Genomic DNA, 53,789 nt, shown 5'->3' with positions numbered 1-53,789 from the left:
AATCTCGATATCGGCGATGCAATGTGCGGCAATTGACCGCAATGCAGAGGCACCCGTCGTCGGGATCGCGATGCTGACAGAACCCGGGCCCTGTTCCGTCGGGAGTCCTTGACCAGGCGGGCCTTCGCAGATACGGGCAGTGGGCGGCTTGATCTATCGCAAGCGTCAGCGAAGAGGCGTCGATATTGTCAGCCACCCCATCGAACACCTCGCCCTGGAAGACAGCCATGAATTTCCTCTCACGCACGCGAATCGGCCCTCGTCTGGCAACGGCGTTCGGCATCATCATCGCGTTCCTGCTGGCCATCGCCGCGGTGGGATGGCTGTCGATCCGTTCCATCGACGAATCGCTGGAACTCGTCGCCACGGATTCCTACACCAAGGTGAAACTCGCCAACGAGATCCTGGCGGGCGTCAACAAGCAGGCAAGGGCGACGCGCAACGCCCTGTTGTATGGGACATCCACGGACCGGGAGGCGCAGTTGGCAGCGGCCGACAATGCCCGCATCCCGGTTGCGGAGGCCTATGCGAAGCTTGAAGCGCGCGTGCGTAGCGCCGAAGGCCGGGCGCAGTTGGCGACAGTGTTGCGGCTGCGCGAAGCCTACTTGCGCGAGCTGCCGAAGTTCGAATCGCTCGTGCGCGCAGGGGAGCTGGATGCGGCACGAATGCAGCTACTTGATCATGTGCGAACACCGCAGCTGGACTACATGGCCGCGCTCGAGAAGTTCACGCGGCTCGAGGGCGACCTGATGGCAGGCGGCGCCCGGGATGCCGGTTCGTTCGCGACGACCTGCCAATGGGTCGTGGCCATCGCCGCCGGCGCCGCCCTGATGGTTGCGGTCGTCCTGGCGCGACTCGTGTCGAACTCGATCACACGCCCCCTGGCGCAGGCGATGACCGTCGCGGAGACCGTCGCCGCCGGCGATCTTCGCTCGACATTCTTGATTTGCGGGAACGACGAGTCCGCGATGCTCCTGAGGACGCTGCAGCAGATGAACGACAGCCTCGCGAAAATCGTCGGCGAAGTGCGGCAATCGTCGGAGACGATCGCCACCGGTTCGACGCAGATCGCCACCGGCAACGCGGATCTCAGCCAGCGCACCGAGGAACAGGCCAGCAACCTCCAACAGACCGCGGCATCGATGGAGCAACTGACCGCGACCGTGCTGCAGAACGCCGAGACCGCCCGCCTGGCCACGCAACTCGCGGCCGCGGCGTCCAGCAGTGCCATCGACGGCGGCCAGGTCGTCGATCAGGTCGTGCGGACGATGGAACAGATCAAGGCGAGTTCGAGGCAGGTCGCCGAGATCATCGCCGTCATAGACGGGATCGCCTTCCAGACAAACATCCTCGCACTGAACGCCGCCGTCGAGGCTGCCAGGGCCGGGGAGCAGGGCCGCGGCTTCGCCGTGGTCGCTGCCGAGGTGCGGGGCCTGGCGAAGCGTTCGGCCGACGCCGCCAAGGAGATCAAGACGTTGATCGGCCGCAGCGTCGATCAAGTCGAAGCGGGCAGCCGCCAGGTGTCGGATGCCGGCGAGTCGATGAGCGATATCGTCGCCAGCGTCGGGCGCGTCAGCGACCTGATCGGCGAGATCAGTTCCGCGAGCGAACAACAGGGGCGCGGCGCCAGCCAGGTCGGCCATGCCGTGACCCAGCTCGACCAGGTGACGCAGCAGAACGCGGCGCTCGTGGAGCAGAGCGCGGCGGCGGCGGAGAGCCTTCAGCACCAGGCCGTTCGACTGGCGGCGATGGTCGAGACCTTCAAGCTGCACGAGGCTGCGTAGCCGCCGTGTCCGAACTGCTGCGAATCCCCGATGATCTGCCTTGATGGAAGCGCCTTCGACGTGGGTCTGAAGGCCGCTCAGGCCACTTCGGCAAGCCAGACTCGCATGCTGGACTTTCATCGGGCGCGCACAGATCTCGGCAGTCAGGAAACTATAGATTTGGTTGGCGGTAACGCCAGACCGGGCGGCACAGCCGCTTTGCAGGGGTTGTAGTCGGGACTCGGGCAGAACAGACAGCGAGTAGTCAGTGGGCTAGAGTTCGATCGAGAATTCGCCGATCTCAATGTCCTCTCAGCTCAGACTTTCGAGCCTCCTAAACTGTCAGATGGTGGACGGACGTGGGTTCAGACGTCAGTCACAACCGACTTGAAAGATTCAGTCACCGGAGGGTCCGCCGAGATTGCCGTCCACGGGAGCCATCCTTCGCGGCGCGACTTAGCGGACTTCATCATTTTCGCGATGGCAGCAGTGTTTGGCGCCGCAGCAGCATCCCTGGTCGATGGCCTGATCAGACTCCTGAGGGTGATGGTCGGGTCGGATGAGCCAGTGGCCAAGGAAGCATAGGCGTCCGCGCAGGTTTCTGATGCCCGCTCTGCGGGCGTTAGCAGACCGCCTAGGGCAGCAGCACGAGCCCCCGAAAGCGGTCATGCTAAAGTCCGCGCGTCCTTAGGGGAGTAGCCAGCTTCGCAGCACCCGCGCGAAGAGCACCGATCAACACACTTGCCGCCCCATCGCGGCATGGTCGGCGCGGCCCGCAACGCGGGCTTGGCAAGACCTTTGGCGTCGCATCCTCACCCGGGGCCGGGAAGGACGCGGCGTCATCGGTTGTCGAATCCCAGCCCCGCGGAAATCCAGCTTGAACGCCAGACACCACCCCGTGCCGCCATCGACACCGGTCCCCGCGCGAGCGCGCGCGCTGCCGCCCACGCGAGCGGAGGCGTCGCGATGATCGTCACGCTCGCACTGCTCCTCGGCTCCGCCGTCGTCATCTACCTCGCCTGCGAATTCTTCGTCAACGGTGTCGAATGGGTCGGCCATCGCTTCGGCGTCTCGCGCACGGCGGTCGGCACCGTGCTGGCCGCGTTCGGCACCGCATTGCCGGAAAGCGTGGTCACGCTGGTGGCCGTCGTGTTCGGCAAGACGCCCGGCGCCAAGGACATCGGCGTCGGCGCCGCCCTCGGCGGGCCGCTGGCCCTGTCGACGCTGGCCTACGCGGTGGTGGGCGCGATGTTCCTGCTGGATCGCGCGCGGCACCAGAAGAAGATCGTGCAGGAGTTCAGCACGACCGATCTTGCGCACGACCAGGCGTGGTTCCTCGTCGTCTTCGTCTTCAAGGTCGCGCTGGGCCTGGTCGCGTTCGCCTGGAAGCCGTGGCTGGGCTGGCTGTTCCTCGCGGCCTACGCGTTGTACGTCTGGCGCGAGCTGAAGGGCGAGGGCGTCGAGGACGACAGTTGCGCCGGCATCGAGTTCGAGCCGCTGAAGCTGCGGCCGCACGCCGAGCATCCGGGCACCGCGTGGGCCGTGCTGCAGACGGGCGCCTCGCTGGCGGTGATCTGGGTGGCCTCGCAGGTGTTCGTGCACCAGCTCGAGACGGTCGGGCCCTGGCTGGGAATGTCGCCGCAGCTGGTCGCGCTGCTGCTGAGCCCGATCGCCACCGAGCTGCCCGAGATCCTCAACGCGGTGATCTGGGTGCGCCAGGGCAAGACCGCGCTGGCGCTCGGCAACATCAGCGGCGCGATGATGATCCAGGCGACGGTGCCGAGCGCACTGGGCATCTTCTTCACGCAGTGGCTGCTGGGCGCGCCGTTGCTGTGGGGCGCGGCGATCACGATGGCCGCGATCGTCGTAATGCTGGCGCTGCTGCATCGCCAGGCGCTGACGGCGAAGCGGCTGTTCGCGATGGCGGCCTTGTACGGCGTGTTCGCGCTGGGCGTCGCGCTGCGCTTCCATTGAGCCGGCGCGGTCTCCGATCCGCGACACAATGGGCCGCATGAATCCAGTCCACGGAGCCTCGCGATGAGCCCTGATGCCGACCTCGCCATCGTGGCCGAAGCGGAGTGGCCGCGCGAAGGGCGGCCGCCGCTGCGCATCCGCCTGCTGTCGAGCCCGGCCTACTTCGGCGCGGGCGACTTCGAGGACGCGCCCGACATCGCGGAAGACCAGGCGGGGCAGGCCTACATCGTCAGCTACGAGTCCGCCGACGAGCCCGGCGTGTTCGGCAACGCGATCCCGAACATCGAATCGATCGACGCGGCGATGGCGCTCGTCGAGGCGAAGTTCCCCGGCGCGCGCTGGCTGCGCAAGGCCACCGGCTAGCGCGCCATCGGCTTCAACAGGCTGCGCACGCGCGTCTTCTTGACCGGCGGCGGCATCTCCAGCGCCGTCACCTGCGTGCCGTCGACCTCGGTCTCGGCCACCACGGAGGTCTCGACCGGGTTGTGCGCGCGATCGGCGTAGCGCGGCGGCCAGTCCTTGAGCACGGTGCGGCGCAGCAGCGCCAGGCCGGGGCCGGCGGTGAAGGTGCGCTCGAAGACGTGCGTCACCAGTTGCCGCTTGATCTTCTCGGTGATGATGATCGTGGAGCAGCGCGTGCCGTAGGTGCCGTCGGGGGTACGGATGAACGCGGGGCTCAGCAGGCGCTCGCGGTCGCGGCCGATGCCGGTGCTGGGCAGCTGGTCCTCCCGCGCGAGCTCGCGGTCGGCCAGTGCGGTGAACAGCGCGCTGGACAGCGAGTCCACCGACTCGGCCTGCTTCAGCGCCTCGGCCAGTCGTTCCTTCAGCGTCACCACCTTGGGCCACGGCGTGTCGAGCGCGGCGTTGGACAGCCCGAAGATGCCGCGCTCGATGCGGCGCGGGATCGCGTGGTCGTTGCTGGCCCAGAAGCAGTCGCCGCGGCGGAAGTCGGCGGCGATCAGGTTGAACGGAGCGTAGCCGGACAGCGAGGTCTGCATCCAGAACTGGTCGGCGCGCATCTCGGTGCGCAGCCAGTGCGGCACGATGCCGCCGCGGCTCGGCGCGGACGGGTCGACCGTCTGCGGGCGCCGCACGTTGGTGACGAGGCCGAGGCGGCCGGAGGCCGTCAGGCCCAGCCAGGTGCCGCCGGCCTGCAGGTCACGGCCGGCGAGGATTTCCGGGCCGCCTTCGGCGGGCGTCCACCAGCCCATGCGCGCGGCCGGGCGGTCGAAGAACTCGTCGCGGTTGGTGGCCAGCACCAAGGGAAAACGGCGGTTCTCGTCGATCGCAAGGGCTACGAGGCACATGGGGCAAAGAGTTCGACGTGGCGGGCGCCGCGCAGCAGGCTGGCGTGCGGCGCGAAGGCCGACTCCAGCGTCGCCAGGAACGCGCGCACCACGGCATCCGCCTGCGCGCCGGCGGCGGCCGGCAGCGAAAGACGGTAGGTCTCCATCACGGTCGCGTCCGCTGCGGGATCGACGGGAGCGTCGACGCCGGCGGGCGGTTCGGGTTCGTGAAGGGACGCGGGGCGGGCATCAGGCAGCGAGGCGGGTGAAATGGGTGAGGGCAGGGCGCATCGTAAGAGCACTTCCGCCTCGTTCACGCCACTGCTCTGCCGCAATGTGCGCTGGAATTCACGCACACCCGAAATCACTCGTTGCGAATCGCACGCGGCGACGCGGTAATAGACACAGACCAGCATCGAGGCTGTGCGGTACGTCACGGTTTCATCCCGCCGCGGGCCGACATCGACGCGCTATCACGCCGCGTCGACGGGGATCTCGTACGGCAGCTCGCGCAGGCGCACGACCGGGCCGTCGGCCGCGCCCACGTGCAGCTCGCCGGCGTCGGCCAGGGCGCGCTTGACCTCGATGAGCGCCGCGTGCCGGGCGCCGCCCTCGGGGTGCGGCAGGCTGGCGGACAGCACGACCTGGCCCGCGGGCTGGTCGGGTTCGGCGGCGGCGAACACCTCGGCGCCGGCCGCGGCCGCCGAGGCGCCTTCGGCCAGCACCATGCGGCGCTTGATCGTGCCGCGGTACTGGCTGCGCGCGACGATCTCCTGGCCCGGATAGCAACCCTTCTGGAAGTTGACGCCGCCCACCAGCTCGAGGTTGATCATCTGCGGCACGAAGGCCTCGACCGTGCTGGCGACGATGCGCGGCACGCCGGACTGCACCTCGAGCCAGTTCCAGACGTCGGCACTCGACGTCGTCGCCCACGGCGGCGTCGCGTCGGCCGGCGCGGCCCACAGCAGGCGCGTGGCGCCGGCCGCGTCGGCCAGGCGGATCGCGGTACCGCCCGCGGTATTCGAGGTGGCGTAGGGCGCCGCTGGAATGGGATGTTCGGCGCTGTCGTGCAGCAGGCCCGGCAGCGCGACGCCCCACAGCGCGATCTCGGCGGACGCGTCGGTCAGCTTGCACTTGGCGCGCAGCACGAACATGGACAGGCGCTTGAGCGTCGGCGCGAGCAGGTCGGCGCTGCAGGCGAGCAGGATCTCGTCGGCCGCGGTGCGCCAGATCACGAAGCTGGCGAGCAGGCGGCCCTTGGGCGAGCAGTAGCCGGCCAGCCGGGCCTGGCCGATGTCCAGCTTGATGGTCTCCTGCGTCAGCTGGCCGTTGAGGAAGGCGGCGGCGTCCTCGCCCTTGGCGCGGATGACGCCCCAGTCGGCGAGGCGCACGGCCACGGGCGTGCTGAGAGCGAGATCGGTCGAGTTCATGCGCCGATTATCATGGCGAGCTTCCTTTCCCATTGCCAGCAGGGCCTCGCGGCCAGCGACCCTGGATCCATGTTCAAACGCTTCCTCTTCTTGCTGATCGTGCTCGCCGCGGCGGCCGCCGGCGCCGCCTTCTGGTGGCTGGAGCAGCCGCTCAGGCTGGCGCACGACGAGGTCGAGGTCTCGATCGAGCCCGGCACGCCGGTGCGCGAGATCGTGCGGCTGTGGCACGACGCGGGCGTCGACGAGCCGCCCGAGCTGATGTACCAGTGGTTCCGCTGGTCGGGCGAGGCCAAGCGCATCCGCGCCGGCAGCTATCTCGTCGACAAGGGCGCGACGCCGCGCTCGCTGCTGCGCAAGATGGTGGTCGGCGACGAGGAACTGGAGTCGGTGCACATCATCGACGGCTGGACGGTCAAGCAGATGCGCGCCGCGCTCGCCGCCGCCGACGGCCTGAAGCCGACGACGGCCGGCATGACCGACGAGCAACTGATGGCCGCCATCGGTTCGCCGGACGAGAAGGCCGAAGGCCGCTTCTTCCCCGACACCTACGTCTACAGCAAGGGCGTCAAGGACATCCTCGTGCTCAAGCGCGCGCACGACGCGCTCGAGCGCCAGCTGCAGGCCGCGTGGGCGCTGCGCGCGCCCGACACGCCGCTGAAGAGCGCCGACGAGGCGCTGGCGCTGGCCTCGGTCATCGAGAAGGAGACGGGCGCGGCGTCGGATCGCGGCAAGGTCGCGGCCGTGTTCAGCAACCGGCTGCGCCTGGGCATGCCGCTGCAGTCCGACCCGACGGTGATCTACGGCATGGGCGCGGCCTACGACGGCAACATCCATAAGGCCGACCTGCAGACCGACACGCCGTACAACTCGTACACCCGCCAGGGCCTGCCGCCGACGCCCATCGCGCTGCCCGGGCGCGACGCGCTGCGCGCCGCGGTGCGGCCCGATGCGTCGAAGGCGCTCTATTTCGTGTCGCGCGGCGACGGCACCAGTGTCTTCAGCGAGACGCTCAACGCCCATAATGCCGCGGTGAACCAGTACATCCGCGGGCCGCACAAATGACGATGGTCGCAGACCACCTTGCCGCTGGCGCGGCCGGCCGTTTCATCACCTTCGAAGGCATCGACGGCGCCGGCAAGTCCTCGCACATCGAGGCGCTGGCCGAGTGGCTGCGCGCGCGCGGCGCCGAGGTGGTGCTGGCGCGCGAGCCGGGCGGCACGCCGCTGGCGGAGAAGCTGCGCGCGCTGTTCCTGCACGAGAGCATGGATCCGCTGACCGAGGCGCTGCTCGTGTTCGCGGCGCGGCGCGATCATCTGCACGAGGTCATCGAACCCGCGCTGGCGCGCGGTGCCGTCGTGCTGTGCGACCGCTTCACCGATTCGACCTTCGCCTACCAGGGCGCCGGGCGCGGCTTCGACCTCGCGGTGCTGGCGCAGCTCGAGACCTGGGTGCAGCAGGGCCGCCAGCCCGACCTCACGCTCTGGTTCGACCTCGATCCGACCGAGGCCGCGCGCCGCCGCGCCGCCGTGCGCAGCGCCGACCGCCTGGAGCGCGAGGACGAGGCCTTCTTCGCGCGGGTGCGCGACGGCTACGCGCAGCGCGCCCAGGCCGCGCCCGCGCGCTTCGTGCGCATCGACTCGGCGCAGACCCGCGAGGCCGTGCGCGCCGACGCGATCCGCGCGCTGGCGTCCCGCGATTGGTTCCCCGCAGCGGACTCGAACCGGAACGATGATGACCGCCGCGCCTGACGACGCCGCGCTGCCCTGGCTGGCCGGGCCCGCGCACGACATCGCCACGAAGCAACGCGGCCACGCGCTGCTGGTGCAGGGCAATCCCGGCGCGGGCGTGTTCGAGCTGGCGCTGCGCGTCGCGCGCACCTGGCTGTGCGAGACCGACGGCGCCGACGCGCCCTGCGGCCGCTGCACCGCCTGCCACCTGCTGGCCAGCAACAGCCACCCCGACTTCCGCGCGCTGCTGCCCGAGCTGACGCAGGTCGAGCTGGGCTGGAGCGTGGGCGGCGCCGAGGCGGCCGACGCCGGCGACGGCGAGGGCAAGGCCAAGAAGAAGCCCAGCAAGGAGATCAGGATCGAGGCGGTGCGCGACGCGATCTCCTGGACGCAGAAGAGCTCCTCGCGCGGCCGCGCCAAGGTGCTGCTGCTGTTCCCGGCCGACGCGATGAATCTTGTCGCCTCGAACGCGCTGCTGAAGACGCTGGAGGAGCCGCCGCAGGGCGTGCGCCTGCTGCTGGTGGCCGAGGACGCCGAGCGCCTGCTGCCGACGCTGCGCAGCCGTTGCCAGCGCCTCCTGTTCGCCGGTCCGACGCCCGCGCAGGCGCTGGCCTGGCTCGAAGGGCAGGGCGTCGTCAACGCGCCGGTGCTGCTGGCCGCGGCCGGCGGCCATCCGCTCGCCGCGCGCCGCCTGGCCGCCGACGGCTTCGATGCCGCCGCCTGGATCGCGCTGCCGAAGCGCATCGCCGACGGCAAGTGGGAGCCGCCCGCCGGCGCCACGGTGCCGCGGCTGCGCGAGGTGCTGCAGAAGCTGTGCCACGACGCCATGGCCGTGGCCGCCGGCGCGGCCCCGCGCTACTTCCCGGCCACGAGCCTGCCGCCGCCCGCCGCGTGGCCGAAGCTGGCGGACTGGTCGCAGTCGCTGGCCCGCCTGGCGCGCCACGACGAGCATCCGTTCAACGCGCCGTTGATCACGGACAGCCTGCTGGCCGAGGCCAAGGCGGTGTGGACCAAGCCCCGCGGGCGCGCCGCCTGAACTTCAGGCGGCTGCGGGCCGCCGCATCGTGATCGCCTGGAAGGGGCAGCGCAGCGCGCACAGGCTGCAGCCCGTGCAGTCGGCGCCCGCGTGAAGCACGGCGGCCTTGCGCCAGTCGGCGCGCGTCTCCAGGCTCAGCACGCGCGGTTCGCAGGCGGCCACGCAGCGGCCGCAACCGGTGCAGCGGTCGGGATCGATGTCCGGCAGGCGCGGGGCGGGGCGGCGGGCGGTCATGCGCTGGGGCGTTGCTCGAAGCTGTCGAAGACGCCGTCGCCGGGATGCACGTCGACGCTGTCCACCGCGGCGGCGGGCGGTCCGTGCCGCGCCCAGTCGACCAGCCGTTTCACCGCGTCGTGCGGCCCGGCGACCATCGCCTCCACGGAGCCGTCGTGCCGATTGCGCACCCAGCCGGTGACGCCCAGTTGCTGCGCCGCCCGGGCCATGGCCCAGCGATAGCCGACGCCCTGCACGACGCCGCGGATCCTCAGCTGCAAGACGGTCGCATTCATGGCGGGTGACTCTGGCATTCCGGTGCGAGCTTAGCGCATGCCGGGCCGGTCGCGGCGGTCGGGCTTTCGGGCGCGCGGCCTCGCGCTAACGCTGTTTTCGAGGGGAAACACGCTGTTGCGCAACGGACTGGCCAGGCGCAAGCTGCGCCGTCGGCCCGTCGGCAGCGCGGGGCGGCCCTGGATTCGCTGCTGCCGGCGCATGTCGCGCCCACGCAGTCACCAGCGTGTCGTGGTGACGGAGGGGGTTTCCCATGAAGATCGTCCACGCCCTGAAATTGTCCATCGGTGCCGCGCTGCTCGCATCCGGCGTCGCCGCGTCCGCGCAGGCCTCCAGCTACACGCCGGGCACCGTCTGGACCTTCACCTACGTCCAGATCGAGCCCGGGCAGTTCGAGAACTACCTGGACTTCCTCGACAAGGAATACAAGAAGAGCAGCGATTTCGGCATCAAGGAGGGCTACATCGTCTCGTACCACGTGTTCTCGGTGAACAACGCGCGCGCCAACGAGCCCGACCTGATCCTGGCGGTGGAATCCAAGGACTACCTCAGCAACGCGCAGCAGCTGGCGATCCAGAAGAAGTACGAGGCCTTCATGGCCACCGATGCGCACAAGTCCACCGCGGAGAGCGGGGAGCGCAAGGTGATGCGCAAGTTCGTCGGCGGCATGGAACTGCAGGAGCTCAAGCTGAAGTAGGGCGGTCGCCGCGGGGCGGCTGGCGGCTGCCCCGACAATGGCGGCATGCCCTCGTCGCCTTCCCATCGCACGCTCGCCGCTGACGCCTGCACGGTGCCGGCGCCGTTCCGCGCGTTCGCGGTGCGCAGCGACGAGCCGTGCCACGCCTTCGACGCGCGCGCGCCCTACGCCCGCGTGCACGTGATCGCGACCGACGTGTTCGACGCGGCCGCGCGGTCTCGCCTGGCCCGCGCGGGCTACGCGAAGGTCGACATCGCCGAACCCTTCGCGGTCGACTACGCGGCCGCGACCTGGGGCGAGCTCGCGACCCTCTCGGCGCTGCCGGACCTGGCGGGCGCGGTCGCGCGCGCGCTGCGCGTCACGCGCGTGCTCGGGGACGATCCCGCCGCCTGCGAACGCGCCGTCGCCACGCGTGTCGACTGGCTCGCCTCGCGCGGCGCGGGCTTCCACAACGACGTCGCGCGCCACTGGTCGCGCAGCCTGTTCTGGATCCTCGCGGTCGACGTGGGCGAGGTCGAGTTCGTCATGCCGCACGCGGGCGTGCGCGTCGCGCTGGCCGACGGCGACCTCGTGGTGTTCGACCAGACGATGGCGCACGGCCTGGCCCGCCCCGCCGACTCGGGACTCGCGGTCGCCGAGTCGTTCGTCGACGGCGACGCCGGCCGCCAGCTGTTCCTCACCGGCGAGATGCTGCTGGACGACGCCCGGTGGGCCGCGCTCGGGACGCCATGGCTGCCGGTCGAGGCGCACGAGGCGCGCGGCGCGCTCGACCTGATGGTGGCCGAGTTCGACGACCGCAGCGGCGCGATCCAGCGCGTGCGCTCGCTGGCGGGCTGCATGTCGCGCGGCATCTGCCATGTCGAGGAAACTTCCGCGTCCGGGCCGCACTCAGACGGCCATCCTTCCTGACGGCGACAATCCCCGCATGCAAGCATTCCTCCTCGCGCAATCTCGTCGACGCTGGCGCCATGTCGCCACGCTCGCCGCCGTGGCGCTGACGGCCTGCGCGAGTCCGCCCTCGACGACGCCGCAGTCGCCGGCCGTCACCGCGGACGCCGCGAAGGCGGCCGGCGTCTCGATGGACGAGCTGGCGCAGCAGCAGGGCTTCGCGCGCTGGGTCGCGGCCTTCGAGGATTCCGCGCGCGCCGCGGGCGTCGACGACGCCACGCTGCACCTCGCGTTCGACGACGCGCACTACGTGCCGCGGGCCGTGACGTCCGATCGCGCGCAGCCCGAGTTCACGCGCGCCGTGTGGGACTACGTCGACCTGATCGTGTCGCCCAACCGCGTGCAGCATGGCCAGCAGAAGCTCGCGGAGACGCAGGCCGAGCTCGCCGCCGCCGAGGCGCGCTACGGCGTGCCGCAGGCCACCATCGTCGCGATCTGGGGCATGGAGAGCGACTACGGCGGCAACTTCGGCGACATCCCCGCCATCGACGCGCTGGCCACGCTGGGCTTCGAGGGCCGGCGCGAGGCGTGGGCGAAGCAGCAGCTGATGGCCGCGCTGAAGATCCTGCAGAGCGGCGACATCGATCGCGCGCACATGATCGGCTCGTGGGCCGGCGCGATGGGGCAGACGCAGTTCATCCCGACCGCGTTCCTCGCGTACGCGGTGGACGCCGACGGCGACGGCAAGCGCGACATCTGGGGCAGCATGGCCGACGTGACCGCGTCCACGGCCAACTTCCTCGCCCATTCCGGATGGCAGACCGGCCAAGCCTGGGGCGCCGAGGTGAAGCTGCCCGACGGCTTCGACGCCGGACGCGCGGACGACGCCATCCGCCAGGCCAGCGCACAGTGGGCCGCCGAGGGCGTGCAGACGCTGGACGGCGCGCCGTTGCCCGACATCGCCGACGGCGCGATCTTCCAGCCCGCGGGCGTGCGCGGCCCGGCCTTCCTGGTCGGCCCGAACTTCCGCGCGCTGCTGCGCTACAACAACTCGACGAGCTACGCGCTGGCGGTGAGCCTGCTGGCGCAACGCATCGCCGGCGGCCCGGGCGTGCAGGGCGCGTGGCCGCGCGACGAGCAGCCGCTGTCGCGCGAGCAGGTGCGGACGCTGCAGTCGGCGCTCAACGACCGCAACTTCGGCGCCGGCACGTCCGACGGCCAGATGGGTCCGGCGACGCGCCAGGCCCTGCGCGCGTGGCAGCGCAGCCAGGGCCTGCCGGCCGACGGCTTCCCGACGCTCGACCTCTTGACGAAGCTGCAGGCGCCGTGACCACGATCGTCCCCGCGCACCTCGACGACGCGCCCGCGCTGCTCGCGATGCAGCGCGTCGCGTTCGAGCCCGAGGCGCGCGCCTGCGACGACTGGGCGATCCCGCCGCTGCAGGAGACGCTCGACGGCGTGCGCGAGCACATCCGCGCGGCCACGGTGCTCAAGGCCGTCGAGGGCGACCGGTTGCTGGGCGCGATCCGCGGCATCGTTTCCGGGGGGACGTGCCTGATCCGCGTCCTGGTGGTCGCGGAAGCGGCCCGCGGTCGTGGCCTGGGCGCGCGGCTGCTGCGCGCCATCGAGGACGCGCATCCGCAGGTCGAGCGTTTCGAGCTGACCACCAACATGATCATGGTCGGCAACGTGCGCTTCTACCTGCGCCATGGCTACGAAGTGGTCGAGCAGATCCAGCACGCGCCGACGATCCGGCTCGCGTTCATGCGCAAGATCGCACGGCGCTGAGGCGCGCGCCACGTCGCGGCGGTCGCCCGCGGGCGGGGCCTTCGCTAAACTTCCGCCCAAAGGCGTATCGCCACAGGGAGAGCGCGTGCTCGAGCACAAGATCAACGAGATTTTCGGCGACGACGATCCGAGCCATTTCGGCAGCGGCTGGTGGAGCGGCGTGCTGTCCGCCTTCCTCGGCGTGCTGTCGCTGGGCGCGGTGGTCTGCCTGCACTTTCCGCAGCTGCTGACCTCGCCCGAGCTGCGGCCGTTCTATCCGATGCACGTGATGCGCCTGCTGATCCAGGCGGTCATCCTCGGCGCGATCCTGTTCGGCGTGATCTCGGCGATGCTGCGCCGCAAGAAGGTGCTGGCGTTGACGGGCATGTCGCTGGCGCTCGTCGCCACGCTGCTCGGCGGCACGAGCGTGCCGATCAACGAGACGCTGCACGCGGGCCCGGCGATCGGCCTGGACTGGTTCCTGCTCGACATGCTGCTGATGACGCTGATCTTCTCGCCGATCGAGGTGCTGTGGCCGGCCTACGAGAAGCAGAGCGTGTTCCGCGACGAGTGGCTGCTGGACATCGTCTACTTCCTGTCCACGCACCTGCCGATCCAGGTCACGTCCTTCCTGATCCTGCTGCCGGCGACCGAGCTGTCCAGGATCCTCGGCGTGCCGGCGCTGCTGGCGGCGACGGGCAGCCTGCCGTGGCTCGTGCAGGTCTTCCTCGCGATCCTCGTGGCCGACCTCTGCGAGTACGCGATCCACCGCCTGTTCCACACGGTGCCGTGGCTGTGGCGCTTCCACGCGATCCACCATTCGTCGAAGTCGCTCGACTGGATCGCCGGCTCGCGCTCGCACCTGGTCGACGACGTGGTCGTGCGCGGCTTCATGCTGATCCCGATGATGTTCGTCTTCCGGCACGACATCATCGTGGCCTACCTGTTCTTCGTGACGATCCACGCCACCTGGACGCACTGCAACTTCGGCCCGACCTGGCGCTGGCTGGAGCCGTTCGTCATCCTGCCGCGCTACCACCACTGGCACCACACGTCGCAGGAAGAGGCGATCGACAAGAACTTCGCGATCCACTTCCCGTGGATCGACAAGCTCTTCGGCACGCACCACCTGCCGCGCGACGGCTCGTGGCCGCACACCTACGGCCTGCACAACGAGACGCTGCCGCATGGCTTCTGGGCGCAGGCCTTCTATCCGTTCTCGCGGCGCCGGAAGAAGGCGCCGGCGGCCGCCTAGAAGTTCAGCGAGGCCAGCGGCACTTCCTCCGGGATCTCGACGCCGGTGCGGCTCGCCTTGACCAGTCCCAGCGCGCGCATGGCCTTGACCGTCGCGAAGCCGAAGTCGTACTCGGCGTCGTCGTGGCTCAGGCGCAGCAGACCGGGCGAGTGGTGGTGGTTGTTCTGCAGGCAGGCGCTGAACGTGATCGTCACCGGCAGCCATTCGCCGATGTTCATCGCGTTGTCGCGCTCGTCGTCGTGGCGGCGGTAGCCGTAGCGCCGGTCGTGCGTCCAGTAGTTCTGCACCATGTTGATCCACAGCGTGAAGACGCGGAACGTGATCCACATGACCAGGGCGAAGCGCAGGTCGCGCACCAGCACCGACAGCAGCCAGATGTTGAAGACCGTCGCCGCGATGGCGAAGGCCCAGTTCGAGACGAGGCGGAACGGCCACGTCCTGAGGATGGCGTCGTTGGCGACGTTGAGCCTGGTCTCGTACGGAAACAGGCACAGCCAGAGCGTGCGCCAGAAGCCGTCGGACGCCAGCTTGTTCGGGTCGCCCTCGCGGTCGGCGAAGGTGTGGTGCAGGCGGTGGCGGTTCACCCAGGTGACCGGGTCGATGTAGACGAACAGCAGGTTGTTGACGACCGTGATCGTCTTGATGAACCACTCCTGGTAGTCGAGCGCCCGGTGCGCGACGCCCATGTGGATGACGCAGGACAGGTACACGCCGCCGACGAACCAGCAGACGACGAAATACGCCGCGGCGATCGCCAGTCCGCCCCACGGCCCGATGGCCGGCGGCGCGCCGGCCATGCAGGCCAGCGCGTAGACCCCGATGAGCGCCCAGCCGGCGACGTTGTAGATCCTCATGGCGTTCCCTCCCAGGAGACTTCGATCGAACGATTCTAGGGTGGGCAAAAGCGGCGGCGAGCCTCGTCATCCCGGGTGTCGGCGAGCGGCCGGGAGGCGCTGCCGGCGGTCCTGCGGCGCGGCACCTGGGCAGCGGATTTCTGTATGGATGTACAGTTGCGCATGTCCGCCGTCGTCTCGCCGCCCCTCGTCGCCGACCCGTTCGAGAGCCTGAACGAGGGGCAGCGCGAGGCCGTCGTCCACGGCAGCGACGGCGACGCGCGCGCGCTGCTGGTCATCGCCGGCGCCGGCAGCGGCAAGACGATGACCCTGGCCGCGCGCGTGGCGCACCTGATCCAGCGCGGCGCCGATCCGCACCGGCTGCTGCTGCTGACGTTCTCGCGCCGCGCCGCCGGCGAGATGGTGCATCGCGCCGGCCGCATCGTGCACCAGGCGCTGCGGCTGCCGTCGACCACGCGCCCGCCGTCGCTGCCCTGGGCCGGCACCTTCCACGCGATCGGCGCGCGCCTGCTGCGCGACTATGCCGAGGCGATCGGCCTGCCCGCCGACTTCACCGTGCTCGACCGCGCCGACGCCGAGGACCTGATGGCGCTGGTGCGCCAGTCGCAGGGCCTGGCCGCGACCAAGCTGCGCTTTCCGCAGAAGGCGACGTGCCTGGCCATCTACTCGCGCGTCGTCAACAGCCAGGGCACGGTGGACGGCGTGCTGCGCGAGGCCTTCCCGTGGTGCCTGGGCTGGGAGGCCGAGCTCGGGCAGCTGTTCGCGGCGTATGCGGCGGCCAAGGCGCAGCAGCACAGCCTCGACTTCGACGACCTGCTGCTCTACTGGTCGGCGCTGATGGAGGCGCCGGAGCTGTCCGCCCACGTGGCGGCGCGCTTCGACCACGTGCTGGTCGACGAGTACCAGGACACCAACCGCCTGCAGGCCGCCATCCTGCGCGGGCTGCGGCCCGACGGCCGCGGATTGACCGTGGTGGGCGACGACGCGCAGTCGATCTACGCGTTCCGCGCCGCCGAGGTGCGCAACATCCTCGACTTCCCGCAGCAGTTCCCGCAGGCCGCGCGCGTCGTCGCGCTGGAGCGCAACTACCGCTCGACGCAACCCATCCTCGAGGCGTCCAACGCCGTCATCGCCGAGGCGCCGGAGCGCTACGCGAAGACGCTGTGGTGCGATCGGCCGTCGTCGGCGCGCCCGCGCATCGTGACCGTGCCCGACGAGATGGCGCAGGCGCGCCAGGTGGCCGACCGTGTGCTGGCGTGGCGCGAGGAGGGCATCCGGCTGAAGCAGCAGGCGGTGCTGTTTCGAACCGCGCACCACTCGGCGGCCGTGGAGCTCGAGCTGACGCGGCGGCGCATCCCGTTCGTCAAGTTCGGCGGCCTGAAGTTCCTCGAGTCCAGCCACGTGAAGGACGTGCTGGCCGTGCTGCGCTGGGCCGAGAACCCGCGCAGCCGGATCGCGGGCTTTCGCGTCGCGCAGCTGGTGCCCGGGGTCGGGCCGGCCAACGCGCGCAAGCTGCTCGATGCGATGGACGCGTCGGCCACGCCGGGCGGCGTGCTGCCCGAACACGCGATGCCCGCGGCCGCGCGCGAGGACTGGGCCGCGTTCGCGGCGCTCTGGTCGCGCCTGCGCGAGACGCCCGCGTGGCCGGCCGATCTCGACGCCGTCAACGCCTGGTACCTGCCGCTGCTGCAGCGCCTGCACGAGGATGCGCCTGCGCGCCAGGCCGACCTCGCGCAGCTGACGCAGATCGCGTCGGGCTACGCCGCGCGCGAACGCTTCCTGACGGAGCTGACGCTCGACCCGCCGGCCGCGTCCAGCGACGAGGCCGGCCCGCCGCATCTCGACGAGGACTACATGATCCTGTCGACGATCCATTCGGCCAAGGGCCAGGAGTGGGGCGCGGTGCAGATCCTCAACGTCGTCGACGGCTGCATCCCGTCCGAGATGAGCACCGGCGACGCCAGGCAGATCGCCGAGGAGCGCCGGCTGCTCTACGTGGGCATGACGCGCGCCAAGCAGCACCTGGAGCTGATCGCGCCGCAGCGCTTCTTCGTCTCCGAGCAGGCGCGCCACGGCGACCGGCACGTGTACGCCTCGCTGTCGCGCTTCATCACCGACAAGGCGGTGGCCTGCTTCGAGCGCGTCTCGGCGCAGCGGCCGCCGGGCGCCGAGGGCGCGCCGGGGCCGTCGGCGGTGCCGGACGTCAAGATCGACCTCGCGTCCCGCGTACGAGACCGCTGGACCCGCTGAGGCTCGTGAGTGTCGAACTCGGCGCGCAGGCCTGCTGCCGGAAGACGGCTCAGCCCAGCGCCGTCTTGTACAGCGCCAGCAACTCGGTCCACGCGCGCTCCGCGTCGGCCTGGTTGTAGATCGGCTGGCCGTCGTCCTGCGGCATGTCGGGCACGCACCAGCCGTGCTTCTCGGCGAAGACTTCCACGCGGGCGGGCACGTGGGCGTCGTCGAAGGCCTTGCGCAGCTTGTCCTTGGCGTCGGGCTGCTTGGCGTCGTCGCTGCCGGCGATCGCGACCAGCATCTTGGCCTTGATCTTCGGCGCAAGCAGGTAGGGCGAGTCGGGCTTGTCGGTGACGAGGCCGCCGCCGTGGAACGAGGCGCCCGCGCCGACGCGCTCCGGCACCGTCGCCGCGGTGCGGAACACCAGCGCGCCGCCCATGCAGTAGCCCTGCGTGCCGATCTTGCGGGCCTTGTCCACCTCGGGCTGGGCGTCGAGGAACTTGACGAATTCCACCGCGTCCTTCTCGGCCGCGCCCGGCGCGCCGATCGAGCCCATCAGCGGGCCGATCTTGGCGAAGGTGGCCTTGTCCTTGAAGTCGACCTGCGCGGCCGTCTCGTAGAACGGCCCCTTGCCGATGCGGTAGAACGGGTTGGGCACCAGCACCGCGTAGCCGTCGGCGGCCAGGCGGCGGCCCATGTCGCGCATCGAGGGGCGCAGGCCGAACGCGTCCGGCCAGATGATGACGGCCGGGTGCTTGCCCTCGGCCGGGTGGAAGTACGCCGCGTTGCAGCTGCCGTCGGGCGTGTTGATCGTGACGTCCTTCTCCACCACCGGCGGCCCGGCGGGGATCGCGGCGGCGGGCAGCGACGTCGCCGCGACGCCGGTGGCCACCGACAGGGCGACGAAGTCGCGCCGGCGCAGGTCGCCGGCGTCGATGGTGGAGATGTCCTGCTCTTGGTCGTGCTTCGCGCTCATTGAAGGGGCTCCTCGTGATGCGTCGGCGGGGCTGCCGGAAGGTGCACGAGGATATCCCGTGCTCGCGAAAACCAGGCCTTCACAAGGGCCAGTTATGCTCGTGGAATACCCCTTGAACCGCTTCGCGCGACGCCATGACGACTCCCGAGTTCGACCCCACCGTCTACCGCACGCTGCTGGAATCCACGCGGGCCATCCCGTGGAAGATCGACTGGACCAGCGCGACCTTCGCCTACATCGGCCCGCAGATCGAGCACCTGCTGGGCTGGAAGCCCGACAGCTGGGCCACGGTGAACGACTGGGCCGAGCGCATGCATCCGGACGATCGCGCCTGGGTGGTGGACTTCTGCATCTCGCAGTCGCAGTCCGGCGCGGACCACGAGGCCGACTACCGCGCGCTGCACGCCAACGGCGAGTACGTGTGGATCCGTGACGTGGTGCACGTGGTGCGCAACGAGGACGGCAGTCCGCAGGCGCTGATCGGCTTCATGTTCGACATCAGCGAACGCAAGAAGACCGAGCACAAGCTGCTGGAGATGCAGAAGCAGCTGGAGGATTTCTCCTTCCGCGACGGCCTCACCGGCGTGGCCAATCGCCGCAAGTTCGATGCGGTGCTCGAGGAGGAATGGGACCTGGCGCGCCGCCACACCCAGCCGCTGTCGCTGATCCTGATCGACATCGACTTCTTCAAGCAATACAACGACCAGCACGGCCACGTCCAGGGCGACGATTGCCTCAAGCGCGTGGGCGCGGCGCTGGCCGCCGTCGCCCACCGGCCGCGCGACCTGCTGGCGCGCTACGGCGGCGAGGAGTTCGTGCTGGTGCTGCCGGCCACCGACGAGGCCGCGGCGCGCAGCGTCAGCGAGCGCGTGCGCCAGGCGCTGTTCAAGGCGCAGATCCCGCATGGGGCGTCGCCGGTGAGCCAGTTGCTGACGGTCAGCCAGGGCGTGGGCACGATCATCCCGGCCGCCTCGGACACGCTGACGCAGTTCATCGAGGCGGTCGACCGGCGCATGTACCTCGCCAAGCAGGGCGGGCGCGACCGCAGCGAATCCGGGGCGGCCTGAGCCCGCCGGCGGAAAAAGCGGCGATAACCGGCCGTTGCGCGGCGGGAAATCCCTGCCCAAGCTCGCTACACTAGGGCCACGATGCCAGATGAACCGAATTCAGTGATGCCCTCGCCGCCGCCGGCCACGGCGCGGCCGAGCGTCATCCAGCTCGTCTTCCGGGAAAAGGGCGCGCTCTACGCGGCCTACATGCCCATCTTCGCCGAGGGCGGCCTGTTCGTGCCCACCACGCGCGACTACCAGCTGGGCGACGACATCTACCTGCTGCTGACGCTGCCGGGCGACCCACAGCGCTACCCGGTGGCCGGCAAGGTGGGCTGGCTGACGCCGGCCAATGCCCCGGGCGGCCGCACGCAGGGCGTCGGCGTCCGCTTCCCGGTCGACGAGAAGACGCGCCTGCTGAAGCTGCGCATCGAGGAGGTGCTGGGCACCTCGATCTCGTCGTCCAAGCCCACGCAGACGATCTGACGTTTCCCCCGGCCGCCCGCGCGGGCGCGTCACGCGCGTGCGCGCGCGGCCCCCTGTGACCATGTACGTCGACTCCCACTGCCACCTCGCGTTCCCCGAGCTGAACTCGCGCCTGGATGCGATCCTCGCCGACATGCGTGCCGCCGACGTCGGCGGCGCGCTGTGCATCTGCACCAGCATGGAGGAGTTCGAGTCCGTGCACGCGCTGGCCGCGGCGCACGACAACCTCTGGGCCAGCGTCGGCGTGCATCCCGACACCGAGGCGATGCAGGAGCCCGACGTCGCGTGGCTGTGCGAACGCGCCGCGCGCCCGCGCGTGATCGCGATCGGCGAGACCGGGCTCGACTACTTCCGCCTCGAAGGCCGCACGATCGCCGACATGGAATGGCAGCGCGAGCGCTTTCGCGTGCACATCCGCGCCGGCCGCCGGCTCGACCTGCCGCTGATCATCCACACCCGCCAGGCGAGCGCAGACACGCTGGCCGTGCTGCGCGAAGAAGGCGCGAACCCGGGCGAGGGCGCCGGCCCGGCGCCGCGCGGCGTGTTCCACTGCTTCACCGAATCGATGGACGTCGCGCGCGCGGCGCTGGATCTCGGCTTCCACATCTCGTTTTCCGGCATCCTCACCTTCAAGACGGCGGCCGAACTGCGCGAGGTCGCGCGCTTCGTGCCCCTCGATCGCTGCCTGATCGAGACCGACAGCCCCTACCTGGCGCCCGTGCCGCACCGCGGCAAGGTCAACACGCCGGCCTGGGTGCCGCACGTCGCGCACCTGATCGCCGAACTGAAAGGCATTTCCAGCGCCGAGGTCGCCGACGCCACCCGCGCAAACTTCGAGCAACTTTTCCGTGTGACAGTCCCCGAGCCAGTCTGAGCCCATCCCCGGCCACGCCGCGCCACTCACCCGAGACTTCACGCCATGCCAACCCGTTTCCGCGCCCTGGGCGTCGTCCTCGCCGCCACGCTGTGCGCCTGCAGCGCCCTCGCGGCTGATGACGACAGCGTCAGCTTCTTCCGTGCCGTCAACACCGACAACGCCGACGGCGTCTCGCGCGCGCTGGCGAAGGGCTTCGATCCGAACGCGCTCGACGAACACGGCAAGCCCGCGTTGATCCTCGCGCTGCAGATGGAGTCGCCCAAGGTCGCCCGCGTGCTGATGGACGCCAAGGGCATCCAGATCGACATCCGCAACCAGGCCGGCGAGACCCCGCTGATGATGGCCGCGCTGAAGGCCGAGGTCGACTCGGCCACCGCGCTCGTCGCGCACGGCGCGGCGGTGCGCAAGGACGGCTGGTCGCCGCTGCACTACGCGGCCACCGGCGGCAGCGCGGCGATCGTCAGGCTGCTGCTGTCCAAAGGCGCGCCGATCGAGGCGCGCTCGCCCAACGGTTCCACGCCGCTGATGATGGCCGCGCGCTATGGCAACGAGGAGGCCGTCGACGCGCTGCTCGCGGCGGGCGCGGATCGCACGGCGAAGAACGACCTCGGCATGGACGCGTCGGCGTTCGCGGCCAGCGCGGGGCGCGATCGACTCGCGGCGCGCCTGAAGCCGGGCGCCGTCGCGAAGTAGCCATCGTCGTCCTGGCCAGCGTGCTGCTGCCGGGCCTGCCGGCCCCACGCGCTCAGCGCGCGGGCCTTGCGGACCGGGTGGCGGCGTTGGCGTGCCAGGTCGCCGCGTCGATTCGGTAGGTCGTCACCTCCTTGCCGTACCAATGCTGGAGCCCTTGTGGCTGCATGCCGATGCGCTGCATGACCTTGGCCGAGGCGACGTTGTCCGGATGGCAGACCGCCAGCAGTTCGTCGGCGTGCCGCGCGTCGAACGCGAAGTCGCAGATGGCGACGGCGGCCTCGCTGGCATAGCCGCGGCCTTGGGCGTCGCGCCGCAGCCGCCAGCCGATCTCCAGCGGGCAGGCCGGGTCGGGCAGCGGCGTCGCCTCGCGCCGCAGGTTCTGCAGGCAGCCGGCGCCGACGATTTCACCGGAGTCGCGTTCGACGAACGCCCACCACGAGTAGCCGACCTCGAGCCAGCGCGCCTTGACGCGCGCGATGACGGCGAGCGTCTGCTCGCGCGTCTCGGGCTCGCCGGAGATGTAGCGCATGACCTCCGGATCGGAGTTCAGCGCATGCAGGCCGTCGAGATGCTCGTCGCGGAGGGGCTCCAGGCGCAGGCGCGCGGTCTCGAGCGTGCTCATCGCGCGCGCCGCGTCACGCGCGCGAACGCGCGGGCCGACGGCCCGGCGGCGAGCAGGGCGGCGAGGGGGAACGGGGCGCGAGCGAGGCGCATGGTCATGAAAAGACTCCTGGGTGCTCATGGGTCTGCCCCGGAATATAGCGAACCGGGCATCAAGAACTCCTGACGCCTCGCACGAGGCGCGAAGGTCCGAAAAGCACGAGATTCGCCCCTCGACTGCGGACGCTCTTGTAGGAAGTACGCCGACACGCGGTCTGGCGCGGGCCCGACTACAGATTCGAGGGGCCGGGTTCTACAGTTCATTCCATGGACAGAGGCCGCTTCGCAGCCTCCTCCACGCAACACCCAGGAGCACCTCATGCAATCCACGACCCTCTCGAACCCGTTCGTCATGATGACCAATCCGGAGACGATCCTGCTGGCCGTCGAGCGCTCGGAGCGCCTGAACCGCCTGAACCGCAAGGTCTACCGCCCGCTGGATCGCCCGCTGATCCCGAAGGTCGGCGCGAAGGAACTGGCCGAGTTCGACAACGAGATCGACGCCGCGGTCGAGGACGACGTCCTCGAGGCGCTGAACGCCGACCTCGCGTAATCTGCGAGGCGCCGCGCCCGGCCACGGGCGTCGGACGTCCGGCCCGGCCGCGTGATGCGGCCTAGATGTCGGACAGCGGGATCGACGCGCCGGACTCGTCGGCCGCGATCGCCACGATCAGCTGCGCGAGGTCCGCGTTCAGGCGCGCCAGCGTCGCCGGCGGCAGCGACTTGAGCGCGTCGGGCAGCAGCCCGGCGAAGGGCCCGGGCGCGTTCTTGAGCACCTTGGCTCCGGCGGGCAGCAGGTTCAGTTGCACGGCGCGGCGATCCGCACCCTGCTTGACGCCCACGACCATCTCGCGGTCGATCAACGTGCGCACCAGGTTGCTCGCGGTGGACTGGTGGATGGACATCGCCTTGGCCAGCGCGCCCACGCCGATGCCCGGGTGGTCGCGCACGAGGCTCAGCGCCCAGACCTGCGCGCCGCCCATGCCCACCGTCTTCTCCACTTGCTGGAAGTGCGACTTGACGGCGTTGAACACCTGCCTGAATTGCCGCAGCACCGAGATGGCGGCGTCTTCGGCGTCGGCGGGCAGGGCGCCGGTGTCGGGCACCGGCTTGAGGCGATTGACCATGCGGCAAATGATAAGTGGCGACCCGGCCGTGGCCCGTCACCCGTTCGCGGTACGCGCGACGGTCACGACAAGAATGTCACGCCCAAAAAAGCGGACGCCCCTGAAGGCGTCCGAAGCTGAGATGAACCCAGCGCTCCCGAAAACGACCGGCGCACCACACGCCGGTCGACACACACTCCTTACGACGCCGGGTACACGATGTCCGCACGGCGGTTCTGCTGCCAGGCGGCCTCGTCGTGGCCCTCGGCCTTGGGCTTCTCCTTGCCGTAGCTGACGGCCTCGACCTGCGAGTCCTTCACGCCCAGCACGTCCAGCGCGTTCTTGACCGACTGCGCGCGACGCTGGCCGAGGGCCAGGTTGTATTCGCTGCCGCCGCGCTCATCGGTGTTGCCGGCCACCTGCACGTGCAGCTCGGGGTGCTGCGCCAGGTAGCGGCCCTGCAGTTCGATGACGGACTTGTCCTGCGCGCGGAAGGCCGCGTCGTCGAACGCGAAGTACACGCTGCGCTGCTGCGAGATCGGGCTGTTCGGATCCAGATACGCCGGCAGCGCGGTGGCCACGGCCGGCGGCGCGGCCACGGGCGCCGGCGCGGCGGCGACCGGCGCCGGGGCGGCTGCTGCCATGGGGGCGGGCGCTGGCGGGGCGATCGGCTTGCTGGCGCAGGCGGCGAGCGCGAGCGCGGCGCCGAGGGCGGCGACGCGGGTGAAGGCGGTGGACAGGGCGTCGAGGTTCATGGCAGTTGGGCCGGAAGGCGGTTGACGATGACAGCTCGACGATAGCAGATGTATTTGCACAAATGTTACTAGGGTCTTGCGCGGAGCTTGCAGATCGCATGCAATCCGGCGTCCGCCGCGCATCGGGTGCGGCCATTGCCTGCCGCTTGTCGACCCTGCCTGCGAGATTGGAGGCAGCCCACCAGGATTTGTTCCGTGAACAGAATGAAAACGGATTGCGTCATCGCCGGCGGCGGCCCGGCCGGGATGATGATGGGCTTCCTGCTCGCCCGCGCGGGCGTGGATGTCGTCGTGCTCGAGAAGCACGCCGATTTCCTGCGCGACTTCCGCGGCGACACGATCCACCCGTCGACGCTGGACGTGATGCACGAGCTCGGCCTGCTGGAGGAGTTCCTGCGCCGCCCGCACGACAAGCTGCACCAGGTGGCGGTGCGCGTCGGCCGCGAGCAGGCGCAGATCGGCGACTTCCGCCACGTGCCCGCGCACTGCAAGTTCCTGATGATGATGCCGCAGTGGGATTTCCTCGACTTCCTGGCCGAGCACGCCCGCAAGCTGCCGCGCTTCCACCTGGTGATGCAGGCCGAGGCGCGGGAGCTGGTCACCGAGAGCGGGCGCGTCGCCGGGCTCGTCGCGAAGACGCCCGACGGCGACCTCGAGGTGCGCGCCGCGCTGGTGGTCGGCGCCGACGGCCGCCACTCGACGATCCGCCGGCTGGCCGGCCTGCAGCCGCAGGACTTCGGCGCGCCGATGGACGTGCTGTGGCTGCGCGTCTCGCGCCAGCCTGACGATCCGCCCGACCTGTTCGGCCAGATCGACGCCGGCCGCATGCTCGTGATGATCGCGCGCGGCGACTACTGGCAATGCGCGTTGCTGATCCCCAAGGGCTCGGCCGAGGCCTGGCGCAGCCGAGGCCTGGGCGCGCTGCACGAGACGCTGCTGGGGCTGTCGCCGTGGCTGGGCGATCGCGTCAGGGAACTCGTGGACTGGGACGCGCAGGTCAAGTTGTTGTCGGTGACGGTGGACCGCCTGCGCGAGTGGGCCAGGCCGGGCCTGCTGTGCATCGGCGATGCGGCGCACGCGATGTCGCCGATCGGCGGCGTCGGCATCAACCTGGCGGTGCAGGACGGCGTCGCGGCCGCACGCCTGCTGGCCGGCCCGCTGCGCGACCACGAGCTCGACCTCGCCGCGCTGCAGCGGGTGCAGCGCCGCCGCGAATGGCCGGTGCGCGTGGTGCAGCGCATGCAGCTCACGATGCAGGATCGGCTGATCGCCCCCATCCTCGCGGCCGACAAGCCGGTGCGCATGCCGTGGTTCCTGCGCCTGGTCGACCGCGTCCCGCTGCTGCGCCGCATCCCGGCGTGGTTCATCGGCGTGGGCGTCCGGCCGGAGCACGTGCGCTGAGTCAGGTGTCGGGCTGCGCCGCCAGCCACCCGCCGCGGAAGTCCGCGCGTTCGAGTCCGCGCCGGATCGTGGCGCTGCGCTTCATCAGCTCCCAAGGCAGCCCGCTGCGGTAGTTCTCGATCATCAGCATCACCGGGCCGCTGTTGAGCGCGAATCGCCACGGCGAGACCCAGCCCGGCGCGTGGTGGCCGTCCCGCAGGGTCGGGTTGAACGAACTGCCGGGCGTGTAGTTCGGATGCTTGCGCACCATGCGCGCGATGTGCTGCATCGTCGGGATGACGACGTCGGGCGCGAAGGGCAGCGAGGCGACCGAGGCCCACGGCGCGACGGTCCCGTCGTCGGGCCCGAACGGCGCGCCGCGCGCGGCGTAGGCGAGCAGCTTGCGCTTGCGGCCGTCGTCGATGATCTCGCGCGGCCCCGGACCGTCGCAGGCCGTCAGGCCCCAGCAGTTCTGGCAGTAGTCCTTGAAGTGCTTGGGGTTGCGGATCGCGTACTCGCGCTGCACGAGCGTCGCGCGGCGGCTGTTCTCGAAGTAGTCGATGCCGCGCTCGCGCATGGTGGCGTCCTGGATGCCGCGGAAGTCGATCCACATGTGCGAGTACTGGTGGATGAACAGCGGGCCGGCGGCGAGGTGCTCGTGGCCGTAGATCCGGCGCCAGCGGTAGCCGGTGAGCCACTCGTCCCAGGTGGACACGGGCACCGCGTGATGTTCGGAGCCGAGCGCCAGCGCCATCATCAGCAGGCCCTCGCTGTAGCCGCGCCAGTGGTAGCGCAGGAAGCCGCGCTCGGGCTTCCAGCCGTGGCAGATCGCGCCGTCGCAGTTGCGCATCCAGTCCCACTCGACGCGATCCACCAGCAGCTTCGCGGTGGCGCGGATCTCGGCCTCTTGCGCGGTGTCGCGGTCGAAGTAGCTCGCCGCGGCGATGACGCCCGCGATCAGGAAGGACGTGTCGATGCTCGAGAGCTCGCTCTTCCACGCGCGCGTGCCGGTGCGCATGTCGAGGAAGTGGAAGTAGAAGCCGCGATGTCCGGTGGACTGCGGCGAGCCCGACATGTCGGCCCCGGCGAAGAAGCGCAGCGTGCGCAGCGTGATGCCGACGGCCTGGGTGCGCGTCATCCATCCGCGTTCGACGCCGATCGGGTAGGCGGTCAGCGCCATGCCGACGCCGGTGATGCTGCACGGGCTGTCCGGCTGCGTCGAGTCGAGCACCAGGCCGCTGACGGGATCGGTGGTCGACTCGAAGAAGTCGAACGCGTGGTGCTGCGCGCGTTCGATCAGGCTGGCGATGTCGACGTCGGCATGCTCCGGATGGAGTTCGGGCGGCGACGGAGGGGTGAGTGCGGCGACCTTCATGGGTTCGGGCCAGCGTATCCGGGACCGCGTGCCAAGTGTGTCGGAGGGCCGAGGCAAGACGGGTGCCCGTGGCCTGAACAAGCCCTGAAGGCGGCCGTTCGCAGGCATCCAACCTGCTCCCTGCCGGGTGGGCGGACGCGTCGTCGCCCGGAACCGTCAACAAGGAGACTTCCTCATGAACAAGACATCGTCGGGATCCCTGCTTCGAGCCGGCTGCGTCGCGGTGGCGATCGCCGCGGGCCTCGCGTCGCCGATGGCCTTCGCGCAGCGCCATGGGCATTTCATCGGCGAGACCGTGGTCGTCGCACCGCCGGTCGCCCAGGTCGAGGTGATGGGCGACCCGCCGCACGCGGGCTACATCTGGGAGAACGGCTACTGGAACTGGGTCGACGGCCGCCACGTCTGGGTCGCGGGCCACTGGATGGCGCCGCGCCGCGGCTACTACTGGGAGCCGCACGTCTGGGTGCACGAGGGCAACGGCTGGCGCATGCGCGAGGGCTACTGGGCGCGCCGCTGACCGGCGACTCCAGCGCCGCGCCGCGGCGCTGAGACAGAATGACCCGCCGCGGCTGCACGCTCGCGGGCGCCCGCGCGTGGGCACGGCGATTGCCATCACGCGTCGGCTCGGCCGCGCGCAGGCGCGGCCATCGACGAACAAACGACCGGATTGCCGCGGCGGCCGGTGCACGAGGGGGCACATGAGTTCCGATCCAACGTCGCCGCACGGCGCGCACGACGACGTCTTCATCGGCGACAGCGACACGGCGCGCCTCATGCGCGCCCACGACTGGGCGTCCACGCCGCTGGGCCCGGTATCGGGTTGGGCCAGTTCGCTGAAGGTGGCGCTGGGGCTGCTGCTCACCTCGCGCTTCGAGATGTGGCTGGGGTGGGGCGACGACATCCACTTCTTCTACAACGACGCCTACCGCCCGACGCTCGGGAGCAAGCATCCGCAGTCGCTGGGCCAGCCGATCCGGCTGATCTACCCGGAGATCTGGGACGACATCAAGGATCGGCTGCACAGCGTCTATCACGACGGCGCGTCGACGTGGGACCGCGCGCTGCTGCTGCTGATCAACCGGCGCGGCTTTCCGGAGGAGACTTACCACACGTTCTCGTACAGCCCGCTGCGCGGCGACTCCGGGCGCGTCGAGGGCATCTTCTGCGCGGTGACCGAGGAGACCGAGCGCGTCATCAGCGAACGCCGGCTGGCCTCGCTGGGCGCGCTCGCCACCAACCTGACCGGCGCCGAGGGCGAGCCCGAAGTGCTGCGCGCGGCAGCGCGCGCGCTGGGCAGCAACGGCCGCGACCTGCCGTTCACCGTCACCTACCTGTTCGACGCCGACGGCGCCGCGCACGTGGCGGGCATGACCAACGTCCCCGAGGGCAGCGAGCTCGCGCGCCGCGCCGTGGCCACGCGCGACGCGCTGTGGGACGTCGGCACGATCTGGCGCGACGCGCAGGCGATCGAGGTCGACCTCGTGCCCCAGCTCGGCTACCCGATGGGCGCCTGGGCGATCCCGCCGGCGCGCGCGGCCATCGTGCCCATCGTCGGCCAGGGCTCGGAGCATCCCGTGGGGGCGCTGCTGGTGGGCCTGAATCCGTATCGGCCCGGCGACGCCGACTACCTGTCGTACCTGGGCCTGCTGGCCGGCCAGCTCTCGTCGAGCCTGGCGGGCGCGCGCGTCTACGATGCCGAACGCCGCCGCGCCCAGACTCTGGCGGAGGCCGTTGCGCTGCGCGAGGCCGCGGCCGACGCGCTGGCGCAGGCCAACCTCCAGCTCACCAGCGAGGTGGCGTTGCGCACGCAGGAGCGCGACCGCATGCAGCGGCTGTTCGAGCAGTCGCCCAGCTTCATGGCACTGCTGGCGGGCCGCGAGCATCGCTTCGAGTTCGCCAACAACGCCTACCTGCAGCTGATCGGCCATCGCGAGGTTGTCGGACTGGCGGTGCGCGAGGCCCTGCCCGAGGTCGAGGGCCAGGGCTTCTTCGAGCTGCTGGACAACTGCTTCGACAGCGCGACGCCCTTCGTCGGAACGAACATGAAGGTGCAGCTGCAGCGCGCGCGCGCGGCGGCGCTGGAAGAGCGCTTCATCAACCTGGTCTACCAGCCGATCGTCAACGCCGACGGCGCGGTCGAGGGCCTGTTCGTCAACGGCTTCGACGTCACGCACCAGCACCGTGCGGAGTCGGCGCTGCAGGCGCTCAACGAGACGCTGGAGCAGCGCGTGACGTTGCGCACGACCGAGCTGGCCGACGCGCTCCGGAAGCTCCAGCACGAGTCGGGCGAGCGCGAGGCGGCGCAGGCCGCGCTGCGGCAGGCGCAGCGCATGGAGTCCCTGGGCCAGCTCACCGGCGGCGTCGCGCACGACTTCAACAACCTGCTGCAGGTGATCAGCGGCAACCTGCAGCTGCTGCGGCGCGAGGTGGCCGGCAACGAGCGCGCCGAGAAGCGGGTGCAGAGCGCCATCGGCGGCGTCACGCGCGGCGCCAAGCTGGCGTCGCAGCTGCTGGCCTTCGGCCGCCGCCAGCCGCTCGAGCCCAAGGTGCTCAACATCGGCCGCTTCATCAAGGGCATGGACGACATGCTCAGGCGCGCGCTCGGCGAGGAGATCGAGCTCGAGACGGTGATCTCGGGCGGCCTGTGGAACGCGCTGGTCGACCCGGGCCAGATCGAGAACGCAATCCTCAACCTCGGCATCAATGCGCGCGACGCGATGCCCGATGGCGGCAAGCTGACGATAGAGGCCGGCAACGCGATGCTGGACGACGAGTACTGCCGCCTGCATGAGGACCTGCAGCCGGGCCAGTACGTGATGGTCGGCGTCACCGATACGGGATCGGGTATCGCGCCCGAGCTTCTCGAGCGCGTGTTCGAGCCGTTCTTCAGCACCAAGCCGGAGGGCAAGGGCACCGGGCTCGGCCTGTCGATGGTCTACGGCTTCGTCAAGCAGTCGGGCGGCCACGTGAAGATCTACAGCGAGCTGGGCCAGGGCACGACGATCAGGATCTACCTGCCGCGCGTGCACCAGTCCGAGGACGCGCTGGCCGACGAGACGGCCGCGCCGGTGCGCGGCGGCAGCGAGACCGTCCTCGTCGTGGAGGACGACGACGAGGTGCGCGAGACCGCGGTGGGCCTGCTCACTGATCTCGGCTACCGCGTGCTGAAGGCGCGCGAGGCGATGGGCGCGCTGAGCATCATCGAGAGCGGCATGCCCATCGACGTGCTGTTCACCGACGTCGTGATGCCCGGCCCGCTGCGCAGCCCCGAGCTGGCGCGCAAGGCCAAGGAGCGGCTGCCCGGGCTGGCGGTGCTGTTCACGTCGGGCTACACCGAGAACGCGATCGTGCACGGTGGCCGGCTCGACCGCGGCGTCGAGCTGCTGTCCAAGCCCTACACGCGCGAGGCGCTGGCGCGCAAGATCCGCCACGTGCTGGCGAACCAGGCGCAGCAGCGCGTGCTGGTGGAGACGAGCGCGCCCGCGCCGATGCCGCTGCCAGTCGCACGCGTCGGCACGGTGCTGCTCGTCGAGGACGACGAGTTCATCCGCGAGACGCTCGCCGAGCTGCTGGGCGTCAGCGGACATGTCGTGCTGCAGGCCCACGACGCGGCGTCGGCGCTGGCAGCGCTCGAGGCCAGGCCGGTGGACGTGCTGGTGACGGACATCGGCCTGCCCAGGGTGTCGGGCATCGATCTCGCGCGCGACGCGATCGCGCGCCAGCCGCGGCTGGCGGTCATCTTCGCGACGGGCGACCCCGGCGCGCCGGCGCGGGCAGGGATCGAGGCCGCCGCGGTGCTGGTCAAGCCGTTCTCGCCGGAGGATCTCGAGTCCGCGGTCGCGAACGCCCTCAACGGCGAGCGACGCTAGAGCCCCATCGCCGACAGCATCAGGAAGGCCGCGAACAGCACGAAGTGCGTCAGGCCCTCGATGGCGTTGGTCTCGCCGTCGTGGATGTTGATGGTGGCCACGAGCAGCGTCAGCAGCGTCATCACCATCTGCGGCACGCTCAGCGCCATCGCGATCGGATGGTGCGTGAACAGCGCCAGCGCCTCGATCACCGGCACCGTCAGGACGACGGTGGCGAGCGAGGCGCCGAGCGCGATGTTGACCACCGGCTGCATGCGGTTGGCCAGTGCCGCGCGCAGGGCGGTGAGGATCTCGGGGCTCGCGGAGATCGTCGCGACGACCAGCGGCGCGACGATGGGCGGCGCGCCGGTGCCGGCGAGTCCGACCTCCAGCGTCGCGGCCATCACCTCGGACAGCATGCCGATCAGCGCGATGCCCACCGCGATGCCCAGCAGCGGCAGCGCGAGGCTGCCGGTCGGATGCTGGTCGTCGTGCTGCGCCTCGTGCTCGGCCAGCCGCTCCGCGCCCTGCGGCTTCTGCGCGTACGTGTAGCTGAAGAAATAGCTGTGGCGGCCGGTCTGCAGGCGCAGGAACAGGCCGTACAGCACCACCATCACGACGATCGTGAACACCGAGTAGCTCTGCCAGTGCGCGGCCGGCACGAAGGCCGGCAGCACCATGGACACGCCCAGCCCTGTCAGGATCATCACGACGTAGGTGTTGCCGGAGTCGATGTTGTACGGCTGCTCGCCGTGGCGCAGGCCGCCCAGCAGCGCCGACAGGCCCAGCAGCGCGTTGATGTCCAGCTGCACCGCCGAATAGATCGTGTCGCGCGCGAGCGTGGGCGAGGGCGACTGGCTCATGAGGATCGCGAGGATCACCACCTCGACCAGCACGGCGCTGAGCGTGAGGACCATCGTGCCGTAGGGCTCGCCCAGGCGCTCGGCGAGCGTCTCGGCGTGGTGGGCGACCCGCACCGACGCGACCAGGATCGCCGCGATCAGCAGCACGGAGGCCGCGAGCGACGGCGCCTGGCCGGCCGCGACGATCGCGTGTTCCAGCGGCAGCGAGACGATCAGCGCGAGCGCGGCGACCAGCAGGGACCACTCGTGGCGCAGGAAGGTGAGCATCAGGCCGGCTTCATGATGGCGGAGCGCCGATGATAGTGGGCAGCGGCTGCGACGCGGGCTGCGGCGGCAGCAGCTGCTGCGGCCGCTGCACGGCCGCGGGCGTCAGCGCGCGCGTCTCGTAGTCGACGCCGCTCAGCGCGATCAGGATGCCCCAGACGCCCAGCCCGACGACGGCCACCAGCCGGATCAGCGGCCCCGCCTCGCGCAGCCGCATGAACAGCCACGCGACGATGGCCGCCTTGATCGCGGCGATCACGAGGCCGCCGACCATGTTCCACGGCCCCAGCTTCAGGTACGCGCTGCCCAGGCTCGCGAGCATCAGCGCCAGCAGCGCGATCCACGCAAGGCCCAGCGTGCGCGCGGTGCGGGCGAAGCGCCGGTCTTCAGCCATGGCGTTGCACCAGATACAGCAGCGGGTACAGGAAGATCCAGACGACGTCGACGAAGTGCCAGTACAGCGCCGCGGCCTCGAGATGCCGCGCGCGGGCCCAGGCGCGGTCGCGCGAGCGCCCGCGCGCGAGGACGGCCAGCACGGCGACGCCGACGATCATGTGCACCGCGTGCAGCCCGGTCATCACGAAGTACAGCGCGAAGAACTCCTGCGCTCCCGGCACGGCCAGCGCGAAGGACGGGCCGGGGAACAGGTGCTCGTCCCATTCGGCGTGCCACTCGAAGCCCTTGACGGCGAGGAAGGTCGCGCCGAGGACGGCCGTCAGTGCGAGAAGGCGCGCGGTCCAGCGGCGTTGCTTCGCGTCTTCCTCGCACGCCACCGCGAGCGCGACCACGGCGCTGCTGGTCAACAGCAACGCGGTGTTGACGGTCCCCAGCACCACGTCGGCATGGCGCGAGCCCGCGGCCCAGCCCTGCGGCCAGTGCGTGCGGCCATAGAGGTACGCGAGGAACAGGCCGCCGAAGAACAGCACCTCGCTGGCGAGGAACACCCACATGCCGAGCTTGCCGATGTCGGGCTCGTCCTTGGGCTCGAGCAGCGTCGCCGTCGTCATGGCGCGACCTCGGGCTCCGCGGCGACGTAGTCGTAGACGATCTCGGGCACCGTCGGCGGCACGTCGAAGTTCTCCGTCGGCGGCGGTGAACGCGTCTGCCATTCCAGGCCCTTGGCGGCCCACGGGTTGTCGCCGGCGCGCGCGCCGTGGCGCAGCGACCAGGCGAGATAGACCAGCGGCATCAGGTAGCCGATCGCCAGCACGCCTGCGCCGGCCGACGAGAACAGGTTGAGCACCTGGAACTGCGGGGGGTATGCGTGGTAGCGCCGCGGCATGCCCTCGACGCCCAGCAGGAACTGCGGGAAGAACGTCAGGTTGAAGCCGACGAACACGACCACCGCGGCGATGCGCGACCACACCTCGGGATACAGGCGGCCGGTCACCTTGGGCCACCAGAAATGCAGCCCGGCGAAATAGGCCATCACCGCGCCGCCCACCATGATGTAGTGGAAGTGCGCGACGACGAAGTAGGTGTCGGTCAGGTGCACGTCCAACGCCAGCGACGCGAGGAACAGCCCGGTGAGCCCGCCGATCGTGAACAGGCCGACGAAGCCGAGCGCGTAGAGCATCGGGGCGTCGAAGCGGATCGAGCCCTTGTACAGCGTGGCTGTCCAGTTGAACACCTTGATGGCCGACGGGATCGCGACGATGAAGCTCAGCAGCGAGAACACCATGCTGGCCGTCAGCGACTGGCCGCTGACGAACATGTGGTGGCCCCAGACGAGAAAGCCGACGCTGGCGATCGTCATGATCGCGTAGGCCATCGAGCGGTAGCCGAAGATGGGCCGGCGCGCGAAGCACGGGATGATCTCGCTGACCACGCCCATTGCCGGCAGGATCATCACGTAGACCGCCGGGTGCGAGTAGAACCAGAACAGGTGCTGGAACAGCAGCGGGTCGCCGCCGAACGCCGGGTCGAAGATGCCGACCTGGAACAGCCGCTCGGCGATCACCAGCAGCACCGTGATCGCCAGCACCGGCGTCGCGAGAACCAGGATCAGGCTGGTCGCGTACATGCCCCATGCGAACAGCGGCAGCCTGAACCAGCCCATCGCCTTCGCGCGCAGCGTGTGGATCGTGACGATGAAGTTCAGGCCGGTGAGGATGGACGAGAAGCCGGTGATGAACACGCCCACCAGCGTCAGCACGACGTAGGTGTTGGAGAACATCGTCGAGTAGGGCGTGTAGAACGTCCAGCCGGTGTCGACGCCGCCGAGGAACAGCGCCTCCAGCGTGACGAGCCCGCCGGCGACGTAGAGGTACCACGAGGCCAGGTTCAGCCGCGGAAACGCGAGGTCCTTCGCGCCGATCATCAGCGGCAGCAGGAAGTTGCCCAGCACCGACGGGATCGACGGGATCAGGAACAGCCACACCATGATCACGCCGTGCGCGGTGAACAGCTTGTCGTAGGCATCGTGCGAGACCAGGTCGCCCTGCGGCGTCGCGAGCTCGAGCCGGATGACCGTGGCCGCGGCGCCGCCGACGAAGAAGAACGCGGTGATCGCGATCGCGTAGAGGATCGCGATGCGCTTGTGATCCGTCGTCGTGAGCCACGAGCGGATCGTCAGGCCGTCGTCGAGATAGCTGGTCGTCATGGCGAATCCCGCTTGCTCGTGGATTGCAGGTAGTCGATCAGCGCGCCCAGGTCCTCCTCGCTGACCTGTCCCGCATACGACGGCATCACCGGTTCGAAGCCGGCGACGACGTCCTTGTTCGGCACCAGGATCGAATCGCGCAGGTAGTTGGCGTCGGCGACCACCGTGCGGCCGTCCTGCAGGTGAGTCGTGCGGCCGGCGATGCCGTCCAGCAGCGGCGCGTGGATCGTCGAGCGCGCGTCGTGGCAGCCCGAGCAGCCCAGTTGGCGGAACAGCGCGAAGCCGTACTGCCCCATGCTGGGCTGCGCCGGCCCGCCCGCGAGCCAGCGGCCGTAGTCGGCGGGCGTCATCACGACGACGCGGCCGATCATCTGCGAATGTTCGCTGCCGCAGTACTCTGAACAGAACAGCGGGAAGTTGCCCAGTTGCGTGGCCGTGAACCAAAGGCGCGTGTAGCGGCCCGGCAGCACGTCCTGCTTGATGCGGAAGGCCGGGATGAAGAAGCTGTGGATCACGTCCTCGGACGTCATCGTCACCACCACCGGCTCGCCCAGGGGGACGTGCAGCTCGTTGATCTCGCGCCGGCCGTTGCGGTGCTGCAGCTTCCACATCCACTGCTTGGCGACGACCGTGACGGGCAGCGCGTCGGCGGGGGGATCGGCCAGCGTGACGAAGTCGCGCGCGGCCCAGCCGAAGATGCCGAAGAACACGAGCAGCGGCGCGATCGTCCAGGCGATCTCGATGCCGCGCAGCTCGCGCGGCGGCGTGCGGTCGATGTGGCTGCCGCGCCGATAGCGGATCGAGAAGAGGACGACCAGCACCAGCAGCACGAGCGCGACCGTCCCGCACAGCAGCACCATCGCCAGGAAGATCGCGTCGGTGCGGCCGGCCTGCGTCGAGGCGGCGGCGTCCATCAGGTGGAAGCCGGAAGACAGTGCGGCGTCGGTGTCGGCGGCCATCAGCGCGTTCTCCTGCGACGCCCTACGAACGCGGCCAGCAGCACCAGCGTCGCGAGCCCGGTGACGCGCATGCCCACCAGCACCGCCTCGCTGTGCGCGCCGGTACGCGGGTCGAGGTGCGCGCACAGCAGCGCGAGGCGGTCGCTGAGGCTCCCGACCTGGCCGGCACGCGCCTCCTCGATGGCGGCGCGCAGTTCCGCGGGGTCGAAGCGCACGCCCATCAGGTAGCGCGAGACGCGGCCGTCGGGCGTGACGACGACGACGCCGGCGGGATGCGCGAAGCGCGCTGCCGCGTCGCCCGGCTGCGAGACGAAGCCGACGCGTCCGGCCAGCGCGGCGATGCTGGCGGGCGGGCCGACGAGGCGCTCGATGGCGGCGGGCTCGACGGGCGGCGCCCCGGCCAGCAGGCGTGCGTAGCCGATATCGGCGCGGCGCTTGTCCGCGGCGTCGGCGGCGGATTCGGCGGGGTCGATGCTGACGAACAGCACGCGCGCCGCCGCGGCCGGCAAGCCGCTCTGGCGCAAGGCCTCGAGCACGCCCTGCGTCGCGAGTCCGCACAGTTGCGGGCAGCGGTGATAGCCGAGCATCAGCAGCGTCGCGCCGGCGTCGGGCGGGAATTCGTCGGCGAGGCTCACGGCATGGCCGGCGCTGTCCGTGAACGGCACGGCCAGCGGAAGCTGCGCGTCGAGGTGCTGCGTGAAGCCGACGGCCGGCGCGGCGGGCGTGGGCGCGAGCGGCCCGTCGCGTGCGGGGGCGAGCGCCTGGGCGAACGCGCCGGCGTGCGCGAGCACGAGCGCGAGGACGACGCATGCCTTCATCGCGACGCTCCCGCGCTCGCTGCCTGCGCCACGCGCAGCGCCATGGCCGTCTCGATGGGCACGTGGGCGACGCCGCTGGCCGCATCGATCCAGCCCAGATCGTGCAGCGCGTGCAGCTTGGCGGCCTTGTACGCGGCGAGGTCGGGCTGCGGCGCGGTCTGCAGCATCGGCAGCTCGGTGCCGAGTTGCGCGGGCCTGTCGATGGCGGCGCCGCCGACGGGCACGCGGCGATGCGCGAGGATCGCCAGCACGACGCCGATCGCGACGGCCACCGCCGCGACGATGGCGACGCCGACGAGCAGCAGGCGACGGATCGGCAGGCCGTCGTCACGCATGCGCGGCCTCCTCGACGACGAGCGGTGCCGGCTCGAACGTGCGCAGCACGCGCGCGACGATCGGCAGTCCCATCGCGACGGCCAGCGACGGCACGAGCCACCACGCCAACCAGCCGTGCGCCTCGATCGACGGCACGACCAGCCACGCGCAGTTCGCGACCTGCCCGACGGCGATCCAGGTCGCCAGCCGCGCGAGGCGGCGCGGATCGTCCTTGATGGCGCGCATCAACAGGCAAACGAGCGGCAGCGCGAACTGCAATGCCGCGAGGCCGATGCCAACATACGCCCACCCGGTATCGAGCCGCGGCACGAACCAGGCGATCTCGCGCGGCAGGTCCTCGGCCCAGATGATCAGGAACTCGACGAAGGCCACGTAGGCCCACAGCATCGTCCACATCAGCAGCAGGTTGCCCAGGTCGCGCCAGACCGGCGGCACGCGCGGCCGCGCGGGGCGGGGCGGCGGTGTCGGGAAGCGATCCGGCGCGAGGCGCGCGACGATGGCGATGGCCAGCGCGCTGCCGCCCGACGCGCCGCCGGCGAGGTTGACCAGGCCGTTGCCGGTGCTGTACCAGCCGGGCACCAGCGTCATCACGAGGTCGACGGACGCGAGCGTGCCCACCACGAGATGCGCCATCAGCGCGATGGCGACGCGGCCCTTGCGCGCGAGCGTCGCGGGGCGCGACGTCGCGAACCAGATCGCCCCGTAGATCGCCATGCGGATCCAGAACGCCAGCGGCGCGAACCAGGCGCGCTGGAACGCGGGCGCGTCGAGATCGTGGGCCCAGGCGACGTCGCGGCCGGCCCACGGGAACACGCGCGCCATGCCCGCGGCCAGCGGCAGGAACAGCAGCAGCAGCCACGGCAGCCCGCGCGCGAGCGGCAGCGTCGCCAGGCGCAGCGCCTCGCCCCAGCGGCCACCCGTCAGCGCGTGGATCCACGTCGCGGCGAGGCCGCCCATGATCGCGCCCAGCCAGAACCACCAGGCCGCGAGCCAGCTTGCGAAGAACAGCGTCGGCGCGACCCACAGCGCGGGCAGCGCGATGGCGAGCGCGAGCGCCGCGACGGTGTCGGCGATGGGAGGACGCAGCAGCCCGCGCATCAGCTCGTCTCCGGATCGGACGCGCCGAGCGCGGGCGCGCTCGCGCGGGACGCTGGCGCGCGCGGGGGCGCGGGCAGCGCGCGAAGGCCGGCCTGCAGGTCGACCGGCAGATCGGCGACGTGGGCGTCCTGGCTCAGCTGCAGCGCGCGGATGTAGGCCACGATGGCCCAGCGATCCTGCGGCGTCACGCGGTCGGCGTAGGGCACCATCACACCGTAGCCCTGCGTGATGACGTCGAAGAGGTGGCGATCGGGCACGTCGCGCAGCCGCGCCTGGTGGAAGGTCGGCGGACGCGGGAAGCCGCGCCGCACGACCATGCCGTCGCCGTCGCCGACGATGCTGTGGCAGGGCGCGCAGTCGACGTCGTAGCGCGCCTGGCCGCGTCGCAGCAGGGCGAGGTCGATACGGGGTGGGGCACTCGCGGCGTCGGCGGCCTCGCGCGCCTCGATCTCGTCGCGGCCGTGGCGTCCGCTGCTGGTCTTGGCGAGATCGCCCGACGCGATCGCCACGCTGCCGGGCGGCGGCGGCCGCGAGCCCTTGCCGTCCGCCCACAGCGGGCTGCCGGCGTCGGGCCCCAGCTTCGGCTGCACGTACATGTTCTTCATCGTGCGCTCGCAGCCGGCAAGCGCGCAGGCCGCCGCGACCAGCAGGAGCCAGCGGGTCATCGCGCCACCTCCTCGACGCGCAGCGGCGCGGTGGCGTCGAGCAGCGCGCGCGCGCTGGCCTCGTCGAACACGGGGTCGTCCGTGCGCAGGCACAGGAAGAAGCGGTTGCGCGTGGCGAGGTCGAAGTCGGGCGCGTCGAAGATCGGGTGCGCCAGGCGCGGCAGGCCGTTGCCGACCAGCACCGCGAAGAACGCGGTGAGCGCGGCGAACAGGATCGTCATCTCGAAGGTGACCGGGATGAACATCGGCCAGCTGTGCAGGGGCCGCGCGCCGATCTCCTCGGGATACGACACCACCGCCGCGTACCACTGCAGGAAATAGCCGCCGGCGCCGCCGACGAGCCCGCCGGCCAGCACGAGCAGCGGAATGCGGCTGCGCCGGAATCCGACGGCCTCGGCCAGTCCCTCGATCGCGTACGGCGCGTAGGCTTCGGCGCGGCGATAGCCCGCGTCGTGCGCGGCCTGCGCCGCGGCGACCAGCGCCTCGGCGCCGTCGTACTCGGCCATCAAGGACCAACGAGGATCACGCGTCGCCATCGTGTTCCTCCTTGACCAGCTCGCGCATCTCCGAGATCGAGATCGTCGGCAGCAGCCGGATGAACGCCAGGAACAGCCAGGCGAACATGCTGATCGAGCCGAACAGCATGATCCAGTCCCAGCGCGTCGGGATGAACAGGCCCCAGGCGGACGGCATGAAGTCGTGGTGCGTGCTCTGCACGACGATGGTGAAGCGCTCCATCCACATGCCCAGGTTGACGACGATGGACAGCGCGAACAGCAGCACCGTGCTGCGCCGCGCCGCGCGCCACCACAGCACCTGCGGCGCCAGCACGTTGAAGACCATCATCGTCCAGTAGACCGGTGCGTAGAAGCCGGTCCAGCGGTCGACGGTCATCGCGACCTCGAAGCGGTCGCCGCTGAAGAAGGCCATGAAGTTCTCCACCAGGTAGCCGTAGGCCACGAGCGATCCCGTCGCCAGCAGCACCTTGGCCGCGTGGTCGAGATGCACCTCCGTGATGAAGTCCTTCAGGTCGAACGCGCGCCGCAGCGGGATCGCGATCGTCAGCACCATCGCGAAGCCCGAGAACAGCGCGCCGCAGACGAAGTAGGGCGGGAAGATCGTCGAGTGGAAGCCGGGCGTGTTGCCGATCGCGAAGTCCATCGCGACGACCGAGTGCACCGACACCACCAGCGGCGTCGCGAGGCCGGCCAACAGCAGGTAGGCCGTCTCGTGGCGCGCCCAGTGGCGCGACTCGCCGCGCCAGCCGAGCGCGAGCAGGCCGTACGTCAGCTGCTTGCCGCGCGTCCTCGCCTTGTCGCGCAGCGTCGCGAGGTCGGGCAGCATGCCGAGATACCAGAACAGCGCCGACACGAGCAGGTAGGTCGAGATCGCGAACACGTCCCACACCAGCGGACTGCGCCACTGCGGCCACAGGTTCATGTGGTCGGGATACGGCGCGAGCCAGTACGCGAACCACGGCCGGCCCAGGTGCAGGATCGGGAACAGGCCCGCCATGCCGGCGGCGAACAGCGTCATGGCCTCGGCGAAGCGGTTGATCGACGTGCGCCACTTCTGTCGCAGCAACAGCAGCACCGCGGAGATGAACGTGCCCGCGTGCCCGATGCCCACCCACCAGACGAAGTTGGCGATGGCGAAGCCCCAGCCGACGGGGATGTTGATGCCCCAGATGCCGACGCCCTCGATGAACAAGTACGTGATCGCGCCGAGGTAGACGATCGTGCCCGCGAGCGTCGCGAGGAAGGCCGCGAGCCACGGCCAGCGCACCGGGCGCGTCAACACCAGGCCGGCGATCTTGTCGGTGACGCTCGCGTAGCCCCAGCCGGGGCGCAGCACCTGGTCGTCGGCGGAGACAGGCGGCGTCGTCATGGCTCAGGCCGTCGGCTTGATGCGCCCGAGATAGGTCGTGCGCGGCTTGGTGTCGAGTTCTTCCAGCATGGCGTAGTGGCGCTGCGAGGCGCGCGCCTTCACGACGTCGCTCTGCGCATCGTTCTTGTCGCCGAAGCGGATCGCGCGCGTCGGGCAGGCCGACTGGCACGCGGTGACGACGTCGCCGTCGACCAGCGGCCGGCCGTCGCGCTCCGCGCCCTGGCGCGCCCGCGCGACGCGCTGCACGCAATACGTGCACTTCTCCATCACGCCGCGCTGGCGCACGGTGACGTCCGGGTTGCGCTGCGCCTTCAGCGTCTCGGTCGTCTCGTCCGAATACTGCAGGAAGTTGAAGCGCCGCACCTTGTACGGGCAGTTGTTGGAGCAGAAGCGCGTGCCGACGCAGCGGTTGTAGACCTGCACGTTGAGGCCCTCGCTGTCGTGCACCGTCGCGCCGACCGGGCACACGACCTCGCACGGCGCCTGCTCGCAATGCATGCAGGGCACCGGCTGGAACGCGCTGTTGCCGATCTCGTCGAGGTCGTGGCGGTCGACGCGGATCCAGTGCATGTCGCGGCCCCTGGCCACCTGCTCCTTGCCGACCACGGGGATGTTGTTCTCGGCCTGGCAGGCGATCGTGCACGCGTTGCAGCCGATGCAGGCGTCGAGGTCGATCACCATCGCCCAGGCGTGCACTGGGCTGGCGAACGGCGGGTAGAGCTCGGCGTGCTTCTCCGCCTTGGCGAGGGCTTCTCCCGCGGCGACGGTGCGCAGCAGCTCGCGGCCGTGCTGGTCGATCTCGTGCTGGGTCACGGCGAACGCGTGCGTGCGCCCCGTCCTGCGCAGCGTGACCGGCGCGGTGAACGACGAGGCCGGCCGCAGCGCGTACGCATCGAAGCCGACGCCGTTGCCGACCCGTCCGGCGCGGCGTCGCCCGCAGCCGAGCGGCAGCGTCACGACGTCGTCGGCCTGCTGCGCCAGCACCCACACGGGCGCCTCGACCGATCGCGCATCGACCTGCACCTGCACGATGTCGCCCGTCACCAGGCCCAGCCGCTTCGCGGTGGCCGGGCTCAACAGCGCCGCGTTGTCCCACGTGAGCTTGGTGAACGGCCGCGGCAGTTCCTGCAGCCAGCCGTTGTTGGCGAACGCGCCGTCGTGGGCCGCGGCGTCGGGCACGAACAGCGCGACCAGGCCGGACGGCGCAGCCGGGCGCGCCGACGGCCGATGCGCGACGTGCACGGCCAGCGCGGGCGCCGCGCTGTCGGCCACGACGCCCGCGCGCAGGCTGCGGCGCCAGGACGCGTCGAAGCCGGCGTCGCGGCCGGCGCGCCATTGACGCTGCACCAGCGAGTGGCCGTCGCGCACGGCGTCGTCGGCCAGCAGCGCCAGCAGTTCGGCGGCGGAGCGCGTGTCGTACAGCGGCGAGATCGACGGCTGCAGCAGCGTGGCGCTGCCGTCGTGCGCGAGCGCGTCGCCCCACTGCTCGTAGGCGTGCGACAGCGGCAGGTGCCAGTCGGCGAGGGCGGCGGTCTCGTCGACATGCAGCCCGGCGTGCACCAGCAGCTTCGCCCGGGCGAACGCGTGCGGCACGTCCAGCGAAGGCGGCGCATCGTAGGCAGGATTGGCGCCGATGACGAGCAGCGTGTCGACGCTGCCCGCGCCCAGCGCGTCGACCAGCTCGGCGAGCGAGCCGGCGTCGGACGCGTCATCGGGTGGCGCGATCAGGGTGACCGTGCGGCCGATCGCGCCGAGGCGGCGGTTCAACGCGGACACGAGGGCGTGCGCCTCGGCCGACAGCCCCGGCCCGCCGATCACCAGCGCCGATTCGCCGGCCTCGCGCAGCGCCGCGACGACGCGCGACTCGAACCCGTCGACGGCCGGGTCGGGCGGTGCCGCGTCGGCGGCGATCTGCGGCATCCAGCGGGAGGCGATGCGCCACAGCAGGCCCTCGATGCGGGCCGGCGACAGCGCGACGCGATGGTCGGCGCGCGCACCGAACAGGCCGGGCGTGGCCTCCGCGGCGAACAGCGTCGCCGGGCGGCCGGACGCGGCGTCGCGCGCGGCGGCCCGTGCGGTCGACCAGTCCATCGCATGGCGCACCGCGCCGGGCCCGTCGCTGAACGGATCGGCGGCGAGCGCGAGCACGCAGCGCGCCTGGTCGAAGTGCAGCACCGGCGTCACGGCGCGGCCGCAGGCCAGGCGGGCGCCGTCCTCGGCGGCCATGTCCTTCAACGGGGCGTGCACGTGCCAGCGGGCGTCGGGCTCGCTCGCGAGCAACGCGCCGAGCAGCGCGCGCTCGGTCGGCGAGGTGAGCGGCCCCGTCAGCACGCGCAGCGCCGGCCCCGCGGGCGCGGTCGCGCGCGCGGACGCGCGCTCGCGCCAGGCCGCCTCGAACGCGCGCCATGTCGACGCGCCGAGCTGCGGCGGCGTGCGCACGTCGCCGTGGCGCGCGAGACGCTGGCGCACGACGCCGGAGCGGTCGGGATCCCACAGCTGCAGCACCGAGGCCTGCGCGTAGACATCGGTGGCACCGAGGCTGGACGGGTGCGCCGCGTTGCCCTCGATCTTGATCGGCCGGCCCTCCTGCGTGCCCACCAGCACGCCCTGCGCGAAGCCGTCGCGGACGAAGGCGCTGGCGTAGTAGAGCGGCAGGCCGCCGCCGCGCGCCTCGGGCAGGTCGACGTAGGGATGCGCCTGCAGCTTCGGCGGCGGCGAGCAGGCCGTGTTGGCCAGCGCCATCGAGGCCGCCATCGCCGCCAGCGCCTGGCGCCGGGTGACGCCCGCGCCGCGATCGAACCGGATCACGTGTTCGTTCGCGTCGTCGTCGTGGGGCGGGTGGGGATGCGGCATGGGGCGGTGTCGTGCGCGATGGCAAGGGGCATGCCGTCAGCGGTGGCAGGTGGAGCAGTCGGTCATGCGGCGCCGGCTCTCGAGGTGCGCGGCGCGGGCGAGGGCGGTGGCCTGCTGCGGCGGCGGCAGCGGGGCGTCCATCGCGAACTCCTGCGTCGTCGGGCGCAGGTGCGGCGCGGGGTCGCGGTGGCACGCGAGGCACCATTGCATCTGCAGCGGCTGCGCACGCCACGCCAGCGGCATCTGGTCGACGCGCCCGTGGCACTCGACGCAGGCGACGCCCTTGGCGACGTGCACCCCATGGTTGAAGTAGACGAAGTCGGGCAGCACGTGCACGCGCTGCCAGGCGATCGGCTGGTTGGTCGCCGCGCTCTGGTGCAGCAGCGCGAGCAGCGCCTGGTCGCGGTAGAGCTGCGAGTGGCAGCTCAGGCACACCGCGGTGGACGGCAGGCCGGCGTGGGCGTCGGTCTCCACCGTGGTGTGGCAGTAGCGGCAGTCGATGCCGTCGTCGCCGACGTGGTGCTTGTGGCTGAACGGGATCGGCTGCGCGATCGGCTCGCCCAGCTGCTCATAGGCGCGGGCGCGCCAGACGAACAGCAGCACGGTGGCGACAGCCAGGCCCAGCAAGGCGAGCACCGCCAGCCGGACCGCCAGCACGGCGCGCGGCGAGAAGACGGCGCTCATGCGCGTCGGCGCTGGCGTGCGGCGCCGAAGCGGTTGCGGGAAGGACACGCGGACGCGTCATCGCGGTCGCGGCGGCCGGGGGGCGGCATGCGGGCTCCTGTGCGGGATGCCGCCGCGGGGCAAATCTCATGCGCGAGGCGTGTCGGGCCTGTGAACCGTGAAAAACCCCAAGTCACGGTATCGACACAAAGGGAAAACACCGGATTGAACGGTGCCCGTTCTCGTAAACAATGGTTCCCGGAACATTCGCTTTCCGACGCGCTGGAGGGCAGGGTCGGATGCGATCGAGTACCGGACGTCTCACGACGCCAGGCACTCGAAGTACTTCCTGAGGTGATGTTCCGGGGTGAAATTTTAGGGGCCGCAGCTTGCGGCCCTTTTTTCGTCCGGACGCGAAGGCCGAGGGTTTCCCCGGCCTCCCGCGGCGGGCCTCAGCCCTTCACTTGCGCGTTGTGCTTCTTGTTGTAGATGCGCGCGCTCTGGCGGTTGTCGGCGCGCGCGATGCGGCGCTGCTCGCCGGCGCTGACGTTGCCGTTGGCGCCCGCGCGGGCCTCGCGCTTGTCGACGTTCGACTGGCCGCGTTCGAGCCCGGCCGCTTCGTGGTTGGTCAGGCTGCCGCTGCGCACGCCCTGGTTGATGCGCTTTTGCTGGTCGATGTTGCGCTGCGTGTCGGCCTGCGCGCGCTGCGACGACGCCGACAGCGGATTGCCGTTGATGCCGTTGCTCGTGGCCGTGTGGATGTCGCGGCTGGTCTTGTTCTGCGCAGCGGTCAGCTGGGCCTTCTCGGCGGCCGTCATCGGGCCGTTCTTCATGTCCTTGGCCTGCAGCTTGTCGACGTGCGCCTCGTCTCGCTGCAGTTCGGCGTTCTCGCGCGTCGTGATCGTGCCGTTCTGCAGGCCGTTCTCGATGCGCTGTTCCTGGTTGACGTCGCGTTGCGTGGTGTTGGCGGCGCTGGTCTGTGCCGAGGCCGCGAAGCTGGCGCCGAAGGCGGCGGCGGCGATCAGGGCGGTCACGAGAAGATTGCGGTTCATGGTCTGGCTCCTGTGGTGTGTGTGTCGAGTCTGTCGGTCGCGAACCGGGTGTTGCGTTCGTACCGGTTCAACGGGATCGCGACAACAGGCGATGACGCCGACGCACCAACATCACCTGGAGATGCACGCGCTTGACGTGCCAGCAACGCAGCAAGGAGATGTTTCGCGCGCCGACCGATGTCCGACAATGGCGCCATGCCCAGCCCGAACGACATCGACCCCGCGATCGACAAGCGCCTGACCGACCTCGAGGTCAAGGCCAGCTTCAGCGAGGACCTGGTCGACCACCTCAACGACCTCGTCGCCCGCCAGCAGGAGCAGATCGACCTGCTGATCCGCGAGGTCGGCAAGCTCAAGGATCGCGCGCCCGACACGGGCGGCGGCGCGGCGCGCGACCCGCGCGAGGACGTGCCGCCGCACTACTGAGTTCAGGTTCGCGCGGGTCGGCGTAGTACATTGGCACAAATATGAAGCCGTGTCCGCATGAACCCGCCTGAGCCGGCCCACACGCCGCAGCCCGACGTCGTCGCCGCCATGCGCGGCGACCTGGCCGACTGGCGCCAGTGGCTCGCTCGGGTGATCGTGCTCGCGTACGCGGCGGCAGCGGGGCTGTCGGTCGTCGCGTTCTCGAAGCTGTGCGATCTCGCGCAACAGGGCTTCGCGAGCGTGCTCGCCTTCAATCCGTGGACGCCGCTGGTGTGGACGAGCGCCTGCACCGCCGGCGTCGTCTGGCTCACGCGGCGCTTCGCGCCGGCGGCCGCCGGCTCGGGCATCCCGCAGGTGATGGCGACGCTGGATCCGGCCGTGCCGGCGGAGGCGCGCCGGGCCTTCGTGTCGCTTCGTCTCAGCGTCATGAAGGCGGTGCTGACCGCGGGCTCGCTGCTGGGCGGACTGGCCAGCGGACGCGAGGGCCCGTCCGTCCAGATCGCCGCCGGCGTGATGCAGCATGCGCGGCGCTGGCTGCCGCCGCATCCCGGCATCTCCGAACATGGCCTGCTGGTGGCCGGCGGCGCCGCGGGCATCGCCGCGGCGTTCAACGCGCCGCTCGCGGGCGTGATGTTCGCGATCGAGGAACTCGCGTCGCGGCTGGAGCAGCGCAGCAGCGGCCTGATCATCGCGGCCATCGTGCTGTCGGGCCTGATGGGCGTGTCCTTCTTCGGCAACGCCACCTACTTCGGCACGATCGAGGTGCCGACGCTGCGCTACTCGATGTGGTGGCCCGCGCTGCTGCTGGTGCTGGCCACCGGCGGGCTCGGCGGCGTGTTCGCGCGCCTGCTGCATGCGTCGATCACCGGGCAGGGCGATCGCCTCGGACGCTGGCGGGCCGCACATCCGGTCGCCTTCGCGGCCGCGTGCGGGCTCGCGGCCGGCGCGATCGGCATCGCGAGCCACGGCGCGAGCTTCGGCAGCGGCTACGGCTACACCCGCGGCCTGCTGCAGGGGCATGTCGACGTGCCGCTGCTGTACGTCACGCTGCGCGTCGTGGCCACGTGGCTCGCGGTGTGGTCGGGCGTGCCGGGCGGCATCTTCGCGCCGTGCCTGGCGATCGGCGCCGGCGTCGGCCATGACGTCGCCGTGCTGTGCGGTGCCCAGGCCGACGCGTCGGCGCTGATCGCGCTCGGCATGGCCGCCTTCCTTGCCGCCGTGACGCAGGCGCCGATGACGTCCTTCATCATCGTGATGGAGATGGTGGGCGGCCACGCGATGGTGCTGAGCCTGATGGCCGCCGCGCTCGGCGCGAGCCTGGTGTCGCGCTGGATCGCGCGTCCGCTCTACGCCGCGCTGGCGCAGGCGATCATCGCGCGCGGGCGTCTCGCGCCCGCGGTCGCTGCGCCGTCGCGCTGAGGACGACTGCGCCGGGCACCGCCTCGAACGCCGGCCGCTCGCGCGACGGGGCGACCGCCTCGGCGGCCTTGGCCGACACCGGCAGCATCGCGATCGCCAGCCCGATGCCCAGCGAGAACAGCAGCGCGACGAGCGCGATGGCCTCGGCGATGCGGTCGTCGCGCGAGGGCGGCACGCTGCCGTAGCGAAACCACGCGTCGTCGTCGTCGGAGTCGGCTGTCGGCGATGCCTTGTCGATGCTCATGGCGGTTCCTCGTCGTTTCCGGGCGTCGGATGCGTTGCGGGACGGGCCCGCGAAGGCCAGCCCTCCTGCCAGATTTCGGACGCGGCCGGACGTGCATGAGCGCCCGCCTGTAGGGATGTCTCCACCCGGAACGTCAGGAATGCGGCGCGCGGTAGCGCGGGGAAGACCCGCGCGTCGCCTCAGAGGTCGATCAGCTTCTCGCGGATGGCCCAGCGCACCAGCGCGGGCACGTCGGCCAGCTCGAGCTTGGCCATCAGGCGGCTGCGGTAGGTGTCCACCGTCTTCGGCGACAGGTGCAGCTCTTCGCCGATCGCCGCGCTCGACTTGCCGCTGGCCACCATCACGAGGATCTGGCGCTCGCGCGGCGACAGGGTGTTGCCGCGTTCGGTGTCGGTGGTCAGGCCCTGCACGGCGATGTCGGTGAGCCCTTCGCCAAGGTAACGGCGACCTTGCATCACGGCGTCGATGGCCGCGACCAGCTCGACACCGGCCGAGCCCTTGAGCACGTAGCCCGAGGCGCCCATGCGCAAGGCCTCGGCGACGTTGCGCGGCTGGTCGGACATCGACAGCACGATGACCCGGGTCGACAGCTGGCGGCGCTGCATCTCGGCCAGCACCTCGAAGCCGGAGCGGCCGTCGAGGTGCAGGTCCAGCATCAGCACGTCCGGCGCGAGCCGGTTGACGTCGGACAGCGCCTGCGTGATGTCCTCGCCCTCGCCGACGATCGTGTGGCCCGCGCCCTGCAGCAGCGCGCTCAGGCCCGCCCGCACGATCGGGTGGTCATCGATCAGATAGATTCTTGCCATTGCCTTGCTTCTCCCCGGATGCGACGCCGCGACCCCGGACGGCCGCCGCGTTCCTTGTGCAATGCCGCCTGACTCGCGGCTGTGATGACGACTTCTTCGAGTCGTGTGCAGTGCGACGGCAGCCCGTGGCCGCGTCGCACCCGCTCCTGGCGGATGGGACAGTACGCTGCGCGCGTGCCGCGGTCAATCGACGAATGCACGAGGCGCCATCTTGCGTGCGCTGCAGTGTGCGGTCATGCGGAACAAGACCGGGACTACGGCGCTATTCGAGCCTGTCTCGCGATACCCCCACCGGGTGCTTGACAGCACCATCGCCAGGCGTCGCCGGTGCCGGAAAGTCGGGCACCCTCGTCAGGTGCGGCACGAGATTGAGCAGCGCGACGGCCAGGCGCATCTGCCACGGGAACGCGTCGACGGCCACGCCGCGGTCGATCGCGGCCAGCATGCGCGCGACCGCCGACTCCTCCGACATCAGGAACGGCTTGTGGCTCGCGTCGCCGCCATTGAGCTCGCGCAGCCGCTCGGTGTCGACGTAGCCGGGCACCAGCGCCGTCACCGGGATGCCGAACGGCGCCAGCGCCTTGCGATAGGTGGCGCACAGGGCCAGCACCGCGCGCTTGGTGGCACCGTAGACCGAGGCGCCGGGGTAGTCCTTGAGCAGGCCCGCCATCGACGACACCGCCGCCATCCGGCCATGGCCCTGCGCCAGCATGCGCTGCGCGCCGGCCTCGAAGGCGCTGGCCAGGCCGCTGACGTTGGTGCGCAACAGGTGCAGCGTCGCGGCCCCGTCGAGCGCGTGGTCGCGCGCGTTGAAGTACTGGCCGGCGGTGACGATGAGCGCGTCCAGCGTGTCGCCGGCCTCGGCCACGACGGCCTGGACGGCCGCCGCGTCGGCGATGTCGAGGCTGGCCACGCGCAAGGCCGGATGGTCGGCCAGAGGCCAGCCCTGCAGCGCGTCGGGATGGCGGCCGCACACGGTGACGGCGCAGCCGCGCTCGAGATGGCGCGCCGCGAGCGCGCGGCCGATGCCGCGCGTGCCGCCGATGATCAGGACGTGTCTCATGCGCGCATCATCGCCTGCGCGATGGCCTCGCGCGCGCGGCGCCGGCCTTCGGCGAACTGGGCCTCGATGACGCGGCGGTAGCCGGCGGCGTCCGTGGCCGCGTGAACGTCGAGCCGCGGGCCCTGGGCCGACAGCGCGAGCCGGCGCGTCAGCACCGAGGGCAGCGCCCGGGCCAGGCCGCGGTGGTCGATGCGCAGCGCCACCGGGCTCGCGTCGACCGCGCGCTGGCGGGCGCGCGCATCCAGGCCCAGCACCGTGCGCCAGGCCGGGGCGATGGTCCAGCGCGAGATCGCGTCCTTGCGATCGATCCACACCTCGTCCGCGAGCCGCGCCGCCAGCTCCACCGGCATCAGGTCGACCGCGCCGCCCAGCCAGCGCGCACCGGCGGCGGCGGCCGGGGCGAGGTAGATCATGTCGGTCAGCGAGATGCGCACGGCGTCGGCGAGCGGCAGGTCGGTCGGCCCCAGCGTCGACAGCGTCCTGCCCACCGCGAGCGCGCCGTGGCCCGCGGGCGCATCCGCGAGCAGCGCTGCGCTGCGCCCGTTGCCGATGGCCACCGGCTCGAACAGGACGCGGTCGTCGCGCGGCTCGCCAGGCCCGGCGGAGGCCGCGGTCATGCGCGCGCCGAGCAGGATGGCGTCGATGCCGGCGCCGTCGCGCCAGGCCAGCGCGGGCCAGCCTTCGGCGACCTCGAACAGCGCGTCGTCGTCGAGGTCGGGCACGCGCGCGGCGGCGCGAGGATCGAGGGCACGTCGCGCGAAGGCGGCAAGCGCCTTGGCCAGCGACAGCCCGGGCCGCGCCCGCACCCCGTTCCAGAACCGGTACATTGCAGGGCCGCCGAGCCAGGCCAGCTGGCGGGCTGGGTCGGGCTCCGCGTGCACCAGCGCGGCCACCAGCGCACCGCCGCAGGTGCCCAGCAGCACGTCGGGCGCGAGTCCGGCCTCGCAGGCCGCCGCGACCGTGCCCAGGTGCACGCCGAGGCGTCCGCCGCCGCCGGCCAGCACCAGGCAGCGCTTGTATCTTTCCCGTTCCTCCCGCATCGAAGGCAAGTTAACACAGGGCCATGCATCCGCCGGACGAGTCCTCCGCCGAGCCGCCGCGGCCATCACTGCGCGAACGCCTCGCGCTGCTGGCGATCAACGGCGCGGCGTTCCAGGCGTTGTATGGCGCCTGCAACCTCGCGGCCGCGCGCGCGGGCGTGACGCGCGCGATCGCGACGCCGTGGGACGCCCTGGTGCCGTTCGTGCCGTGGATGTTGCTGCCGTACATGACGTCGGTGCCGCTGTTGATCGCCGCGTTCTGCCTCGCGCCCGATCGCCCCTCGCTGCGCGCGCTGAGCCAGCGCTGCCTGCTCGCCACCGTGCTGGCCACGCTCGTGTTCGCGCTGTGGCCGCTGCGCATGATCACCATCGACGCGCCGCCGTCGACGCCGCTGCTCGCGGCGCTCGCGCGGATGCTGGCCAGGCTCGACCGGCCGTTCAACCAGTGGCCGTCGCTGCACGTCGCCTACTGCGTCGTGCTGTGGCCGGCGCTGCGCGATGCCGTGCGATCGGCGGCCGCGCGGACGGCGATCGGGGCGTGGCTGGGGCTGGTCGTCGCGTCCACGGTGCTCGCGCATCGGCACTTCCTGCCCGACGTGGCGGGCGGTCTGGCACTCGGCGCGCTGTGCCGGGCCGTCGTGCCGGCGCGGCGCGCGGTGCCGGCAGTCGCCCTTTACTACATCGTCGCGGCGATCGCGGCGCTGGTGCTCGGCCTGACCGTGCTGTGGTTGCCGCCGTGCCTGTGGCTCGGCGCGGGCTTCGGCGCGGTCGCGCTCGCGTACGCGCGCGAGGACGTCGACTTCCTGCACAAGCGCCGCGGCCGCTTTCCCGCCTGGATCTGGTGGCTGCATGCGCCATACCTCATTGGGTATCGGCTGACCTGGCATCTGGTGCGCTGGCGCGAACGTGGCCGCGCGCCCGTCACGCCGTTCGCCGACGGCCTGTGGATCGGCCGCCGCCTCACCGACCACGAGGTCGCGCTGCTGCCCGCGGACTGCGCGGTCATCGACCTCGCCTCCGAGCTCACCTCGACGCCGCAGCTGCGCGGCCGCGCCCAGTCGTTCGGCCTGCTCGACATCGTGCCGCCCGCGCCGGCGCGCCTCGCGGCCATCCTCGACGCCATCGACGCGCAGCGCGCGCTGGGCCGCCCCGTCTACCTGCACTGCGCGATGGGGTACCGTCGCAGCCGGCAGGTCGCGCTCGCCTGGCGCGCCCGCCGCGAATCCATTCCAACGCCATGACCCTGTCCGTCTACCAGTTGAAGCCGCAATTCCAGCGCCTGCTGCGCCCGCTCGTGCAGGCGCTCGCGTCCGCGCGCGTGACGCCGAACCAGTTGACCGTCGCGACCGCCGCCCTGATGGTGGCCTACGGCGCGGCGCTGGCCGCGTGGCCGACATCGCGCGGGCTGTGGCTGGGCCTCGTCGCGGTGATGCCGCTGCGCATGGCGCTCAACGCGCTCGACGGCCTGCTCGCGACGCACACCGGCCGCAAGACGCGCCTGGGCGCGATGCTCAACGAGGTCTGCGACGTCGTCGCCGATCTGGCGTTGACCCTGCCGGCAGCGCTGATCGCGGGCGTGCCGCCCATGCTCGCCGTGCTGGTCGCGTGCGGCGCCGCGGTGGTGGAGATGACCGGCCTCGCCGCGCTCGCGGCCGGATCGCCGCGGCGCTTCGACGGGCCGATGGGCAAGAGCGATCGCGCCGTCGCCTACGGCCTGGTCGGCCTGCTGGCCGGCTGCGGCGCGCCGGCGGCCTGGATCACGGGCGTGCTGGCGCTCGTCGCGCTGCTGCTCGCGTGGACGCTGCTCAACCGGCTGCGGGCGGGCGCCGTGCCACCGACACCGTGAAGATGCCCTCGAGCCCGATCAGGCTGCCGGTCTTGGCGAGGCCGGCGCAGGCGACGAGTCCGTCGAGCTCGGCCTGCGGCCGCGGCCGCATCAGCCAGGGCTCGCCGCGATGGTTGCGCAGCGTGCCGGCGATCAGCGCCAGCTGCGGGTGCCAGGGCTGGCCGGTGTAGACGAGCACGCCGCCCGGCTTGAGCTGGCGCGCGACGCCTTCGAGCGAGCACAGCACCGGTGCGTTGTCGGCGAACAGCTCGTAGAGGCCCGAGGCGATGACGATGTCGAACTGCGCATCGCCGCCGGCGTAGCTGGCGGGGTCGAACGCGTCGCGCGCCTCGATGGCGACATCGTCGCCCAGCCCCATCTCGCGGGCCAGCGCGAGCGCCATCTCGAGATTGGCCGGATCGCGGTCGCGCAGCGTCACGTGCAGGCGGCGGTCGCGGTGGCACTTGAGCGTCTCCAGCAGGTAGCGGCCGCCGCCGGCGGCGATGTCGAGGATGCGCACCGGCGCGTCGCCCGGGCGCTCGGCGATCAGGCGCGAGACCGTCTGGCGCAGGTGCTTGCGGCGCAGCCGGATGCCGCGCCAGCCGATGGCGTCGAGGTAGCCGCGGTCGATGAACGCGCCGATGCCCAGGCGGCCCTGCGCCTGGTTGCGGTAGACGTAGTCGAGCGATGCGCCCGAGTCGAAGCCCTGCGTCATGCCGATGCGCATGCCCTGGCTGAGGCCACCGAGCGTGCCCAGCATCGCGCGCTGGAACGCGTGGAACGCGCGCGTCGGGGCGCCGACGAGCTTGCCGTCGACCAGCCGTTGGTAGGCCTGCGCGCTGCGGCTGCCGACGTCCGCGCGCCGGAAGCGCTCGGCCGGCGCGGGCGCCTGCGCCCAGCAGGCGTCGATGAAGGCGCGGCAATGCGCGATGGCCTCCGCGCGCACCGGCTCGCTCTCGTAGAAGATCGCATGGCGGCAGTCGCGCAGCTGCACGAAGCGCTTGGACGGCGACGACAGGCGCTCGAAGAACTCGCGCTGCGGGGCGGTCTTGACGACATGGTCTTGATCGGCGGCCAGCATCAGCACGGGCGTGTCGATGGCGGCGGCGTCGCCCACGATGCGCCGAGCGGTGGCGGCCATGTCGACCAGCACGCGGCCGGAGACCTGCTTGGCGTTCAGCGGATCGTCGGCATAGGCCCGCGCCTCGTCGGCCGAATGCGTCAGCATGCCCGGGCGGATGTAGCTGGTGACCTGCAGCCCCGGCTTGAAGCCGAGCCCCAGCTTCAGCGCGGGGATCGCCAGCGGGATGTAGAGCTTGATGGCGAACGCCGCCGCCGCCATCACGACGCCGCGGATGGCCGGGGCGTGGTCGTGCATCCACGTCGCCGCGATCACCGCGCCGACGCTGTTGGCCACCACCACCATGTCTTCGACGGCGATGCCGTGCGCCCGCTGGATGTGGCGCACGAAGGCGTCGAGGTCCTCCACCAGCGCCGCGAAGTCCGGCGCCTCGCCGCGCTCGCCCGGCGAGTGGCCGTGGCCGCGCGCGTCCCAGGCGAACGCGTGGTCGCCCGCGAAGCCGAGGTCGCGCACCAGCGCCGCGACGCGTCCCGAGTGCTCGTGGCCGCGATGCAGCAGCACGAGCGCGCGCGGCGGCCCGTCGGCGCGCGGCCGGCGCGGCGCCCAGTGTCGATAGAACAAGCGCGTGTCGTGCGACGCGGGGAAGCCGCCCTCGTGCACGATCCAGCGGTCGTCGTCCGGGGGCAGGGCTGCGTCGTCGTGGGTCATGGGCGGATGGTCCGGGGAGAATGGGGCGAGGTCAATGCAGCCGCAGCACCAGGAGCAGCACCGGCGCGGTCAGCACGAGGCTGTCGACGCGGTCGAGGATGCCTCCGTGGCCCGGGATCAGCGTGCCGTAGTCCTTGATGCCCAGCGCGCGCTTGCCGGCCGAGAACAGCAGGTCGCCCAGCAGCCCGGCCACGCTCAGCAGCAGGCCGACGCCCGCCAGCCAGGGCAGCGGCGCGAGGCCCAGCGCGCGGCCGACGGCCATCGAGAAGAGGGCGCTGAACGCGAGCCCGCCGCCGAAGCCCTGCCAGGTCTTGTTGGGACTGATGCGCGTGGTCATCCGGTGGCGGCCGAAGCGGGTGCCGACCAGGTACTGGCCGATGTCGTTGAGCGAGGTGACGATGCACAGGTACAGGAACCAGTCCGGCGCGCGCGGCGACGGCGGATCGACCAGCGCGGCCAGGCAGCCGAGCCCGGCCGCCTGCGTCGCGAACAGCGC

55 protein-coding genes (1 of these 55 cut by a window edge) are annotated in these 53,789 nt (G+C 71.2%); 24 read left to right on the top strand and 31 right to left on the bottom strand.

What is annotated here, in order from left to right:
- The first annotated feature begins 227 nt into the window (after positions 1 to 227).
- From LPC04_RS11395 to LPC04_RS11385, 3 genes are all read left to right on the top strand, one after another.
- A complete protein-coding gene (locus tag LPC04_RS11395; RefSeq protein ID WP_275682340.1) occupies positions 228 to 1,784 on the top strand; it encodes a methyl-accepting chemotaxis protein in 1,557 nt (518 codons plus the stop codon).
- Positions 1,785 to 2,729: 945 nt separating this feature from the next.
- Complete coding sequence (locus LPC04_RS11390) at positions 2,730 to 3,737, top strand: sodium:calcium antiporter (protein WP_275682339.1); 1,008 nt, start codon at positions 2,730 to 2,732, stop codon at positions 3,735 to 3,737.
- Between the two features lie 63 nt (positions 3,738 to 3,800).
- Entirely contained in the window at positions 3,801 to 4,100 is a 300-nt protein-coding gene (locus LPC04_RS11385) for a hypothetical protein (protein WP_275682338.1), read from the top strand.
- Here the strand turns inward: LPC04_RS11385 and LPC04_RS11380 are convergent.
- The 3 genes from LPC04_RS11380 to ygfZ are packed head-to-tail and all read right to left on the bottom strand — an operon-like array spanning position 4,097 to position 6,453.
- Positions 4,097 to 5,044, bottom strand: a complete 948-nt coding sequence (locus LPC04_RS11380; RefSeq protein WP_275682337.1) for an NRDE family protein — start codon at positions 5,042 to 5,044, stop codon at positions 4,097 to 4,099. The two genes, LPC04_RS11385 and LPC04_RS11380, sit on opposite strands and share 4 nt — an antisense overlap.
- Complete coding sequence (locus tag LPC04_RS11375) at positions 5,032 to 5,460, bottom strand: hypothetical protein (RefSeq protein WP_275682336.1); 429 nt, start codon at positions 5,458 to 5,460, stop codon at positions 5,032 to 5,034. The genes LPC04_RS11380 and LPC04_RS11375 overlap by 13 nt, the downstream gene beginning before the upstream one ends.
- Positions 5,461 to 5,496: 36 nt before the next feature.
- Entirely contained in the window at positions 5,497 to 6,453 is a 957-nt protein-coding gene (gene ygfZ, locus LPC04_RS11370; protein WP_275682335.1) for a CAF17-like 4Fe-4S cluster assembly/insertion protein YgfZ, read from the bottom strand.
- Positions 6,454 to 6,522: 69 nt separating this feature from the next.
- Between ygfZ and mltG the strand changes: the two genes are divergently transcribed.
- Genes mltG through LPC04_RS11355 form a run of 3 tightly spaced genes read left to right on the top strand, consistent with a single transcriptional unit; the run spans position 6,523 to position 9,216 of the window.
- Positions 6,523 to 7,515, top strand: a complete 993-nt coding sequence (gene mltG, locus LPC04_RS11365) for an endolytic transglycosylase MltG (RefSeq protein ID WP_275682334.1) — start codon at positions 6,523 to 6,525, stop codon at positions 7,513 to 7,515.
- A 2-nt stretch (positions 7,516 to 7,517) separates the two neighbouring features.
- Entirely contained in the window at positions 7,518 to 8,201 is a 684-nt protein-coding gene (gene tmk, locus LPC04_RS11360; protein ID WP_275682662.1) for a dTMP kinase, read from the top strand.
- Positions 8,185 to 9,216, top strand: a complete 1,032-nt coding sequence (locus tag LPC04_RS11355; protein ID WP_275682333.1) for a DNA polymerase III subunit delta' — start codon at positions 8,185 to 8,187, stop codon at positions 9,214 to 9,216. Before tmk ends, LPC04_RS11355 begins: the two co-directional genes overlap by 17 nt.
- A 3-nt stretch (positions 9,217 to 9,219) precedes the next feature.
- Here the strand turns inward: LPC04_RS11355 and LPC04_RS11350 are convergent, their stop codons facing one another.
- A complete protein-coding gene (locus LPC04_RS11350; RefSeq protein ID WP_275682332.1) occupies positions 9,220 to 9,450 on the bottom strand; it encodes an ATP-binding protein in 231 nt (76 codons plus the stop codon).
- Entirely contained in the window at positions 9,447 to 9,725 is a 279-nt protein-coding gene (locus LPC04_RS11345) for an acylphosphatase (RefSeq protein ID WP_275682331.1), read from the bottom strand. Before LPC04_RS11345 ends, LPC04_RS11350 begins: the two co-directional genes overlap by 4 nt.
- Before the next feature lie 251 nt (positions 9,726 to 9,976).
- Here LPC04_RS11345 and LPC04_RS11340 point away from each other — a divergent pair, with 251 nt between their 5' ends.
- From LPC04_RS11340 to LPC04_RS11320, 5 genes are all read left to right on the top strand, one after another.
- Positions 9,977 to 10,420: a hypothetical protein gene (locus tag LPC04_RS11340; protein WP_275682330.1), complete on the top strand. Its 444-nt coding sequence runs from the start codon at positions 9,977 to 9,979 to the stop codon at positions 10,418 to 10,420.
- A gap of 45 nt (positions 10,421 to 10,465) precedes the next feature.
- The gene (locus LPC04_RS11335) at positions 10,466 to 11,329 is read left to right on the top strand and encodes a cupin domain-containing protein (RefSeq protein WP_275682329.1); all 864 of its coding nucleotides are present in this window, start codon (positions 10,466 to 10,468) and stop codon (positions 11,327 to 11,329) included.
- 16 nt (positions 11,330 to 11,345) lie between these two features.
- Complete coding sequence (locus LPC04_RS11330; RefSeq protein ID WP_275682328.1) at positions 11,346 to 12,638, top strand: lytic murein transglycosylase; 1,293 nt, start codon at positions 11,346 to 11,348, stop codon at positions 12,636 to 12,638.
- Positions 12,635 to 13,096, top strand: a complete 462-nt coding sequence (locus LPC04_RS11325) for a GNAT family N-acetyltransferase (RefSeq protein ID WP_275682327.1) — start codon at positions 12,635 to 12,637, stop codon at positions 13,094 to 13,096. The genes LPC04_RS11330 and LPC04_RS11325 overlap by 4 nt, the downstream gene beginning before the upstream one ends.
- 85 nt (positions 13,097 to 13,181) lie before the next feature.
- On the top strand, positions 13,182 to 14,330 hold the full coding sequence (locus tag LPC04_RS11320) for a sterol desaturase family protein (RefSeq protein WP_275682326.1): 1,149 nt from the start codon (positions 13,182 to 13,184) through the stop codon (positions 14,328 to 14,330).
- On the opposite strand, the gene LPC04_RS11315 is transcribed toward LPC04_RS11320, so the two are convergent.
- Positions 14,327 to 15,184: a fatty acid desaturase gene (locus tag LPC04_RS11315; protein WP_275682325.1), complete on the bottom strand. Its 858-nt coding sequence runs from the start codon at positions 15,182 to 15,184 to the stop codon at positions 14,327 to 14,329. The two genes, LPC04_RS11320 and LPC04_RS11315, sit on opposite strands and share 4 nt — an antisense overlap.
- Before the next feature lie 162 nt (positions 15,185 to 15,346).
- Between LPC04_RS11315 and LPC04_RS11310 the strand changes: the two genes are divergently transcribed.
- Complete coding sequence (locus tag LPC04_RS11310) at positions 15,347 to 17,434, top strand: ATP-dependent helicase (RefSeq protein ID WP_275682324.1); 2,088 nt, start codon at positions 15,347 to 15,349, stop codon at positions 17,432 to 17,434.
- Between the two features lie 49 nt (positions 17,435 to 17,483).
- Here LPC04_RS11310 and LPC04_RS11305 read toward each other — a convergent pair whose 3' ends face one another.
- Entirely contained in the window at positions 17,484 to 18,392 is a 909-nt protein-coding gene (locus LPC04_RS11305) for a dienelactone hydrolase family protein (protein WP_275682323.1), read from the bottom strand.
- A 134-nt stretch (positions 18,393 to 18,526) separates the two neighbouring features.
- On the opposite strand from LPC04_RS11305, the gene LPC04_RS11300 reads away from it, so the two are divergent.
- From LPC04_RS11300 to LPC04_RS11285, 4 genes are all read left to right on the top strand, one after another.
- Positions 18,527 to 19,459: a GGDEF domain-containing protein gene (locus tag LPC04_RS11300; RefSeq protein ID WP_275682322.1), complete on the top strand. Its 933-nt coding sequence runs from the start codon at positions 18,527 to 18,529 to the stop codon at positions 19,457 to 19,459.
- Positions 19,460 to 19,564: 105 nt separating this feature from the next.
- Positions 19,565 to 19,927, top strand: coding sequence for a PilZ domain-containing protein (locus LPC04_RS11295; protein WP_275682321.1), 363 nt, complete (start codon positions 19,565 to 19,567; stop codon positions 19,925 to 19,927).
- A gap of 61 nt (positions 19,928 to 19,988) precedes the next feature.
- A complete protein-coding gene (locus LPC04_RS11290; RefSeq protein ID WP_275682320.1) occupies positions 19,989 to 20,801 on the top strand; it encodes a TatD family hydrolase in 813 nt (270 codons plus the stop codon).
- Between the two features lie 45 nt (positions 20,802 to 20,846).
- A complete protein-coding gene (locus tag LPC04_RS11285) occupies positions 20,847 to 21,497 on the top strand; it encodes an ankyrin repeat domain-containing protein (RefSeq protein WP_275682319.1) in 651 nt (216 codons plus the stop codon).
- Positions 21,498 to 21,549: 52 nt separating this feature from the next.
- Here the strand turns inward: LPC04_RS11285 and LPC04_RS11280 are convergent, their stop codons facing one another.
- Positions 21,550 to 22,119 (bottom strand): GNAT family N-acetyltransferase, encoded by a 570-nt coding sequence (locus LPC04_RS11280; protein WP_275682318.1) that lies wholly within the window; start codon positions 22,117 to 22,119, stop codon positions 21,550 to 21,552.
- Positions 22,120 to 22,476: 357 nt separating this feature from the next.
- Here LPC04_RS11280 and LPC04_RS11275 point away from each other — a divergent pair, with 357 nt between their 5' ends.
- Positions 22,477 to 22,710: a hypothetical protein gene (locus LPC04_RS11275; RefSeq protein ID WP_275682317.1), complete on the top strand. Its 234-nt coding sequence runs from the start codon at positions 22,477 to 22,479 to the stop codon at positions 22,708 to 22,710.
- 61 nt (positions 22,711 to 22,771) lie between these two features.
- Here the strand turns inward: LPC04_RS11275 and LPC04_RS11270 are convergent, their stop codons facing one another.
- Together LPC04_RS11270 and pal are read right to left on the bottom strand one after the other, a co-directional pair.
- The gene (locus LPC04_RS11270; protein ID WP_275682316.1) at positions 22,772 to 23,284 is read right to left on the bottom strand and encodes a MarR family winged helix-turn-helix transcriptional regulator; all 513 of its coding nucleotides are present in this window, start codon (positions 23,282 to 23,284) and stop codon (positions 22,772 to 22,774) included.
- A 179-nt stretch (positions 23,285 to 23,463) separates the two neighbouring features.
- A complete protein-coding gene (gene pal, locus LPC04_RS11265; protein ID WP_275682315.1) occupies positions 23,464 to 24,018 on the bottom strand; it encodes a peptidoglycan-associated lipoprotein Pal in 555 nt (184 codons plus the stop codon).
- 204 nt (positions 24,019 to 24,222) lie between these two features.
- Between pal and LPC04_RS11260 the strand changes: the two genes are divergently transcribed.
- Positions 24,223 to 25,419: an FAD-dependent oxidoreductase gene (locus LPC04_RS11260; RefSeq protein ID WP_275682661.1), complete on the top strand. Its 1,197-nt coding sequence runs from the start codon at positions 24,223 to 24,225 to the stop codon at positions 25,417 to 25,419.
- 1 nt (position 25,420) lies between these two features.
- On the opposite strand, the gene LPC04_RS11255 is transcribed toward LPC04_RS11260, so the two are convergent.
- A complete protein-coding gene (locus LPC04_RS11255) occupies positions 25,421 to 26,773 on the bottom strand; it encodes a glucoamylase family protein (RefSeq protein ID WP_275682314.1) in 1,353 nt (450 codons plus the stop codon).
- Between the two features lie 175 nt (positions 26,774 to 26,948).
- Here LPC04_RS11255 and LPC04_RS11250 point away from each other — a divergent pair, with 175 nt between their 5' ends.
- Both LPC04_RS11250 and LPC04_RS11245 read left to right on the top strand, forming a co-directional pair.
- The gene (locus LPC04_RS11250; protein WP_275682313.1) at positions 26,949 to 27,290 is read left to right on the top strand and encodes a YXWGXW repeat-containing protein; all 342 of its coding nucleotides are present in this window, start codon (positions 26,949 to 26,951) and stop codon (positions 27,288 to 27,290) included.
- A 181-nt stretch (positions 27,291 to 27,471) separates the two neighbouring features.
- Positions 27,472 to 30,642, top strand: coding sequence for a response regulator (locus LPC04_RS11245; RefSeq protein WP_275682312.1), 3,171 nt, complete (start codon positions 27,472 to 27,474; stop codon positions 30,640 to 30,642).
- Here LPC04_RS11245 and LPC04_RS11240 read toward each other — a convergent pair.
- The 14 genes from LPC04_RS11240 to LPC04_RS11175 all read right to left on the bottom strand — a co-directional run bounded on the left by LPC04_RS11240 (position 30,639) and on the right by LPC04_RS11175 (position 44,681).
- Entirely contained in the window at positions 30,639 to 31,751 is a 1,113-nt protein-coding gene (locus LPC04_RS11240) for a calcium:cation antiporter (protein ID WP_275682311.1), read from the bottom strand. The two genes, LPC04_RS11245 and LPC04_RS11240, sit on opposite strands and share 4 nt — an antisense overlap.
- Positions 31,752 to 31,761: 10 nt before the next feature.
- The gene (locus LPC04_RS11235) at positions 31,762 to 32,142 is read right to left on the bottom strand and encodes a cytochrome C oxidase subunit IV family protein (RefSeq protein ID WP_275682310.1); all 381 of its coding nucleotides are present in this window, start codon (positions 32,140 to 32,142) and stop codon (positions 31,762 to 31,764) included.
- Positions 32,135 to 32,755, bottom strand: a complete 621-nt coding sequence (locus LPC04_RS11230; RefSeq protein WP_275682309.1) for a cytochrome c oxidase subunit 3 — start codon at positions 32,753 to 32,755, stop codon at positions 32,135 to 32,137. Before LPC04_RS11230 ends, LPC04_RS11235 begins: the two co-directional genes overlap by 8 nt.
- A complete protein-coding gene (ctaD, locus tag LPC04_RS11225) occupies positions 32,752 to 34,350 on the bottom strand; it encodes a cytochrome c oxidase subunit I (protein WP_275682308.1) in 1,599 nt (532 codons plus the stop codon). Before ctaD ends, LPC04_RS11230 begins: the two co-directional genes overlap by 4 nt.
- Entirely contained in the window at positions 34,347 to 35,309 is a 963-nt protein-coding gene (gene coxB / locus LPC04_RS11220; protein WP_275682307.1) for a cytochrome c oxidase subunit II, read from the bottom strand. Before coxB ends, ctaD begins: the two co-directional genes overlap by 4 nt.
- A complete protein-coding gene (locus LPC04_RS11215; RefSeq protein WP_275682306.1) occupies positions 35,309 to 36,127 on the bottom strand; it encodes an SCO family protein in 819 nt (272 codons plus the stop codon). Before LPC04_RS11215 ends, coxB begins: the two co-directional genes overlap by 1 nt.
- On the bottom strand, positions 36,124 to 36,462 hold the full coding sequence (locus LPC04_RS11210) for a hypothetical protein (protein WP_275682305.1): 339 nt from the start codon (positions 36,460 to 36,462) through the stop codon (positions 36,124 to 36,126). Before LPC04_RS11210 ends, LPC04_RS11215 begins: the two co-directional genes overlap by 4 nt.
- Positions 36,455 to 37,561, bottom strand: coding sequence for a hypothetical protein (locus tag LPC04_RS11205; RefSeq protein ID WP_275682304.1), 1,107 nt, complete (start codon positions 37,559 to 37,561; stop codon positions 36,455 to 36,457). The genes LPC04_RS11210 and LPC04_RS11205 overlap by 8 nt, the downstream gene beginning before the upstream one ends.
- On the bottom strand, positions 37,561 to 38,226 hold the full coding sequence (locus LPC04_RS11200) for a c-type cytochrome (RefSeq protein WP_275682303.1): 666 nt from the start codon (positions 38,224 to 38,226) through the stop codon (positions 37,561 to 37,563). Before LPC04_RS11200 ends, LPC04_RS11205 begins: the two co-directional genes overlap by 1 nt.
- The gene (locus tag LPC04_RS11195; RefSeq protein ID WP_275682302.1) at positions 38,223 to 38,762 is read right to left on the bottom strand and encodes a DUF3341 domain-containing protein; all 540 of its coding nucleotides are present in this window, start codon (positions 38,760 to 38,762) and stop codon (positions 38,223 to 38,225) included. The genes LPC04_RS11200 and LPC04_RS11195 overlap by 4 nt, the downstream gene beginning before the upstream one ends.
- On the bottom strand, positions 38,749 to 40,113 hold the full coding sequence (gene nrfD, locus LPC04_RS11190) for an NrfD/PsrC family molybdoenzyme membrane anchor subunit (protein WP_275682301.1): 1,365 nt from the start codon (positions 40,111 to 40,113) through the stop codon (positions 38,749 to 38,751). The genes LPC04_RS11195 and nrfD overlap by 14 nt, the downstream gene beginning before the upstream one ends.
- A 3-nt stretch (positions 40,114 to 40,116) precedes the next feature.
- The gene (locus LPC04_RS11185) at positions 40,117 to 42,966 is read right to left on the bottom strand and encodes a 4Fe-4S dicluster domain-containing protein (RefSeq protein WP_275682300.1); all 2,850 of its coding nucleotides are present in this window, start codon (positions 42,964 to 42,966) and stop codon (positions 40,117 to 40,119) included.
- Positions 42,967 to 43,002: 36 nt separating this feature from the next.
- Complete coding sequence (locus LPC04_RS11180) at positions 43,003 to 43,650, bottom strand: cytochrome c3 family protein (protein WP_275682299.1); 648 nt, start codon at positions 43,648 to 43,650, stop codon at positions 43,003 to 43,005.
- Positions 43,651 to 44,081: 431 nt separating this feature from the next.
- The gene (locus LPC04_RS11175; protein WP_275682298.1) at positions 44,082 to 44,681 is read right to left on the bottom strand and encodes a hypothetical protein; all 600 of its coding nucleotides are present in this window, start codon (positions 44,679 to 44,681) and stop codon (positions 44,082 to 44,084) included.
- 195 nt (positions 44,682 to 44,876) lie between these two features.
- Here LPC04_RS11175 and LPC04_RS11170 point away from each other — a divergent pair, with 195 nt between their 5' ends.
- Together LPC04_RS11170 and LPC04_RS11165 are read left to right on the top strand one after the other, a co-directional pair.
- Positions 44,877 to 45,107, top strand: coding sequence for a SlyX family protein (locus tag LPC04_RS11170; RefSeq protein WP_275682297.1), 231 nt, complete (start codon positions 44,877 to 44,879; stop codon positions 45,105 to 45,107).
- Positions 45,108 to 45,164: 57 nt separating this feature from the next.
- Positions 45,165 to 46,526, top strand: coding sequence for a chloride channel protein (locus LPC04_RS11165; protein ID WP_275682296.1), 1,362 nt, complete (start codon positions 45,165 to 45,167; stop codon positions 46,524 to 46,526).
- Here the strand turns inward: LPC04_RS11165 and LPC04_RS11160 are convergent.
- From LPC04_RS11160 to LPC04_RS11145, 4 genes are all read right to left on the bottom strand, one after another.
- Positions 46,477 to 46,770, bottom strand: a complete 294-nt coding sequence (locus LPC04_RS11160; RefSeq protein ID WP_275682295.1) for a hypothetical protein — start codon at positions 46,768 to 46,770, stop codon at positions 46,477 to 46,479. The genes LPC04_RS11165 and LPC04_RS11160 overlap by 50 nt on opposite strands.
- Before the next feature lie 179 nt (positions 46,771 to 46,949).
- Complete coding sequence (locus LPC04_RS11155) at positions 46,950 to 47,576, bottom strand: response regulator (protein ID WP_275682294.1); 627 nt, start codon at positions 47,574 to 47,576, stop codon at positions 46,950 to 46,952.
- Positions 47,577 to 47,838: 262 nt separating this feature from the next.
- On the bottom strand, positions 47,839 to 48,639 hold the full coding sequence (locus LPC04_RS11150; RefSeq protein ID WP_275682293.1) for an SDR family NAD(P)-dependent oxidoreductase: 801 nt from the start codon (positions 48,637 to 48,639) through the stop codon (positions 47,839 to 47,841).
- Positions 48,636 to 49,679: a patatin-like phospholipase family protein gene (locus LPC04_RS11145; protein ID WP_275682292.1), complete on the bottom strand. Its 1,044-nt coding sequence runs from the start codon at positions 49,677 to 49,679 to the stop codon at positions 48,636 to 48,638. The genes LPC04_RS11150 and LPC04_RS11145 overlap by 4 nt, the downstream gene beginning before the upstream one ends.
- A gap of 23 nt (positions 49,680 to 49,702) precedes the next feature.
- Here LPC04_RS11145 and LPC04_RS11140 point away from each other — a divergent pair, with 23 nt between their 5' ends.
- A complete protein-coding gene (locus tag LPC04_RS11140; RefSeq protein WP_275682291.1) occupies positions 49,703 to 50,920 on the top strand; it encodes a phosphatase PAP2 family protein in 1,218 nt (405 codons plus the stop codon).
- Positions 50,917 to 51,525, top strand: a complete 609-nt coding sequence (locus tag LPC04_RS11135; RefSeq protein WP_275682290.1) for a CDP-alcohol phosphatidyltransferase family protein — start codon at positions 50,917 to 50,919, stop codon at positions 51,523 to 51,525. Before LPC04_RS11140 ends, LPC04_RS11135 begins: the two co-directional genes overlap by 4 nt.
- Here LPC04_RS11135 and LPC04_RS11130 read toward each other — a convergent pair.
- Both LPC04_RS11130 and LPC04_RS11125 read right to left on the bottom strand, forming a co-directional pair.
- The gene (locus LPC04_RS11130) at positions 51,485 to 53,293 is read right to left on the bottom strand and encodes a bifunctional alpha/beta hydrolase/class I SAM-dependent methyltransferase (RefSeq protein ID WP_275682289.1); all 1,809 of its coding nucleotides are present in this window, start codon (positions 53,291 to 53,293) and stop codon (positions 51,485 to 51,487) included. The two genes, LPC04_RS11135 and LPC04_RS11130, sit on opposite strands and share 41 nt — an antisense overlap.
- A gap of 31 nt (positions 53,294 to 53,324) precedes the next feature.
- Positions 53,325 to 53,789, bottom strand: partial view of a phosphatidate cytidylyltransferase gene (locus LPC04_RS11125; RefSeq protein WP_275682288.1) — the 3' portion only. The gene runs 435 nt beyond the window's last position; only the last 465 of its 900 coding nucleotides appear in the window; the start codon falls outside the window, past its right edge; it ends in the stop codon at positions 53,325 to 53,327.

The organism is Scleromatobacter humisilvae (assembly GCF_023231945.1).
Lineage (GTDB): Bacteria > Pseudomonadota > Gammaproteobacteria > Burkholderiales > Burkholderiaceae_C > Scleromatobacter > Scleromatobacter humisilvae.
The sequence above is the reverse complement of the archived record's forward strand: the minus strand, read 5'-3'. Positions and strand labels throughout refer to the sequence as shown.

What these genes read in the sequence shown, in the direction of transcription:
- LPC04_RS11230 (WP_275682309.1), bottom strand. Translation starts at nt 32,755, where the DNA reads ATGACGACGGCGACGCTGCTCGAGCCCAAGGACGAGCCCGACATCGGC.
- LPC04_RS11330 (WP_275682328.1), top strand. Translation starts at nt 11,346, where the DNA reads ATGCAAGCATTCCTCCTCGCGCAATCTCGTCGACGCTGGCGCCATGTC.
- LPC04_RS11150 (WP_275682293.1), bottom strand. Translation starts at nt 48,639, where the DNA reads ATGAGACACGTCCTGATCATCGGCGGCACGCGCGGCATCGGCCGCGCG.
- LPC04_RS11145 (WP_275682292.1), bottom strand. Translation starts at nt 49,679, where the DNA reads ATGCGGGAGGAACGGGAAAGATACAAGCGCTGCCTGGTGCTGGCCGGC.
- LPC04_RS11380 (WP_275682337.1), bottom strand. Translation starts at nt 5,044, where the DNA reads ATGTGCCTCGTAGCCCTTGCGATCGACGAGAACCGCCGTTTTCCCTTG.
- LPC04_RS11270 (WP_275682316.1), bottom strand. Translation starts at nt 23,284, where the DNA reads ATGGTCAATCGCCTCAAGCCGGTGCCCGACACCGGCGCCCTGCCCGCC.
- LPC04_RS11355 (WP_275682333.1), top strand. Translation starts at nt 8,185, where the DNA reads ATGACCGCCGCGCCTGACGACGCCGCGCTGCCCTGGCTGGCCGGGCCC.
- LPC04_RS11315 (WP_275682325.1), bottom strand. Translation starts at nt 15,184, where the DNA reads ATGAGGATCTACAACGTCGCCGGCTGGGCGCTCATCGGGGTCTACGCG.
- LPC04_RS11290 (WP_275682320.1), top strand. Translation starts at nt 19,989, where the DNA reads ATGTACGTCGACTCCCACTGCCACCTCGCGTTCCCCGAGCTGAACTCG.
- LPC04_RS11180 (WP_275682299.1), bottom strand. Translation starts at nt 43,650, where the DNA reads ATGAGCGCCGTCTTCTCGCCGCGCGCCGTGCTGGCGGTCCGGCTGGCG.
- LPC04_RS11395 (WP_275682340.1), top strand. Translation starts at nt 228, where the DNA reads ATGAATTTCCTCTCACGCACGCGAATCGGCCCTCGTCTGGCAACGGCG.
- LPC04_RS11245 (WP_275682312.1), top strand. Translation starts at nt 27,472, where the DNA reads ATGAGTTCCGATCCAACGTCGCCGCACGGCGCGCACGACGACGTCTTC.
- ygfZ (WP_275682335.1), bottom strand. Translation starts at nt 6,453, where the DNA reads ATGAACTCGACCGATCTCGCTCTCAGCACGCCCGTGGCCGTGCGCCTC.
- LPC04_RS11235 (WP_275682310.1), bottom strand. Translation starts at nt 32,142, where the DNA reads ATGGCTGAAGACCGGCGCTTCGCCCGCACCGCGCGCACGCTGGGCCTT.
- LPC04_RS11170 (WP_275682297.1), top strand. Translation starts at nt 44,877, where the DNA reads ATGCCCAGCCCGAACGACATCGACCCCGCGATCGACAAGCGCCTGACC.
- mltG (WP_275682334.1), top strand. Translation starts at nt 6,523, where the DNA reads ATGTTCAAACGCTTCCTCTTCTTGCTGATCGTGCTCGCCGCGGCGGCC.
- LPC04_RS11260 (WP_275682661.1), top strand. Translation starts at nt 24,223, where the DNA reads ATGAAAACGGATTGCGTCATCGCCGGCGGCGGCCCGGCCGGGATGATG.
- LPC04_RS11350 (WP_275682332.1), bottom strand. Translation starts at nt 9,450, where the DNA reads ATGACCGCCCGCCGCCCCGCCCCGCGCCTGCCGGACATCGATCCCGAC.
- LPC04_RS11295 (WP_275682321.1), top strand. Translation starts at nt 19,565, where the DNA reads ATGCCCTCGCCGCCGCCGGCCACGGCGCGGCCGAGCGTCATCCAGCTC.
- nrfD (WP_275682301.1), bottom strand. Translation starts at nt 40,113, where the DNA reads ATGACGACGCCGCCTGTCTCCGCCGACGACCAGGTGCTGCGCCCCGGC.
- LPC04_RS11305 (WP_275682323.1), bottom strand. Translation starts at nt 18,392, where the DNA reads ATGAGCGCGAAGCACGACCAAGAGCAGGACATCTCCACCATCGACGCC.
- LPC04_RS11250 (WP_275682313.1), top strand. Translation starts at nt 26,949, where the DNA reads ATGAACAAGACATCGTCGGGATCCCTGCTTCGAGCCGGCTGCGTCGCG.
- LPC04_RS11155 (WP_275682294.1), bottom strand. Translation starts at nt 47,576, where the DNA reads ATGGCAAGAATCTATCTGATCGATGACCACCCGATCGTGCGGGCGGGC.
- LPC04_RS11175 (WP_275682298.1), bottom strand. Translation starts at nt 44,681, where the DNA reads ATGAACCGCAATCTTCTCGTGACCGCCCTGATCGCCGCCGCCGCCTTC.
- LPC04_RS11390 (WP_275682339.1), top strand. Translation starts at nt 2,730, where the DNA reads ATGATCGTCACGCTCGCACTGCTCCTCGGCTCCGCCGTCGTCATCTAC.
- LPC04_RS11300 (WP_275682322.1), top strand. Translation starts at nt 18,527, where the DNA reads ATGACGACTCCCGAGTTCGACCCCACCGTCTACCGCACGCTGCTGGAA.
- LPC04_RS11280 (WP_275682318.1), bottom strand. Translation starts at nt 22,119, where the DNA reads ATGAGCACGCTCGAGACCGCGCGCCTGCGCCTGGAGCCCCTCCGCGAC.
- LPC04_RS11185 (WP_275682300.1), bottom strand. Translation starts at nt 42,966, where the DNA reads ATGCCGCATCCCCACCCGCCCCACGACGACGACGCGAACGAACACGTG.
- LPC04_RS11275 (WP_275682317.1), top strand. Translation starts at nt 22,477, where the DNA reads ATGCAATCCACGACCCTCTCGAACCCGTTCGTCATGATGACCAATCCG.
- LPC04_RS11165 (WP_275682296.1), top strand. Translation starts at nt 45,165, where the DNA reads ATGAACCCGCCTGAGCCGGCCCACACGCCGCAGCCCGACGTCGTCGCC.
- LPC04_RS11160 (WP_275682295.1), bottom strand. Translation starts at nt 46,770, where the DNA reads ATGAGCATCGACAAGGCATCGCCGACAGCCGACTCCGACGACGACGAC.
- LPC04_RS11130 (WP_275682289.1), bottom strand. Translation starts at nt 53,293, where the DNA reads ATGACCCACGACGACGCAGCCCTGCCCCCGGACGACGACCGCTGGATC.
- LPC04_RS11215 (WP_275682306.1), bottom strand. Translation starts at nt 36,127, where the DNA reads ATGAAGGCATGCGTCGTCCTCGCGCTCGTGCTCGCGCACGCCGGCGCG.
- LPC04_RS11195 (WP_275682302.1), bottom strand. Translation starts at nt 38,762, where the DNA reads ATGGCGACGCGTGATCCTCGTTGGTCCTTGATGGCCGAGTACGACGGC.
- ctaD (WP_275682308.1), bottom strand. Translation starts at nt 34,350, where the DNA reads ATGACGACCAGCTATCTCGACGACGGCCTGACGATCCGCTCGTGGCTC.
- LPC04_RS11210 (WP_275682305.1), bottom strand. Translation starts at nt 36,462, where the DNA reads ATGCGTGACGACGGCCTGCCGATCCGTCGCCTGCTGCTCGTCGGCGTC.
- pal (WP_275682315.1), bottom strand. Translation starts at nt 24,018, where the DNA reads ATGAACCTCGACGCCCTGTCCACCGCCTTCACCCGCGTCGCCGCCCTC.
- LPC04_RS11285 (WP_275682319.1), top strand. Translation starts at nt 20,847, where the DNA reads ATGCCAACCCGTTTCCGCGCCCTGGGCGTCGTCCTCGCCGCCACGCTG.
- LPC04_RS11335 (WP_275682329.1), top strand. Translation starts at nt 10,466, where the DNA reads ATGCCCTCGTCGCCTTCCCATCGCACGCTCGCCGCTGACGCCTGCACG.
- LPC04_RS11345 (WP_275682331.1), bottom strand. Translation starts at nt 9,725, where the DNA reads ATGAATGCGACCGTCTTGCAGCTGAGGATCCGCGGCGTCGTGCAGGGC.
- LPC04_RS11310 (WP_275682324.1), top strand. Translation starts at nt 15,347, where the DNA reads ATGTCCGCCGTCGTCTCGCCGCCCCTCGTCGCCGACCCGTTCGAGAGC.
- tmk (WP_275682662.1), top strand. Translation starts at nt 7,518, where the DNA reads ATGGTCGCAGACCACCTTGCCGCTGGCGCGGCCGGCCGTTTCATCACC.
- LPC04_RS11135 (WP_275682290.1), top strand. Translation starts at nt 50,917, where the DNA reads ATGACCCTGTCCGTCTACCAGTTGAAGCCGCAATTCCAGCGCCTGCTG.
- LPC04_RS11255 (WP_275682314.1), bottom strand. Translation starts at nt 26,773, where the DNA reads ATGAAGGTCGCCGCACTCACCCCTCCGTCGCCGCCCGAACTCCATCCG.
- LPC04_RS11205 (WP_275682304.1), bottom strand. Translation starts at nt 37,561, where the DNA reads ATGCGCGGGCTGCTGCGTCCTCCCATCGCCGACACCGTCGCGGCGCTC.
- LPC04_RS11340 (WP_275682330.1), top strand. Translation starts at nt 9,977, where the DNA reads ATGAAGATCGTCCACGCCCTGAAATTGTCCATCGGTGCCGCGCTGCTC.
- coxB (WP_275682307.1), bottom strand. Translation starts at nt 35,309, where the DNA reads ATGGCCGCCGACACCGACGCCGCACTGTCTTCCGGCTTCCACCTGATG.
- LPC04_RS11200 (WP_275682303.1), bottom strand. Translation starts at nt 38,226, where the DNA reads ATGACCCGCTGGCTCCTGCTGGTCGCGGCGGCCTGCGCGCTTGCCGGC.
- LPC04_RS11385 (WP_275682338.1), top strand. Translation starts at nt 3,801, where the DNA reads ATGAGCCCTGATGCCGACCTCGCCATCGTGGCCGAAGCGGAGTGGCCG.
- LPC04_RS11240 (WP_275682311.1), bottom strand. Translation starts at nt 31,751, where the DNA reads ATGCTCACCTTCCTGCGCCACGAGTGGTCCCTGCTGGTCGCCGCGCTC.
- LPC04_RS11140 (WP_275682291.1), top strand. Translation starts at nt 49,703, where the DNA reads ATGCATCCGCCGGACGAGTCCTCCGCCGAGCCGCCGCGGCCATCACTG.